Consider the following 49565-nt stretch of genomic DNA (forward strand, 5'->3'; position numbering starts at 1 on the left):
TTCGGCGCCGGCGGCGACCGTGACCGGGCCAAGCGGCCGATCATGGGCGAGATCGCCGGCCGTCTGGCCGACGTGGCCATCGTCACCGACGACAATCCGCGCTCGGAAGACCCGGCCGCCATCCGCCGCGCGGTCCGCGAGGGTTGCCCCGACGCGCTGGAGATCGGCGACCGCCGGGCGGCCATCCGCTATGCCATCGAACAGATGGGCGACGGAGATGTGGTGGTGATCGCCGGAAAAGGGCATGAGCAGGGACAGATCGTCGGCGGGGTCACCTGGCCCTTCGACGACGCCACCGAAGCCGCCCTTGCCCAGCTTGTCCATGCCTGAGACCACGCCCCTCTGGACCTCCGCCGAAATCGAGGCCGCCACCGGCGGACGCCTGTCCGGCGCGCCGTTCGAGGTCGCCGGCCTGACCTACAACAGTCGCGAGATCGTGCCCGGCGACCTGTTCCTGGCCCTGAAGGGGGCTCGGGACGGACATGACTTCGCCGCCGCCGCCTTCGCCGCCGGCGCGGCCGGGGCGATCACCGAACGCCCGGTCGAGGGCGGTCCCTCGGTCGTCGTCGTCGACACCCTGCGCGCCCTGGAGGATCTCGGCGTCGCCTCGCGCGAGCGCAGCCCCCATGTCCGTCGCGGCGCGGTGACCGGCTCGGTCGGCAAGACCAGCGTCACCCAGGCGATCAAGGCCGGGCTCGATCTGGCCGGACCGGCCCACGCCTCGATCAAGAGCTACAACAACCACATCGGCGTGCCGCTGACCCTGGCGCGGATGCCGCGCTCGACCGCCCGCGCGGTGTTCGAGATCGGCATGAACGCGCCGGGCGAGATCGCGCCGCTGTCGAAAATGGTCCGGCCGCACGCGGCCTGCGTCACCACCGTCGGGCCGGTCCATATCGAGGCCTTCGCCGAGGGCGAGGCGGGGGTGGCGGCCGAGAAGGCGTCCATCTTCGAGGGGCTGGCGCCCGATGGCGTGGCGGTGCTGAACGGCGACGTCGGCTTCTCGGCGGTGCTCGACGCCGCGGCTCGCAAGGCGGGGGCGCGGCGGGCCACCTTCGGCGTCGACGGCCGTCATGACGCCCGCCTGATCGATTTCGAGCCGGGACCCGACGGCGCCCGGGTCAAGGCCGAGCTCTTCGGTCGTCCGCTCGACTTCACCCTGCGCCAGTCCGGCTTCCACTGGGGCCTGAACAGCCTGTGCGTGCTGCTGATGCTCGACGCGCTGGAGGTGCCGCTGGAGACCAGCCTCGCCGCCCTCGCGGACTTCCAGCCGCTGGCGGGCCGGGGCCAGACCACCGTGGTCAAGGCGGCCGGCGGGGCCTTCACCCTGATCGACGAGAGCTACAACGCCAATCCGCTGTCGATGGCCGCCGGCTTCCGCAGCCTCGGGGCCAAGCCGGCGGCGCCGGGCGCGCGCCGCGTCGTGGTGCTGACCGACATGCTGGAGCTGGGCGACCAGTCCCGCGCCCTGCACGAGGGCCTCGCGGCGCCCATCGCCGCCGCCGGCCTCGACCTGGTCCACACCGCCGGGCCCGAGATGAAGCGGCTGCACGACGCCTTGCCGCCCGAACGGCGCGGCCTGTGGCGCGAAACCGCCGCCGATCTCGCCGCCGAGGCCGCGGCCCTTGTCGCGCCGGGGGATATCGTCATGGTCAAGGGATCGAACGGGTCGAAGGCGTCGCTGGTCGCCAGGGCCCTTGCTGCTCTGGGAGGGGCCGCCTGATGTTCTACCTGCTGTATCTCCACTACGCCGACATCGCGCAGGACTATCCGCTTCTCAACCTGGTCCAGTACCAGACGGTGCGGGTGGCGCTGGCCATGGCCACGGCCATGATCGTGGCGGTGGCCATGGGCAGCCGCTTCATCGCCTGGATCCGGGTCAAGCAGGGCAAGGGCCAGCCGATCCGGTCCGACGGCCCGGTCTCGCACCTCTCCAAGGTCGGCACCCCGACCATGGGGGGGCTGATGATCCTCGCCGGCATCGCCGTGGCCGTGCTGCTGTGGGGCGACCTGACCAATCCGTACATCTGGATCGTGTCGTTCGTGACCGCCGCCTTCGGGGTGCTGGGCTTCATCGACGACTACGCCAAGGTGACCAAACAGACCTCGGCCGGCCTGACCTCGAAACAGAAGCTGGTCGCCCAGGTCGTCGTCTCCCTGATCGCCGGGACGCTGACCGTGCTGTGGATGACGGCCTCGCCGACCACGCCGAACCTCGAGACCTCGATCGCCTTCCCCTTCTTCAAGGCGGTGCTGCTCAACGTCGGCTGGTTCTACGTCCTGTTCGCCGCCTTCACCCTGGTGGGCTTCTCGAACGCCGTGAACCTGACCGACGGGCTGGACGGCCTGGCCATCGTGCCGGTGATGATGGCGGCCGCGGCCTTCGGCATCATCAGCTATCTGGTCGGCAACTTCATCTTCTCGGACTACCTCGGCGTCCACCACGTGCCGGGCGCGGGCGAGCTGGCCATCTTCTGCGCCGCCATGATCGGCGGCGGCGTCGGCTTCCTCTGGTACAACGCCCCGCCGGCCAAGATCTTCATGGGCGACACCGGCTCGTTGGCCCTCGGCGGCGCGTTGGGCGCCATCGCCGTCGCCACCAAGCACGAGCTGGTGCTGGGCATCGTCGGCGGCCTGTTCGTGATCGAGGCGCTCAGCGTCATGATCCAGGTCGGCTACTTCAAGGCCACGAAGAAGCGCATCTTCCTGATGGCCCCGATCCACCATCATTTCGAGAAGATGGGCTGGCCGGAGTCGACCGTGGTGATCCGGTTCTGGATCGTCTCGGCCATGCTGGCCCTGGCCGGCCTCGCCACGCTGAAGCTCAGGTAGATGATCCCCGTCCCCGGCTTCGAAGGGCGGCGGATCGCGGTCTTCGGCCTCGGCAGGTCGGGACTGACGGCCGCGCGCGCCCTCAAGGCCGGCGGGGCCCTGCCGGTGCTGTGGGACGACAGCGTCTCCAGCCGCATGCAGGCCGAGGCGGAGGGCTTCGATGTCGAGGACCTGACCACGGCCGACTGGTCGGACTTCGCCGCGCTGGTGCTGTCGCCCGGCGCGCCCCTGACCCATCCGAAGCCGCACTGGACGGTGGACAAGGCGCGCGAGGCCGGGATCGAGATCATCGGCGACATCGAACTGTTCGCCCGGGCGATCGCCGCGCTGCCGGAGGGGGAACGCCCGAACGTGATCGCCGTCACCGGCACCAACGGCAAGTCCACCACCACCGCTCTGATCGGCTGGGTGCTCAAACAGGCCGGGATGACGGTGCATATCGGCGGCAACATTGGAATCGGCGTGCTGGCTCTGCCAGCGTCGGACGGGGTCTATGTGATTGAGGTGTCGAGCTATCAGCTGGACCTGACCAACACCTTCGCGCCCACCATCGCGGTCCTGACCAACATCAGCCCGGACCACCTGGACCGCCACGGCGGGATGGAGAGGTATGTCGCGGCCAAGGAGAAGATCTTCCGGTCACGCTCCACCCACAAGTACGTGGGAATCGATGATCCCGAGGGACGGGCGGTGCTGGAGCGGCTGCGGGCGTCGCGGCAGGCCGTCGATGAGGTGTCAGTAGCCGGACCGCTCGAAGGCGTCACGGGAATGTATCTTCACGAGGGCTGGCTGGCCTACAACATCCGCCGGACGAGGAACGCGCCGGTCGAACGCTGCAAGATCGTCGATCTGTCCAAGGCCCGTTCACTTCCCGGCCGCCACAACGCCCAGAACGCCGCCTTCGCCTACGCCGTCGCCCGTGCGCTCGGCATTCCGCACGACACCGCCGTCGAAGGCCTCCTCACTTTCCCCGGCCTCGCCCACCGCATGGAGCATGTCGCCACCCTCGGCCGGGTGCGCTTCATCAACGACTCCAAAGCCACGAACGCGGACGCCGCCCGGCAGGCGCTGTCGTCCTACGAGCGCAGCTTCTGGATCGCCGGGGGGCGGGCCAAGGCCGGCGGTGTCGACGATCTTGAGGACCTGTTCCCGCGCGTCGCCGAGGCCTTCCTGATCGGCGAGGCGGCCGGGCCGTTCGCGGCGCGGCTGGGCGACATCCCGCACCGCATCTGCGGCGACATGGCCACGGCCGTGAAGGCCGCCGCCGAGGCCGCCGCCGCCACCGGCCGCGACGAGGTCGTCCTGCTGTCGCCCGCCGCCGCCTCCTTCGACCAGTATCCCGACTTCGAGGCGCGGGGAGAGGCCTTCCGCGCCGCCGTCCTCGCCCTCGGCGCAGTTCCCGCGAGCGCGTCATGACCGAAGGCTACAGCCCCGCATTCTCCCGGAACGACCAGAGCCCCATCGCCAAATGGTTCTGGACGGTCGACCGCGGCCTGCTGGCGGCGGCGTTGACGCTGATGGGGCTGGGCGTGGCGCTGAGCTTCGCCTCGAGCCCGGCGGCCATCAACGCCGACCAGTCGATCACCGACCCCTTCCACTATTCCTGGCGCATGCTGGTCTGGGCTTCCATGGGCCTGGTGCTGATGCTGACCAGCTCCCTGCTGTCTCCGCGCGGCGTCCGTCGCATCGCCGTTCTGGCCCTGCTCGGGGCCATCCTGACCATGATGGCCCTGCCGTTCATCGGCGACGAGGTGAAGGGGGCGGCGCGCTGGATCAACCTCGGCCCATTCAGCCTGCAGCCGTCCGAATTCGCCAAGCCGGGCCTGATCGTCTTCGCCGCCTGGATGTTCGCCGAGGCCCAGAAGGGGGAAGGGGTGCCCGGCGTCAGCATCGCGTTCGGCTTCTGGGCCCTGACCGTGGGCCTGCTGCTTATCCAGCCCGACATTGGCCAGACGCTGCTGGTCACCACCACCTTCATGGCCGTCTTCTTCATGGCCGGGGTGCCGCTGAAATGGGTGGCGGTGCTCGCCGCGGCCGGCATGGCCGGGCTGGTGTCGCTGTATTTCGCCTTCGGCCACATGCGCGACCGCCTCAGCCGTTTCCTGTCGCCCGAGAACACCGACACCCACCAGATCGACCGCGCGTCCGAAGCCATCCGCGCCGGCGGCCTGGTCGGGCGCGGGGTCGGCGAGGGGGTGATGAAGAAGCACGTCCCCGACCTGCACACCGACTTCATCTATTCGGTCGGGGCCGAGGAGTTCGGCCTGATCCTGTCGCTGGCCATGATCGGCCTCTACGCCTTCATCGTCGTGCGCGGCATGAAGCGGGCCATGAAGCTGAACGACGCCTATGAGCAGACCGCCGCCGCCGGCCTGTTCATGCTGATCGGCCTGCAGGCCTGCATCAACATCGCGGTCAACCTCAACCTGATCCCGACCAAGGGCATGACCCTGCCGTTCATCAGCTACGGCGGCTCGTCGATGCTGGCCATGGGGCTGACCATGGGCCTGGCCCTCGCCCTGACCCGCCGTCGCCCCGGCGCCTACGAGCCGGGCGCCACCCTGCCGCAGCGGCGGCGGATACTGCCGTAAGGAGCGCCATGACCTCCAAAGTCTGCGTCGTCGCCGCCGGAGGCACCGGCGGGCACATGTTCCCCGCCGAGGCGCTGTCCCGCGAACTGGCGGCGCGGGGCTGGCGCATCGTTCTGGCTACCGACCACCGGGGCGAACAGTACGCCCACGCCTTCCCCGCCGAGGAGCGGATCGCCCTCGACGCCGCCACCGGGCGCGGGCCGATCGGGCTGGCCATGGCCGGCCTGACCATCGTGCGGGGCGTGGTTCAGGCCCGGGCGGCGTTGAAACGGTTCGACGCGGCGGTGGTGGTCGGTTTCGGCGGCTACCCGTCGGCGCCGGCCTTGCTGGCGGCGCTCAGCCAGCGCCGGCCCACCCTGCTGCACGAGCAGAACGCGGTGCTCGGCCGCACCAACCGCTGGCTGGCGCCCTACGTCGGCGCGGTCGCCTCGTCCTTCCCCAACCTGCAGAAGGTCCCCCAGGGGATGGGCGCGCGGGTGACGCTGATCGGCAATCCGGTGCGTCCGGACATCCGCGCCCTCTACGACCGCCCCTTCGCCGCCCCCGCGCCCGGCCAGCCGATCCGGGTGCTGGTCACCGGCGGCAGCCAGGGCGCCCGCATCCTCTCCGAGACCGCGCCCCGGGCGCTCGCGGCCCTGCCGGAGCCGATCCGGTCGCGGCTGAAGGTGCAGCAGCAGTCCCGCCCCGACTCCCTCGAGGCCGCCCGCCAGATCTATCTCGAGGCCGGCATCGACGCCGAGGTCGCCCCCTTCTTCCGCGACATGGCCGCCCGCCTGTCCGCAGCCCATCTGGTCATCGGCCGGGCGGGGGCCTCGACCTGTTCGGAACTGGCCGTGGCGGGCCTGCCGTCCGTGCTGATCCCGCTGAAGATCGCCATGGACGACCACCAGCGCTTCAACGCCGCCAGCCTCGCCGACTCCGGCGGGGCCGAGGTGATGTTGGAGGACGACGTCACGGTCGACCGTCTGACCGCCGCGCTCGAAGCCATCCTCGACGACCCCGGAAGGCTCGAGGCGATGAGCCGGGGCGCGCGTTCCACCGCCCTGCCGGACGCCACCCGTTCGCTGGCGGACATGGTCGAGGCGGCGGCGCGTCTCGCCTGATCGAACTAGCCGGCGCGGGCTGCGAACAGCAGATTGGCCGCTTCCCGCGCCGCCGCGGCGTTGGCCACCGGCGTTGTTCGCGCCCGTCCTGTCGCGCAGGCCGCCTCCAGGGTGATGACGGCCGGGGAGCCCGCGGCGGGCGCCGAACGTTCGGCCTGCCCCCCATCGGTCTTGATGTGCCTGTCGCCGGCATAGAGCGCGGTGCGAACCGTCCGCGAGGTGCGCGCGGCGCAGTCGATTTCCCACTCCAGCGCCAGCGTGTCGGCTCCGGCGGGTATGGCGTCCTTGAGGAACAGCCACGTCCAGACGCGCGTCAGAGCGCCGTCCTGCACGGGCGCCGTCATATAGCCCGCCGCGGCGGGTGCGGCGAACACCTGGCGCATCGGCCCGTCGAGCCCGGGGGTCGCGTCCTGGGCGGCGGCCGGTGTCGCGGCAAACAGGAAAGCGCCTGCAAATGCAATCTTAAGTGCTGTATTCATGGAACAATCCCCTCCAGATCCCCGCGCCGACTATCCTCCGAAAATGACGTTATGCAAACCTGCGGGGGCGATCCCACGCCCTCGTTCATCAACCACCGGCCGGGCGGAACCGGCTAGCCGTTGATCGCCAGCTGGGCGCGGCCGTGGGCGACCGCCTCCTCGAGCGTGGTGGCGTCGGTATCGTAGTCTTCAGGATTGCAGGCCGCGGCCATGATCTCGAAGGCGTCGCCGCCCGGCGCCGCTTCATAGGCGGGCGCATCGTCCACCATCGCAGGCCCTTCCCCGCCGCCTTCACGGACGGCCGCGAAGTCGAGCCGGTCAATCCTGCCTCCCGGGCTGCAATCGAAGCGCCACCACGACCAGCCGCCCCAATAGCCGGCCCCCGCCGCGCGAAAATCGGGCTCGACCACCTGGAACACGCGGATGCGCCCGCCCGACCCTTCCGGCGTCAGGCTGGTCAGGTCGGCGTACTGGGCGTAGCGGCCCGAGCCCAGGTAGACGAACCGGTGAGGCTCGGCGGGAGGCGACATCAGCAGGGCGAGCGCGGCGAGGATCATGCGTGATCGTAACCGGACGTTGACCGGGGCGCGACTAGGCTTCTCGTCATGACACGTTTCATGACGCTCGACTTCGCTGACGGAGACCGGCCCGCGCTTCTGGGGCGGGTCGCCGCCATGGCGCGCGGACCCTATGCCTATGTGGTCACGCCCAATGTCGATCACGTCATCAAGTTGATGGACGGCCGGGTCGAGGCCGATGTCTACCGCTCCGCCGATCTCAAGCTGTGCGACAGCCGCATCCTCGCCCACCTGGCCCGGCTTCGGGGCAAGGCGCTGGCGGTCTATCCGGGCTCCGACCTGACGGCCGACCTGCTGGCCTCGGATCACGACCTGACCATCGGCGTGTTCGGCCCCGACCGCGCCGCCTTCGACGACCTCGTGGCCCGCTATCCCCGCCGCCGCTTCACCCTCGTCGACGCGCCGATGCTGACGCCGGGGACTCCGGCCTGGATCGCCGCTGTCGACGAGGCCGCCCGCGCCGACTGGGACGTGTTGCTGGCCTGCGTCTCCTTCCCGAAGCAGGAGCGCTTCGCCCACGCCCTGCGCGCCGCCGGCCGCAAGACCGGGGTGACCCTGTGCGTCGGCGCCTCGGTCGACTTCCTGACCGGCCGCCAGCAGCGCGCCCCGCGCCTCTATCAGCAGCTGTCGCTGGAGTGGCTGCACCGCCTGATGAGCCAGCCGCGCCGCATGTTCCGCCGCTATGTCCTCGAGGGCCCGGCCATCTTCGGCCTGTTCCTCCGCCACGAGGTGCTGGGGCGGGGTTGAACGCGACCCCGGACCGTCTCAAGCTTGGCGGATGTCCGCCTTCACCCGTATCGACTTCCGCACCTCCGAAGCGCTGAGCGTGGACGACCCCGACGGGCGCCGGCCGCTCCTGCTCGCCGGCGAGGCCCTGCATCGCCAGCTGCGACCGTTGCTGGAGGCGGACTACCCCGCCCAGATCGAGCGGCTGATCCCCGACGGCGCGCGGCTGGCCCAGGTCGTGGACGACGGTCAGGTCCGCGCCATCGCCCTCTGGCGGGTGTTCGAGACCACCTACTGCGGCTGGCGTCTCGAGATCGAGGATCTGGTCTCGGACGAGGCGCACCGATCGAAGGGCTACGGCGCGGCCATGCTCCGCTGGCTCAACGATCAGGCCGTGGCGCTCGGCTGCCCCACCACGACCCTGATCTCCGGCACGCACCGCACCCGCGCCCACCGCTTCTATTTCCGCGAGGGGTACGCGATCACGGCCTTCCACTTCGTGCGGGAAACCGGCGTCGTCCAATCCTGACGGTCAGCTTTCGTGGGCTGGACAGCGGCCGCATATCGATGAAATCTGACCTCTGAACCGGAGGGGGATTCCGATGCTGCGCCTGTCTTCTACATCCGCCCTGTGCGCACTGGCGGTGATGGCTGCACCCGCGGCCGCCCAGGAACCGGACTGGAGCAGCGAACTGAACCGCACCTGGTGGAACGGCGTCACCAGCGCCGAGCTGCAGGAACTGACGGCTGAGGCCGGCGGTGTCTGGACCGACATCCCGGACACCGAACAGATCCGCGTCAGCCGCATCGACTGGCCCGACCTGCCCGGCGTCATGGTGCGCGAGGTCAGCTGTCCGGCGCCGGAGCGGCCGATGCCGGAACGGAATTGCGGCAGCATGCTGTTGTCGGTCCGTGTCGATCAACCCGCCGACATCGAGGCGTGGTGGCTCGACAACGACGGCTGGCTGGCGTTCGGCCGCGTCGACAGCACGCCGGCGCTGTACCGGCTGGAGCACAGCGCGCTTGGCACCACACGGGGCCATGTTCTGTCCACCCTGATGCTGTTCAGGGATCGGGCGGTGAAGGAGATCGACCGGATCGAGGCGTCCGGGTCGAGCGGCTGGTAGGGTCTACGCCGCCACGATTTCTTCCGCCTGGGTCAGGTCCACGCTGACCAGTTGGCTCACGCCCCGTTCAGGCATGGTGACGCCGTAGAGGCGGTCCATCCGGCTCATGGTCACCGGGTTGTGGGTGATGACGATGAAGCGCGTGTCGGTGCGCTTCCGCATCTCGTCCAGCATGCGGCAGAAGCGGTCGACGTTGGCGTCGTCCAGCGGCGCATCGACCTCGTCCAGCACGCAGACCGGCGCCGGATTGGCCAGAAACACCGCAAAGATCAGCGCCGCCGCCGTCAGCGCCTGCTCGCCGCCCGACATCAGGCTCATCACCGACAGCCGCTTGCCCGGCGGGCAGGCGTAGATCTCCAGCCCCGCCTCCAGCGGATCGTCGCTCTCGACCAGCTTCAGCTCGGCCTGGCCGCCGCCGAACAGGGCCTCGAACAAGGTCTTGAAGTTCTCGTTGATGATGTCGAACGCCGCCACCAGCCGTTCGCGGCCCTCCGCGTTCAACTCGTCGATGCCGTCGCGCAACTTGGCGATGGCGCTGGTCAGGTCCGAGCGCTCGACCTTCATGGTCTGCAGCCGGTCGCCGTACTCGCCCGCCTCGTCCTCGGCGCGCAGGTTGACCGGCCCCAGCCCCTCGCGCTCGCGCTCCAGCCCGTAGAGCAGGCTCTCGGCCCCCGCGGCGTCCGGCGGGCGGGCGATGGCGTCGTCGGTCAGCTTCTGGCCCAGCTCCTCGGGGGACATCTGCGCCGTCTCGCGGACGTTGGCCTCGGTCTCGGCCAGCTTCTCGGCGGCCGCCTCGGCCCGCGCCGCCAGCCCGGCCCGCGCCTCCCGCGCCGAGGAGGCCGCCGCCTCGGCCGCCCGCGCCGAGCGGTCCGCCTCGCCGGCCTGACCCTCCGCCAGCGCCAGCGCGTCCGCCGCCGCCTTGCGGCGGGTCTCGGCCGTGGTCAGGGCGTCGAGCAGCGACGAGCGCTGCGCCGCCAGCTGCACCGGGGCCTCCGCCGCCGCCTTCAGCCGGGCGGCTGTCTTCTCGGCATCCTTCTCCAGCGCGACGATGCGGGTCCTGGAGTCCCTGGCTCGCGCCGTCCAGCCGTCGCGTTCGCGGCTCAGCCCCTCGAGCCGCGACTGCCGCCCGGCCACCTCGCGCGCCTCGGCGTCGCGCTCGACCCGCGCCGTGGCCGCCGCACCGCGCGCCGCGTCCGCCGCCGTCCGCGCCGCCGTCAGTTCTGCCCGCAATCCGTCCAGCGTCTCCGACGGCGCTTCCACGCCCTGGGCCTCCGCCAGCGCCGTCTGCGCCGCCTCGACCTCGGTCTCCAGCCGCGCCAGAGTCTCGTCCAGCGCCTGCGCCCGGGCCTCCTTGCGCGCCTGTTCGCGGCCCAGCGCCTCGACGCGGTCGCGGGCGGCGGTCGCGGCCTTGTCCAGCGCGAACGGGGCGGCCCGGGCCGCCTTCACCGCCTCCTCGGCCTGGCGGAACGCCTCTGTCGTCGCCTTCAGCGCGCCCTGCGCCGCCTCCAGCGCCGGCTTGCCCTCGTCGATCTCGGCTTCAAGTTCCGACAGCCGGGTGCGCTGGGCCAGCCGCACCGCCGCCGGACGGGGGGCCTCGGCGCGCTGCACAAAGCCGTCCCAACGCCACAGGTCGCCCTCGCGGGTGACCAGCCGCGCGCCCACCGGCAGCGTTTTCGCCAGCCCCGCGATATCCTCGCGCGCCGCCACCCCGCACAGCGCCAGCCGCGCCCTCAGCTGGTCGGGCGCCGTCACATGGCCGGCCAGCGGCTCCACCCCCTTCGGCCACGACGGGGAGGGCGCCTCCGCCCCGGCCCAGTAGGCCGCCGCCCGGGCGTCCAGCGCCGCGTCCAGATCGTCGCCCAGCGCCGCCGCCAGCGCGGCCTCATAGCCCTTGTCGGCCTGCACCCGGTCCAGCGCCGGCGGGTGCTCCCGCTTGCCCTGCACCAGCAGCTGGGCGAGGCCCCGCGCCTCGGTCTGCAGCCGGCCTAGCCGGTCCTCGGCCGCCCGCGCCGCCTGCCGCGCCTCCTGTTCGCCCCGGGCCTTGTCGCCGCGGTCGGCTTCCGCCGCGTCGACCGCCAGGCGCACGGCGGCCAGTTCGGCCTGCGCCTGTTCCAGCGCCGCCCGGGCGGCCTCGATTTCCGGCGTCTCCAGCGGGCCCAGAGCCTCGCGTTCGGCCTTCGCGGAGGAGAGCTGGGCCTCGGCCCGCGCCACTCGCGCCTCGGCGTCGCGCTTGCGGGCGCTCTCGGCCGAGACCCGCGCCTCCACCGCCGCCACCGCTCCGGCCACCCGCTCGACCTCGGCGTCGGCCGCCTTGCGCGCGTCTTCCGCCGCGGCCAGCGCCGCCTCCAGTTCCGGCGCGCGCGCGGGCGCGGCCGCCATCTCGCCCTGCAAGGCCTCGAGCGCCGCGCCGAGCCGGGTCAGTTCGTCGCCGGCGTCCCCGGCCATGGCGGTCTCGCGCTCGATGTCGGCGGCGATGCGCGCGGCTTCGGCGGTCAACCGCTCGACCTCGGCCCGCGCCGCCTGCTCGGCCATGTCCAGCCGGTCGCGTTCCAGCGAGGCGCGGTGCAGCAGGGCGCCGGCGACCGCATCCTCCTCGCGAGCCGGCTTCAGCGCCTCCTGGGCGTTCAGCGAGGCCGTCTGGGCCCGACCCGAGGCGGTGGTGGCCTCCAGCACCGCGCGGTCGGCCTCGGCCAGCTCCTGCGCCGCGCCTTCCGCCGCAACCCGCGCATCATTCCAGCGCACGAACAGCAGCGCCGCCTGCAGGGCGCGGATCTCGGCCGAAATCTTCTTGTACTTCTCCGCCTGCCGCGCTTCGCGCTTCAGTCGGGTCAGGGTGGTCTCCAGTTCGCGGCCGATGTCGTCCAGCCGCTCCAGGTTGGCCTCGGCCGCCTTCAGCCGCAGTTCGGCCTCGTGCCGCCGGGTGTGCAGGCCGGCGACGCCGCCGGCCTCCTCGAGGATGCGGCGGCGGTTCTGCGGCTTGGCGGCGATCAGTTCGCTGATCTGCCCCTGGCGCACCAGCGCGGGGCTGTTGGCCCCCGTCGAGGCGTCGGCGAACAGCAGTTGCACGTCGCGGGCGCGCACCTCCTTGCCGTTGATCCGGTAGGTCGAGCCCTGGCCGCGGTCGATGCGGCGGGACACCTCCAGCACGGGACTGTCGGTGAACGGCTGCGGCGCCCGGCGCTGGGCGTTGTCGATGGTCAGCTGAACTTCGGCGTGGCTGCGCGGGGGGCGGTTGGCGGCGCCGGCGAAGATCACGTCGTCCATGCCCTGGCCGCGCATGGCCTTGGCCGAATTGGCCCCCATGACCCAGCGCAGGCTTTCCAGCACATTGGACTTGCCGCAGCCGTTGGGGCCGACCACGCCGGTCAGGCCCGGCTCGATATGCACCTCGGCGGGATCGACGAAGGACTTGAAACCGACGAGCCGGAGGCGCTGGAACTGCATTCGGCTAGCGGGTCACCGGCCGTCGAGCAGCGGCTGGATCAGGGGTTCGAACGCGGCCACGTCGCGCGCCGTCATCGTGTCCGGCACGGGCTCGCCGTTGATGAAGAAGCTGGGTGTGGTGTCGACGCCGTCCGCGAACGACTGGGCGGCGCGTTCATCCACCTCGGTGAACGAGGCCTCGTTCGAGAAGCAGGCGTTCATCTGCTCCCGCGTCAGCCCCCCGGCCTGACCGGCGGCGGACAGCCAGGTCATGACGGCTGGCCGCGGCGGCGATCCGGGCTGGGCGAACAGTTGTGCGTGGCCCCGATAGAGGGTGTCCAGGACGGCGTCGTACCGGTCCTCCGGCACGCAACGGGCCATCACGGCGCCGACGGTGGCGATCTCCTGCGGCGGCGTCGGCAGGTCGCGGTAGACGATCCGCACCTGCCCCGTATCGACGAACCGCGCCTTGAAGTCCGGGAAGTCCCGGGTGTGCCAGGCGGCGCAGTGGCTGCAGGTCGTCGACAGATAGACCGTCAGCGTCACCGGCGCGTCGGCCGAGCCCAGCGTCCGGTCGCCCGGACGCACCGGCTCGACCGTCTGGGCGAGCGCCAGCGTCGGCGCGGCGATCGCGATCAGCAGGGTCAGCAGGACTCGCGACAGCCGCGCCATGGGCCGGTCAGCTCTTGGCCAGTTCGGCGTCGATGGCCTTGGACAGGTCGTCCAGGCTGGTGCCCGACTGCGAACCGGGGGTGGTCACCTTGGTCCCGTTGACGAAGAAGGTGGGGGTGCCTTCGACGCCGGCGCCGAACGCCGCCTGGGCGCGTTCCTCGGCGGCCGCGAGCGCGGCCTCGTCGGTGATGCATTGCTGGATGCGCTCGTTGCTCAGGCCGGCGCCGTTGCCGACCCGGAACAGGGTGGCGCGGGGATCACCCCGCATCTGCTCCTGGCTGGCCAGTAGTTCGTGCACGACGTCGAAATATTTGTCCGATCCGGCGCAGCGGGCGATCAGGAAGCCGGCGACCGCGACCTCGGCGGGCGGCGTGGGGATTTCGCGGAACACGTAGCGCACCTTGTTGGTGTCGACGTAACGGGTCTTGAAGCCCTCCCAGTTCTCTTCCTGCCAGGCCGCGCAGACGTGGCAGGTGACCGAGGCGTATTCGACGACGGTGACCTTGGCTCCCTCCGGAGCGCCCAGGGCCATGTCGCCATCGGCGGCCGTTCCGGCTCCGCCGCTGTTGCAGCCGGCCAGCGCGACCATGGCGGTCAGGGCGGCGGCGGTCATCGCGGCGCGGCGGCTCATCGCGGCGTATCGGGTCGTGGCGCTCATGGCGTCGTCCTCACTGGCACGGGGATGGAGAGTTTCGCGCGATTCCCCCGGAAATGCGCGCACAGGGGTTTTCGAGAACAGAAGCGGCGAAGTTTTGTCAATCGCCCGCGCGGTCACGGCCCTTCTGCGGATCGCCCAGAACGGCGCGTCCCAGCCGCTCCAGCGGGCCCTTCAGCGGATCGGGAGCGTCAGCGACAGCGGCCTTCAGTTCGGCTTCCTGACGGGCGGGCAGCGGCCGGGCGGCTGTGCGCGGGCGAACCGGCGACGCCAGCCCGACCGGCGGCTTAACCGGTCCCTGGGCGATGCGCAGCTTCTCGACGCTTCCCGGGCCCAGGAACAGGTTGACCCGCTGCAGGATGTCCTCCGACTGGTGCTGCACCAGCAAGGCGGCCGGACCGGCCACCCGCAGCTCCAGCGTCCCGCCGGCGCCGCCGCGCCCCTTGCTCAGCTTCTGCGGCCGCGTCACCCGCGCCAGCCGCTCGCCGACGATCTCCGTCCAGCGCGGCTCAAGCGCCGAGGCGCCGCGGCCGAATTTCGCGTCCAGCTCCCTGATCAGCCCCTGCAGCGCCCGCCCGGCCTTCGGCGCCGGTCGCGGCGCGGGGCGCGTGCGCCGTCGCGACAGGATTTCGCGGACCTCGGCGTCTGTGGGCAGCGTGCGGGGCATTTCCGGTTTATAGCGCGGGGAATGCCCCCCGTCCCGGTTCAAGTCCCCGCACAGGTCGTCGACGAAGGCTCCGGCCGGAAGGCGGCCATCCGCGCAGCCCTGCTGGACTGGTACGATGTCCACCGGCGGACCCTCGCATGGCGTGCCGGGCCGGGCGACGGCCGCCCCGACCCCTACCGGGTCTGGCTGTCGGAGGTGATGCTGCAGCAGACCACCACGCCGCACGCCACACCCTATTTCCTGGCCTTCACCGCGCGCTGGCCGACGGTGTCGGACCTCGCGGCGGCCGGCGACGCCGAGGTCATGGCCGCCTGGGCCGGGCTCGGCTACTACGCCCGGGCCCGCAACCTGCTGGCCTGCGCCCGCGCGGTCGCAGGTCAGCACGGCGGCGTCTTCCCCGATACCGAAGCCGGCCTGCTGGCCCTGCCCGGCGTGGGCGCCTACACCGCCGCCGCCGTCGCCGCCATCGCCTTCGGCCGCCCGGCCAATGTGGTGGACGGCAATGTCGAGCGCGTCATGGCCCGCCTGTTCGCCGTCGAGACCCCGCTGCCGGGTGCGAAGCCGGAGCACAAGCGGCTGGCGGGGGCGCTGGTCGGGGAAGACCGGCCCGGCGATTGGGCCCAGGCCCTGATGGACCTCGGCGCCACTGTGTGCCGGCCGGGCCGGCCGCTCTGCGAGCGCTGTCCGCTGACGTCGTGGTGCGCCGGCTTCCAGTCAGGCCAGCCCGAACGCTTCCCGTTGAAAGCGAAGAAGGCCGAGCGCCCGCGCCGCCACGGCGTGGCCTGGGTCCTGCGGGACGCGGATGGCCATGTCGCCCTCGTCCAGCGGCCGGGGAAGGGTCTGCTCGGCGGCATGCTCGGCCTGCCGACGTCCGACTGGGCCGCCACGCCCGCCGAGGCCGCGCCTCCCGCGCCCGCGACCTGGCGCGACGCCGGCGCCGTGGAGCATGTCTTCACCCATTTCGCCCTGACGCTGGAGGTCAGGGCGGGAGAGGGCGTCGGTCCCTTTGTCTGGACGCCGGTGGAAGAGGCCCTGGCTTCACTGCCCACCGTCTTCCGCAAGGCGCTGGAGCGCGGCCTGACCTAGCCGATGGTGCGCACCGACACCGGCCCCTCACGCCGCTTCGGAATGGCGACCGTGTGGGTGCCCAATTGCTCGAAGGCGAGATCCACGAGCCCGTCGCCGACCTGCAGATTGGTGATGTGCAGCCGATCGATGCCCGAGGGCAGCAGCGGCTTTTCGACCTCCACCAGCCCTTCTATGGCGTCGATGCGGACGCCGAGGGCGGCTTGCAGCATCAGGAACACCGAGCCGGCCGCCCACGCCTGCGGCAGGCAGGCCACCGGATAGGCGATCGGCGGCTCGCCCGGAATACGCTCGAAGCCGCAGAACAGCTCGGGCAGACGCAGGTGGAAATGCGTCGCGGCCGAGAAGATTTCGCCCATCAGCAGGGCCACCGCTCGACGCTCGCCGTAGTGCGCCATGCCGGCCGCCGCCATGGCGGTGTCGTGCGGCCAGACCGAGCCGTTGTGATAGCTCATCGGATTGAACCGGGCCTGACCTGTCGCCAGTGTCCGCAGGCCCCAGCCCGAGCGGAACTCGGCTCCCAGCATCCGCTTGGTCACCAGCCGGGCCCGTTCGCGCGACGGCAGACCGGTGAACAGCAGGTGTCCCGCGTTCGACCCGATCGAACGGCACTGCTGGCCGTCTCCGTCCAGGGCGATGGCGTAGAACTGCTCGTCCTCCATCCAGAACCGCTCCTCGACCAGCGCCTGCACCGCGCCGGCGCGCCCGGCCCATTCGGCCTGGCGCTCGTCGCCGACGGTCCGGGCCATGTCGGCCATCGCCTGCCAGGCCGCATAGGCGTAACCCTGCACCTCCAGCAGCGCGATCGGCCCCTTCGGGAAGCGCCCGTCGCGGTGGAAGATCGAGTCCTCGGAATCCTTCCAGCCCTGGTTCGACAGCCCCGTTTCGGCCGCCCGCTGGTAGCTGATCAGCCCGTCGCCCTGGATGTCCCCGTGGTCGTGCATCCAGCCGACGGCGGCGATCAGGTTGGGCCACAGGGCGCGGATGGTCGCCACGTCGCCGGTGCGCTTCAGATAGGCCCCGGCCAGCGCCACGAACAGACAGGTGGTGTCGACGCCGCCGTAATAGAGGCCGAACGGCACCTCTCCCAGGGCGCTCATCTCGCCGCGCCGCGTCTCATGCATGATCTTGCCGGGCGCGGAATCCTGGAAGGCGGAGAAATCCGTCGCCTGCCGCATGGCGAGGTAGTTCAGCACCCCCTTGGCCAGGCTGGGGTCGATCCACAGCATCTGCCAGGCGGTGATGATCCCGTCGCGCCCGAACGGCGTCGAGAACCACGGCACCCCCGCATAGGGGTAGGGGCCGGTGGGCAGGTCGGTGGTCAGCAGGGCCACGTCGGCGCGGGACTGGTCCAGCCAGTCGTTGAAGCGCGGATTGCGCGGCCCCCGCACCGAGGCCCCGCGCCGGCGCCGCGTGCGCATGGCCACCCGCGCCTGCACGGCGTTGAGCCGGAACCGCGCCTCGTCTGGGGCCTCGCACGCGTCCAGCCCGCATTCGACATAGAGGTCCAGCCCACGCGCCTTGGGCAGGCTGAACATGAACTCGGCACGCGACGGGGTCAGCCGGGCCGGCGGTTCGGAGAAGGCCAGGCAACTGGTGCGCTCGACTCCGTCCACGCCCCGGTAGCGGAACGTCACCCGGCGGCCGTCCGCGATCGGCGCCTCCTGCGTTCCGCGCTTCGGCCGCGGCGAGCCGCGCACCTCGAAGATGTCGGAGAAGTCCGCCGCGAAGTCGAACGCCAGCGGCAGCAGCACGTCCTCGACGCCGTGGTTGAGCACCCGGATGCGCTCGAACATCCGCCGGTCGCGGACGAACCGCCGCCGCTCGATATGCAGAACCCCCGCCGGGGCCGAGCGGCCGCCCATCGGCGGCAGCGGCCGGTTGGTCGAATGGGCGGTGAAGAAGACGTTGTCCTGGCTGATGCCCGAGCTCAGCCGCGACGGCCGCGCCAGCCCCGCCGTCATCACGAAGCGCGACAGCAGCCGGGTGTCGCTGTCGAACAGGCCGTCGGCGCCGCCCTTCATGTCGCCCCAGATGTCGGCGACCAGAAAGGTGTCTGCGTCCTTCAGCGCCATCAGCTGTTCGAGACCGTCCGCGTCCTGCGATTCGGCGGCCGTGACCTGAACATTATAGGCGTCGTCCATGCGGAGAACCTCGAACCAGTGGTGAGCCTGCCGGGGCCGGACAAACGCGGCCCCCGCGATGACCGCATGGATACGCTAATGGACAAAACCGCCGGAGGTTCAGACCACGCGTCAGCCCAGGGTGGCGAAGCTACGGCCCTCGCGCGGCCGCAGCGGGGTGACCACGTCGGTCAGCGGCTCCTCCGCGAACGGGCGCCGGGCCAGCAGGTCGCCGTAGACGTCGAGATAGCCGCGGGCCATGGCCGTGGCCGAAAAGCGCAGGTCGAACCGCGCCCGGATCGCCTCGCGGTCCAGCAGGTGCGCCCGTCCGGCGGCGGCGATGGCCTGCTCGACCGTGTCGACCAGATAGCCCGTGGCGCCGTCCTCGACGATCTCCGGCACGGACCCGCAGCGGAACGCCACCACCGGGGTGCCGCAGGCCATGGCCTCGATCATCACCAGGCCGAACGGCTCGGGCCAGTCGATCGGGAACAGAAGGGCTTCGGCCCCGCCCAGGAAGGCCGATTTCTGATGGTCGCCGATCTCGCCGACGAACTCCACCAGCGGATTGTTCTCGACCATGGGCCGGATGACGGTCTCCCAATAGACCTTGTCCTGGGCGTCCACCTTGGCCGCTATCTTCAGCGGCTTGTTCAGCTTGGTCGCGACCTCGATGGCCCGGTCCGGCCGCTTCTCGGGCGAGATGCGGCCGAGGAAGGCCAGATAGCCGCGCGCCTCAGGAGAGAACCGGTACAGCTCGCCGGGCATGCCGTGGTGGACTGTCGCCTTCCAGTTGGCCAGCGGCAGCGGGCGTCGCTGGTCGTCGGAAATCGACACCAGCCCGAACTCGTTCCAGCGTTCGTAGACCGGAGCCAGGTCCTTGAGGTCCAGCCGGCCGTGCAGGGTGGTGACGGTCTTGTCCGCGTGGCGCGCGAAGAAGGGGAAGTGGACCATGTCGGTGTGGAAATGGATCACGTCGAACTCGTCGACGCGCTTCAGCACCTCCGACAAGGCGGTCATGTGCGCCGCCAGATCCGACTTCAGCGGGCTGGGGTCCAGCCGGATGGCCTGATCCCGCACCGGGACCAGCCGCGCCCGCGTTTCGGCGTCGGCGGCGGCGAACAGGGTCACGTCGTGGCCGAGGTCGACCAGGGCGTCGGTGAGGTGCGCCACCACGCGCTCGGTGCCGCCGTACAATTTGGGCGGAACGGCTTCATACAGGGGCGTGACCTGGGCGATCTTCATGGCGATGGGTTCCCGCGGCCGACGGGGAAGCGACCGCGAGTAATCAACCCTGCGCCGGGCGCGCGGTTCCGCCGACTAACGACGGTTTTCGCGTTATTTCTCTGTCAGTTACAGGGTTACGACAATCGGTCGCGGGTCACTGCATTCCGGCGCGGACCTCGGCCCGCAGCGTATCGATCGACCTAAGTCCTTGATCGGACTTGAAACGCCAGTAGGTCCAGCCGTTGCAGGCCGGCGCGTTCTCGAACAGGGCGCCCATTTTGTGGATCGACCCGCTCAGCGAGCCGGACACCAGGGACCCATCGGCCCGCACCCGCGCCTCGCGCTCGCCCTTGGGGCAATACAGCCGGTCGCCGGGTCGCAGCAGGCCGGCTTCGACCAGCGCCCCGAACGGCACCTTGGGCTCGGCTCGTTTGGAGCCCATGACCGCCAGGTCCTCGGGCGCCGCGGGGACCACCGCCTTGATCCGCTTCTCGGCCACCTTGGCGTAGCCCTCGTCGCGTTCGATGCCGATGAAATGGCGGCCCAGCCGCTTGGCGGCCGCGCCCGTCGTGCCGGTGCCGAAGAAGGGATCCAGCACGACGTCGCCGGGCCGGGTCGCCGCCAGCAGCACCCGGTGCAGCAGGGCCTCAGGCTTCTGGGTCGGATGGGCCTTCTTGCCGTCCGCGTCCTTGATCCGCTCCTCCCCGGTGCACAGGGCGAAGGTCCAGTCCGAGCGCATCTGGGTGTCTTCGTTGAAGGCCTTCAGCGCGTCGTAGTTGAAGGTGTAGCGCTTCTGCTCGCGGCTCCGCGCGGCCCAGATCAGCGTCTCGTGGGCGTTGGTGAACCGCGTGCCCTTGAAGTTCGGCATCGGGTTCGACTTGCGCCAGATGATGTCGTTCAGCACCCAGAAGCCGAGGTCCTGGATCGCCGAGCCCAGCCGGAAGACATTGTGATAGCTCCCGATTACCCAGATCGAGCCCTCCGGCTTCAGGACCCGGCGGCATTCCGTCAGCCAGGCGCGGGTGAAGGCGTCATAGGCCGCGAAGCTGTCGAACTTGTCCCAGTCGTCGTCGACCGCGTCGACCAGGCTGTTGTCGGGCCGCAGCAGGTCGCCGCCCAGCTGCAGGTTATAGGGCGGGTCGGCGAAGACCATGTCGACGGACGCGTCGGGCAGGCCCTTCAGCACCTCGATGCAGTCGCCCCTCAGAACGACGTCGGTCTTCAACCCGGACATATTACTCGATCCCGTACAGCTTGGAGATCAAGTGGTGAATCATCGCGGTTAAGAGGGGGTTAGCCCGCGCATCTTCACGGAACGATCAAGGGGCGGGAGGTGTTGGAAGCGAACGCCTCCCGAAAGTCGCCAATGGTCCTGTTTTCCCTTCTCCAGCGTCTTTTCGCCATCGCCTCGCTGGCCGTCTTCGCGATCGCCGTCTGGCTGCTGTGGAGCTGGTACGACGCCGATCATGTGGCCGAGACCCTCGGGCTGGCCGAGCCTCCGAACGCCCGCCTGTGGTGGGGCGCGGGGCTGATGGCCGTCAGTCTGCTCGGCCGGATTCCCGTCCTGATGCTGCTGGGGAGGGGAGAGGCCACGGCGCTCGCCCGCCGGGCCGAGGGTGTGGCGATACCCGGCGCCGACGGCGCCGTCCTGCATGTCGAGATGGAAGGCGCGAAAAAAGGGCCGATCCTGCTCTTCACCCACGGCTGGGGGCTCTCGGCCCGTATCTGGGCCGAGGCGCGGGCCGATCTGGGCGCCCGCTTCGGCCTGGTCTTCTGGGACCTTCCCGGCCTGGGCCGCTCCGGTCGGCCGACGGCCGGCTATTCGATCGAAGGCTTCGCCGAAGACCTGCACGCCGTGATCGACAGCCTGCCGGAGGACCGTCCCATCATCCTCGTCGGCCACAGCATCGGCGGCATGACGGTGCAGGCCTTCTGCGCACGCCATCCCGAATTGCTGAACCGCCGCGTGGCCGCCATCGTGCTGGAGAACACCACCCACACCAATCCGCTGGAGACGATGATCTTCTCGCGGGTGTTCAGGCCGCTGCAGTCGGTGGTCGAACTCGCCTGCAAGCTGGACATGGTTCTGTCGCCGGCGCTGTGGGCGCTGAACTGGCAGGCCTGGCTCAGCGGCTCGACCCATCTGGCGGCCCGACTCACCGCCTTCGGCGCCCGCCCGACGCGGGAGCAGCTGGATCGCACCGCTCGCCTGATCACCAAGAACTCGCCGGCCGTGCAGGCGCGCGGCGTCCTCGCCATGCTGCACTGGTCCGTGACCGACGAACTGCCGCGGATCGACGTCCCGGCCCTGGTCTTCGTCGGCGGCCGCGACCTGATCACCAGGGACCACGCCGGCGAGGCCATCGCCGCCGCCCTGCCGCAGGCCCGGCTGGTCCGGGTCGAGGCGGCCGGGCATATGGGCCCGGTGGAGAAGGCGGGCTTCTACAACGAGCAGATCGGCGACTTCGCCGAGTTCGTCGGCCTGCTGCGCAGCCGCGCTCCGGCTGTCTCCCGCCGCTCCTTCCTGTCTCCGGACGCCGACCTGGCCCCGCCCGGGCGGCCGGACGGCGACCCGGAAGATCGCGACGGGCCGATCCTCGGCATGCGGCCTTCCGCACGTCCGATCTGACCCCGACCCACCGGCGTGCTGACGACACCCGTACGGACAACGGATGCGGCCAACCCGTACCCTGCCATCCCGACACATCGGCGCCGTTTCCTGCCATCCCGCACCCCTTCACGGCTTCGTCGAACGGCCCGCGGAATAGATTGCGTCCGCTTCTGACGCAGGCGCGTGCTTGTATGGCGGAACAGAAGGGAGGGGCCGCCATCGCCGTCCCCGGAGCAGCATCCTCTCTCCCACGGAAGGAGGCGCCTCGGGTGCGGGAGTGTCGGGATGACAGGGTTTCGCGATTTTCGGGCGACAGGGCCTTTCGGCCCGCCCGGCCCGGAACCGTCACAGCCGCTCACGTTTTGTTACGCCCTCAGCCTCGCCTTGCCGCGTTCGGCGCGGTAAGCGGGGCCCTGCACCGCGAGGGATGCGAATCCTCCGCGTTCGACCAAGGCTCAGGGGCTTACGGATGACTCAGTGGGTGTACGGTTTCGGCGGCGGCTCCGCCGACGGCGACGCGTCGATGAAGAACCTGCTCGGCGGCAAGGGCGCGAACCTGGCCGAGATGTCGTCGCTGGGCCTGCCGGTGCCGCCGGGCTTCACCATCACCACCGAGGCCTGCGTCCACTACTATTCGAACGGCCAGAGCTATCCCGCCGACCTTGAGGCCCAGGTGGCCGCCGGCCTGAAGAAGGTCGAGACCGTGGTCGGCAAGACCTTCGGCGATCCGAAGAACCCGCTGCTGGTCTCGGTCCGTTCGGGAGCCCGCGCCTCCATGCCGGGGATGATGGATACGGTCCTCAATCTCGGCCTCAACGACGAGACCGTGGAGGGGCTGGCGGCCCTGTCCGGCGACCGCCGCTTCGCCCTCGACAGCTACCGGCGCTTCATCACCATGTACTCCAACGTCGTGCTGGGCCTCAGCCATGACGACTTCGAGGAGGTGCTGGACGACCATAAGGACCGCCTCGGCGTCACCATCGACACGGACCTGTCCGCCGCCGACTGGGAGAAGGTCGTCGCCGAATACAAGCAGGTCGTCGAGGACCGCCTCGGCCACGCCTTCCCGCAGGACCCCCACGACCAGTTGTGGGGCGCGGTTTCGGCCGTCTTCGCCAGCTGGATGAACGACCGGGCCAAATTCTATCGCCGCATGCACGACATCCCCGAGAGCTGGGGCACGGCGGTCAATGTCCAGTCGATGGTGTTCGGCAACATGGGCGACACCTCGGCCACCGGCGTCGCCTTCACCCGCAATCCGTCGACCGGCGAGTCGAAACTGTACGGCGAGTTCCTGATCAACGCCCAGGGCGAGGACGTCGTCGCCGGCATCCGTACGCCCCAGTCGCTGACCCGGGCGGGACGCGAGGAGATGGGCGAGACCGCGCCTTCGATGGAAGAGGCCATGCCGGAGGTGTTCGGCCAATTCGTTGAAGTCGTCGGGAAGCTTGAATCCCATTATCGCGACATGCAGGACATTGAATTCACGGTCGAGCAGGGTCGGCTGTGGATGCTGCAGACCCGCAACGGCAAGCGCACCGCCAAGGCCGCGTTGAAAGTGGCCGTCGATCTCGCCGCCGAGGGCGTGATCTCGCAGGAGGAGGCCATCGGCCGGGTCGAACCGGCGGCGCTGGACCAGCTGCTGCACCCGACCCTCGATCCGAAGGCCGAGCGCAAGGTCGTGGCCGCCGGCCTGCCGGCCTCGCCGGGCGCGGCCACCGGCAAGGTGGTGTTCGACGCCGACGAGGCCGAGCGGCTGTCCCAGCTCGGCGACGCGGTCATTCTGGTGCGCGAGGAAACCAGCCCCGAGGACATCCACGGCATGCACGCGGCGCGCGGCATCGTCACCGCCCGTGGCGGCATGACCAGCCACGCCGCGGTGGTCGCCCGCGGCATGGGCCGTCCCTGTGTATCCGGCGCCGGAGAGATCCGCATCGACGAGCGGGCCGGGACCTTCACCGCCCGGGGCCGCACCTTCAGCGCCGGCGAAATCATCACCATCGATGGTTCGAAGGGCGAAGTGCTGGACGGCGCCGTGGCCATGATCGAGCCCGAACTGACCGGCGACTTCCAGACGCTGATGGCCTGGGCCGACAAGGTCCGTCGGCTGAAGGTGCGCGCCAACGCCGAGACGCCGCTGGACGCCAGGACCGCGCGCGGCTTCGGGGCCGAGGGCATCGGCCTGTGCCGGACCGAGCACATGTTCTTCGACGACGCCCGCATCGCCGCGGTGCGCGAGATGATCCTCGCCGATGACGAGGCGGGCCGCCGCGCCGCCCTGGCCAAGATCGCGCCGTTCCAGAAGGCCGACTTCGTCGAGCTGTTCCAGATCATGGCCGGCTTGCCCGTCACCGTCCGCCTGCTTGACCCGCCGCTGCACGAGTTCATCCCGCACAGCGACGCCGAGATCGACGCCCTCGCCGCGACGCAGGGGCTGGACGCCGCCAAGCTGAAGCGCCGCGCCCGCGACCTGCACGAGACCAATCCGATGCTCGGCCACCGCGGCTGCCGCCTCGGCGTGGCCTATCCCGAAATCTACGAAATGCAGGTCCGCGCCATCCTCGAGGCGGCGCTGGAGGTGCAGGCGAAGTCCGGCGAGGCGCCGCTGCCGGAGATCATGCACCCGCTGGTCGCCCTCAGCCTGGAGATGAAATACCTGCGCGAACTGACCGACCGGGTCGCGCGCGAAGTCTTCGCCGCGTCCGGCCAGTCGATCGCCTATCTGGTCGGAACCATGATCGAACTGCCCCGCGCCGCCCTGCGCGCCGCCGACCTGGCCGAGCACGCCGAGTTCTTCTCCTTCGGCACCAACGACCTGACCCAGACCACCTTCGGCATCAGCCGCGACGACTCCGGCCGGTTCCTGCAGGCCTATATGGACAAGGGCATCTTCGAGACCGACCCGTTCGTCCGCCTCGACCGCGACGGCGTCGGCGACCTGATCCGCATCGCCGCCGAGCGCGGCGGGGCGGCGCGGCCGGACATCAAGATGGGCATCTGCGGCGAGCACGGCGGCGATCCCTCGTCGATCGCCTTCTGCGAGGAGGTCGGCCTGGCCTACGTCAGCTGCTCGCCCTACCGCGTGCCCATCGCCCGCCTCGCCGCCGCCCAGGCCGCCCTGCACGCCAGGGCCGGCACGGAACGTGAAAAGGACCGATAGAAACCGGAACGCCGATATAAGGTCACGAGAAGGTCACGATTGGCGTATCGGCGTCTGTGCCATACCGTGCACAGTTGGCTTCAAGTTGTTTCCGGCCTCTGGAACGCCTCGAACGTCCGCCCATTTGTCTCCCGCTGGATGGGGCTGGTCACCGTAGAAGTGGCCACATCTAGAGGATAGAAACAATGCGTAACGTTCTTCTCGCGACTGCTGCTCTTACTTTGATCGCCGCGCCGGCGATGGCTCAGGATCCCGTCTCCCCGGTGACCGGCTCGGTCGGCTACACCCACCTGGACGGCGACGACGGCAGCCTCGGCGCGGTCACCGGCCGCCTCGGCTACCGCTTCACCCCCTTTATCGGCATCGAGGGCGAGGCCTCGATGGGCGTCAAGGATGACGACGTCACCATCGCCGGCGTCGAGGGCTCGCTCGAGCATGAATACGACGCCGCCGCCTACGTGGTCGGCACCGTGCCCGTGAGCCCCAACGTCGAACTGTTCGGCCGCGTCGGCTACGGCACCACCTCGATCAAGGCCGATGTGGCCGGCGTCGAGACCAGCACCGACGGCGAGAGCATCAACTACGGCGCCGGGGCCAACTGGTTCTTCGACGGCCAGAACGGCGTCCGCGCCGACTGGACCCGCCGCGACTTCCGCGAAGACGACGGCGGCGAGCTCGACACCTACGGCGTCAGCTACGTGCGTCGCTTCTAGGCGCTCCAGACGCAACGAAGGCGCGCACCCCCGCGGGTGCGCGCCTTTTCGTCAGTCGGAAGGTGTCGTGGTTCAGGCCACGCCGGGCTGCAGCGCCCACCGCATCGAGCCCTCGCCGAAGGGCTTGAAGAACAGGTCGCGATACTTCTCGAACACCTCGACGATCCGGTTGGCGAGATCCTGCGCGACGGTCTCGCCGCGCTGTCGCTTCATCGCCGCGACGCACTGGACCACGTCCTTCTGGTGAGCGGATCCGCCCATCCGCTTGAGCACGGCGGCGATGTCCTGCGCCAGCGGATCGATCTGCGTTGCCCACGGATTGGTGTTCTGAGTCATTCGGGACACCCCCTTGTTCTCGACACAGACGAACCGGTCGCAAATACTGACGAGGGATGCAAGCGTGACCGCGAATTCGTGATCGAGGCGAATATGACGGAGCCGACCGCCCCGGTCCGCGTTCATGCGGGCATGACCCGGACCTGCCTCAGCCTGCTCGCAGTCCTCGCCGTCGCCGCCTGCGGTCCCGGCGAACCCAATCCGCCGACCGACCCGGCCGAACCGATCGACACGCCCGAGGCGGCCGCCCCGCCGCCGGCGGCGCCCCCGCCGGGAGCGGGCACGATCCTGCCCGGCACGGGTCCGCGCAGCTTCGTCGGCCGCTGGGCCGCCGACGTCGCCTGGTGTCCCAACACCACCGGCCCCCAACAGCCGATCGAGATCACCACCACGCGCTTCGAGGGTTACGAGAACAGCTGCGCCATCGGCGCGGTCGACCAGATCGTCAACGGCTACGAGGCCTTGTTGACCTGCACCGCCGAAGGGACGGTCTCCAACGAGCGGGTGCGGATGGCGGTCTCCGAGCAGACCATGCGGCTGACCTGGCTCAACCGCGACAACGCCGTTGTCACCCTGACCAAGTGCACGACGCTGGAAGATACGCCGGCCGCCGAGCCCTAGCCGTTGAAGAGGAAGTGCATCACGTCGCCGTCCTTGACGACATAGCCCTTGCCCTCGGCCCGCATCTTTCCGGCCTCCTTCGCGCCCTGCTCGCCCTTGAGCGCCACGAAGTCGGCGAAGGCGATGGTCTCGGCGCGGATGAAGCCCTTCTCGAAGTCGGTGTGGATCACGCCTGCGGCTTGCGGCGCGGTCGCTCCGATCGGAATGGTCCAGGCGCGCGCTTCCTTGGGCCCGACCGTGAAATAGGTCTGCAGACCCAGCAGGGCGTAGGCCTCGCGGATCAGCCGGTTCAGGCCCGGCTCCTCCAACCCCATGCTCTCCAGGAACTCGGCCTGCTCCTCTGAATCCAGCACCGCCAGTTCGGAATCGATCTTGGCCGAGATCACCACCGCCTTGGCGTTATCGGCGGCAGCGCGCTTCGCCACCAGGTCCGACAGGTCGTTGCCCTTGTCGGCCGAGGCCTCGTCGACGTTGGCGACGTAGAGGGCGGGCAGGGAGGTCAGCAGTTGCAGCATATGCCACGCCTTCTCGTCCTCCTTGTCGACCTGGACCACACGGGCGGGCTTGCCGGCGCGCAACGGCGTCAGGGCCATGTTGATGAGCCGCAGGGTCTGCTGGGCCTCCTTGTCGCCGCCCTTGGCCTTCTTCTCCACGTTGACGACCCGCTTCTCGAGACTTTCAAGGTCGGCCAACATCAGTTCGGTCTCGATGATCTCGAGGTCCGAGATCGGGTCGATGCGGTTTTCTACGTGGGTGATGTCGTCGTCGACGAAGCAGCGGGCGACGAAGGCGACGGCGTCGCAGTCGCGGATATTGGCCAGGAACTGGTTGCCCAGGCCCTCGCCCTTGGACGCGCCGCGCACCAGCCCGGCGATGTCGACGAAGGTGATGCGCGAAGGGATGATTTCCTTCGAGCCGGCGATGGCCGCCAACTGCTCCAGCCGCGGCTCGGGCACGGCCACGTCGCCCGTGTTCGGCTCGATGGTGCAGAAGGGATAGTTGGCCGCCTGGGCCGCCGCCGTCTTCGTGAGGGCGTTGAAGAGGGTGGACTTGCCGACGTTGGGCAGGCCGACGATCGCGACTTTCAGAGCCATGGGGGCTGGGTTTTCCTTGGTGAGCGCGAGCCTTTAACGGGTCGCGGCCGGTTTGTCAGGCTCGCGCCGTCAGTGCGATGCGTGGCCGGAGTCGGTGAGCGCAGGCTGGCCGACAGCCGCCGTGACCTCGACCGGCGGGGCCGAGGCGAAGGTGAGGGTCAGGGCGACGGTGTCGCCCGTCTTCAGGGGCTCGGCGACGGCCAGCAGCATGATGTGGTTGCCGCCCGGCTTCAGCTCGACCGCCTGGCCGGCGGGGAGGGGCAGGCCGTCCCTCAACTGGTGCATCATCATCATGTTGCTTTCCATCCGGCTCTCATGGACTTGGGCGCGGCCCGCGACGGGACTGGTCACGCTCATGAGCCGGTCGTCGGCGCCCGCGGTCAGGGTCAGATAGCAGCCGGTGGTCTGGCGGCCGGCCGGGGTCGGACGGCACAGGGCGCCCGAGACCTGAACCGCCTCGGCGGCTCCGGCCGCGGTCTTTTCCCCGGCGGTGCAGGCGGCCAGGCTGCCGGCGAAGGCGATCAGGACGACGGGGAACAGGGCGCGAGCCATCTGGAGAGCCTTCTATGGGGTTGCGGCGGTCTATCGCCCGCGGGGTGCAGGGACAAGACGGCGGTCTGTCGCGCTCAGCTTTCGCCGCGGGCGACTTGCCGGGGGCTGAATTTGGGCGCGGGGGCCAGGCGCATGACCTCCGCCTGGTAGCGGTCATCGTCGCCGGCCAGCGCGAAGGGCAGGGCGTCCGCGACGGCGGTCAGCATCGCTTCCAGCCACGGCTGATCGGCCTTGTGGAAGTCGCTGAGGACATAGCCGTGCACCAATTGGGGCTCCCCGGGATGGCCGACGCCCATGCGCGCGCGGCGGAAGTCGGGGCTCAACTGGCTGATCAGCGAGCGCACGCCGTTCTGGCCGGCCGCGCCGCCGCCCTTCTTCATGCGGAAACGACCGGGGGCGAGGTCGATCTCATCGTGGAAGACGATGACCTCCGACGGCTGGACCTTGTAGAAGCGCGCCGCCTCGGCCACAGCCCGGCCGCTCTCGTTCATATAGGTCTGCGGCTTCATCAGCAGGACGCGCTCGCGGCCTGAGGCGGTCTCGACCTCGCCCTCGCGGATTACCGACTGGAACTTGGCGCGCTCGGGACCGAACGACCAGCGCCGCGCGATCTCGTCCGCGGCCATGAAGCCGATGTTGTGGCGGTTGCCCTGGTATTTCGGTCCCGGATTGCCCAGGCCGGCGATGATGATCATGGCGGGTTCCGGAAAAGGAAACGGCCCCGTCCGTTTCCGGATGGGGCCGCTCCAGTAGCAGGTTGTCGCGAGAGGATCAGCCCTCGGCGGTGTCTTCCGTGGCTGCGGCCTCGTCGGTCGCGACCTGTTCGGTCGCTTCGACTTCCGCGGCTTCGGCGGCGACTTCGGCGTCATGCGCTTCGTCAGCGGCGGCCGAGATAGCGGCCGAGGAGGTCTTGATGGAGGCGATCACGAAGTCACGGTCGGTGATGGTCGGCTCGACGTCCTTCGTGCCCTTCAGGTCGGTCCAGCGGATGGTGTCGCCCAGCTTGTGGCCGGCCAGGTCGACGATCAGGTCTTCCGGGATGTGGTCGGCGCGGACCTTCACTTCGACCGAGTGACGCACGACTTCCAGCGAACCGCCCTGACGGAAGGCCTCGCACTGGTCCTGGTTGATGAAGTGGACCGGGATGTCGATCTTGATGGTCTGCTTCTCGTCGACGCGCATCAGGTCGAAGTGCAGCGGACGGTCCGACACCGGGTCGAACTGGACGTCACGGGCGATGACCGGCTGGGTCTCGTCGCCGTACTTCAGGGTCACCAGGTGACCCAGCAGCTTGCCGGTGTAGAGCGACTTGCGGAAGTCGCGCTCGTTCACCGAGATCGCCACCGGGGCCTTGTCGCCGCCGTACAGCACGCCCGGGACCATGCCCGCACGGCGCGCGGCGCGGGCGCCGCCGGTGCCGACGCCATCACGGACATCGACGTTCAGAATGATCTCGGCCATCTGGCTCGCCTCAACAAACAGAAACGCCGCGCTGACGTAATCGCCCGCGCGACGGGGTCCTCGAACCCTCGAATTCAAGAGGGCGGGCTATTACACGGAGACGCCGGGGGACGCAACCGTCTGGGCGCGGGATCGCGCCCCGCGGCTCAGCCTTCGCTGTTCAGGGACGTCGTCGCCGAGGTCGAGGCGGCCGCGGCGTCGGCCGCCACCGGGGTCTGGACGGCGACCGGCGCGGAGCCGGCGACTTCGGTCGGAGGCACGACGATGGGCGTGGGCCTGATGTTCTGCGCGGTGCAGGTCGCCAGGTCGCGGGCGATGTGGCGGCCGATGCAGAAGATGTCCTCATAGCTGGGACGCGAGGCGGCTAGGCACTGGAACAGCATCAGCTTGGACATATTGAAGCAGAACTCGCTGTTCTGCTCGACGGTCAGGGCCTCGGTGTTGGCCCGGGCGTCCTCGCCGCCTGCCCCGAGGGCGGCCAGCGCGGCCAGGGCCAGCGAGCGCACCACCGCCGGCGTATAGGGCGGGCCCGAGCTGGCCGGGGTGACGGCGAGCCCGGAGCCGCTGTTGGCGGCCGTGAACAGCCGCGCCGATTCCTCGGCCGACGGCAACATCTGGACGGCCGAAAGCGCCTTGGCGCCCTGCAGCCGGGTGTCGCGATCGGCGATGTGGACGGTGGCCCAGCGGCGACGCGGGTCGGAGCGCCCCTGGATGGTGTAGGCGTCCTCCTCCACGGCGTCGGCGATCACCAGCATGGTCGCCGAGTCGCGGCCGATGGCGTCGATGATCAGGCCCGCTGCGGCGTCGGCGCCCGGAAGGGTGGCGGCGTAGGCCGGGTCCGCGATGATGCGCGCGACCATCTCCTGACGGATGGTCGGATCGACGGCATAGGTCCGGACGCCTTGAACGAACTCCGGTGACTGCAGCGCCAGGATCGAACCGTAGGCGATCAGGCCGCGCGACAACTGGGCCGGCTCGTATGAGGCCCCCTTGCGGATGGCCGCCTGGATCGACTCTGCGGTCGGGAAGCCGGCCTCGATCGTGGCCGCCTCATGCATGAAGGCCACATAGATGGACGCGGCCTGGGCCACGCCCTCGTTCATGGTGACCGGGGGCGGCGGGGGAGGCGGCGCGGGCTCGGGCTCGGGTTCAGGCGTGGCGCAAGCCGCGAGAACCGCCATCGCGGCGATAGCGGCCAGCGACAGGCCGCGGCGAAAACGAGCCTCAAGCATACTAAAACCCCCACCTGAACGCGCGGCGCCATGGTCAACGCCGGAGAACCTCGAAGACCTTATAACGCGGCCAATTCGGTTCTCCGAGCGTTAATGCCAGCTTGGCTGGCGCCGGCGCCGACAGGGCGTCCTATTCCTCGGGCGGGCGCGCAGGCTGGGTATTCAGCCTCTCAGTCAACGACGGCTCCCGCGACGGCGGGGCGGCCGGGGGCGGAGTTGGCGTGATCGTGATCGGCGCGGGAGCGGCGGGGACGGGGACGGGCGTGATGATGATGGGCTCGGCCGCCGGAGCGACCGGCTCGACCGAAGTGACGTCCGACACGGTCACGATCGGCGCGGGCATGGCCGCGCCGCGGGAACAGGTGGCCAGGTCGCGCACGATATGGCGGCCGAGGCAGAACATGTCCTCGTAGTTGGGTCGCGAGGCCGCCAGGCACTGGAACAGATTGAGTTTCGACATGGTGAGGCAGCCGTGGCTGACCCGATCGAATTGCAGGGCGTCGGTGTTGGCGCGAGCGTTCTCGCCCGCATAGCCGAGCGCCGCGAGCGCCGCTAGCGCGAGGGCGTTCACCACCGAGGGGGGGTAGGGCGGCTTGCGCGGATCGCCGCTGACCGGCAGCGCGCCGCCGCCGCTGTGGGCCGCCGCGAACAGCCGCGAGGCTTCCTCGGCCGACGGCAGCATCATCTGGGCGGAGCGGGCCTTGGCGGCTTCGAGCCGGCCTTCGCGGTCCGTCACCTCGGCGACGCCCCAGAAGCGGCGGGGGTCGTAGCGGGCCTGGATGGCGTAGGCGTCGTTCTCGATCGAGTTGGCGGCCCGGCCCAACGCGTTGATGTCGGCGGCAAGCGTCGACATGACCAGGCCCGCCGCCGCCTCGGCGCCGGGCAGGGTCGAGGCGTAGCGTGGATCGGCGACGATGTCGGCGACGAGCTTCTCACGGGTGGCCGTGTCGTGGCCGAGGGACCGGACGCCGGAGACGAACTCGGGCGACTGCAGGGCCAGAATCGATGCGTAGGCCACCAGCCCACGTGAGATCTGGCCGGGGTCATAGGCCGAACCGCGGCGCAGCGCCGCCTGGATCTGCGCCGGATCGGTGAAACCGCCTTCGAGGGCGGCCATGTCGCGGCTGAAGGCCATGTAGACCGCCGCCGCCTGGGCGACGCTCTCATTGAGCCTGATCGGCGGCGGCGTGCGGGCGGCGATTTCGGCCGCCACGCGAGCCGCTTCGGCCTGCGCTTCAACCGCAGCGTTGTCGGAGGCGCAGCTGGCCAGCAGGGCTGCGGCTGCGAGGGCGATTACGGAAAGACCGCGGTGCGGACGCATCAGGACTCCTCGGATGACCGGCGTCCAGCAACGCCTAACCTGAGGGCGCAAATGGGGCGAGCGCTGATACGGTTCCGGAGTTTAGTCGAACAGCTTGGAAACGGATTCCTCGTTGGCGATGCGCCGGATGGCCTCTCCGATCAGCGGAGCGACGGAGACGCGGCGGATTTTCTTGCAGGTCAAAACTTCGTGCGGCGCCTCGATGGAGTCGGTGATGACCAGTTCCTTCAGCGGCCCGTCGGTCACGCGCTGCACGGCCGGGCCGGACAGGACGCCGTGGCTGATATAGGCCGAGACCTCGGTCGCCCCCTTCTCCATCAGGGCCTGGGCGGCGTTCACAAGGGTGCCACCGGAATCGACGATGTCATCGAACAGGATGCAGCGACGGCCTTCGACGTCGCCGATGATGTTCATGACCTCGCTCTCGCCCGCCTTGGGCCGGCGCTTGTCGACAATGGCCAGGTCGGCGTCCAGCCGCTTGGCCAGCGAGCGGGCCCGAACCACGCCGCCGACGTCGGGTGAGACGATCATCAGGTCGTCGCCGCGCGGGTAGTGCTCCTTGATGTCCTGCGCCAGCACCGGCGTGGCCACGAGATTGTCGGTCGGAATGTCGAAGAAGCCCTGGATCTGGCCGGCGTGCAGATCCATCGTCAGGACCCGGTCGGCTCCGGCGCGGGTGATCAGATTGGCCACCAGCTTGGCCGAGATCGGGGTGCGGCCGCCGGTCTTCCGATCCTGCCGGGCATAGCCGAAATAAGGCATCACCGCGGTGATCCGCTTCGCCGAGGCCCGCACCAGGGCGTCGGTGATGATCAGCAGCTCCATCAGGTTGTCGTTGGCCGGATAGCTGGTCGACTGGAGGATGAAGACGTCCTCGCCCCGAACGTTCTCCTCGATGACGGCGAAGACCTCGTTATCGGCGAATCGCTTCACGTCGGCCTTGGTCAGCGGCATGTCGAGGTGATGCGCGATCGCTTGTGAGAGCGTCCGGTTGGAGTTGCCAGAAAGCAGCTTCATGTCCGGTCATCCTTTCGCCGTCATCGCCCGGCTCACAATGCCGCCGTTGCGCTGGCGCGCTACATATCAGGGGACGGCCCAGCCACAAGGCGCGGCGAGTCTTTTAGGGCAACTTCTTCCCGCATTGGCGCGGGGTTGTCGGCTGGTGTAGAGATCGCGTCTCGTTTCCGGGGGCGCCGACGGGTCGATGCCCGCCGGCCCGTTATGTTGAGGTCGTCCTTGCCTGCTTCCAAGTTCCGCACCGGCCTGATCCTTTCGGCCGTGGCCGTGTCAGCCCTGACGATTTCGGCCTGCGCCGGCCGCGGCGACCGCCCGCGCCTCGCTTATGAGGAGCGCCCGGTGGAGGCGCTCTACAACACCGGCTACCAGCGCCTGGAAAGCCGGCGCTGGGGCGACGCGATCGACTATTTCCAGGAGGTCGAGCGCCAGCATCCGTATTCGGAATGGTCGCGCCGCGCGATCCTGATGCAGATCTACGCCCACTATCAGAGCAACGACTACGCCGAGGCCATCGCGGCGTCGGACCGGTTCATCCAGCTGTTCCCGGGCAATCCGAGCGCGCCCTACGCCTTCTACATGAAGGCCTTGGCCAACTTCGAGCAGATCACCGACGTGGGCCGCGACCAGGGCTACGCCCAGGCGGCCTTGGACGGCCTGAAGGACGTGCAGCGGCGCTATCCCGGCACGCCCTACGCTATCGACGCCACGGTCAAGATCGACATGGTCAACGACCAGTTGGCCGGCAAGGAAATGGCGATCGGCCGCTACTACCAGCGCGCCGGTCAGCCGCTGGCGGCGATCAACCGCTACAAGACCGTTATCGACAACGAATCCTACCAGCGCACCTCGCACGCCCCCGAGGCGCTGTACCGGCTGGTCGAGGTCAACCTGCAGCTCGGCCTGAAGGAAGAGGCGACGCGCAACGGCGCCGTTCTGGGTTTCAACTACCCGGGCAGCCCCTGGTACGCCGAGGCCTATGCCCTGCTGACCGAGGAAGGGCAACGCCCTGACGTCGCCCCCGAAGGCCAGCGCGAGAGCTGGCTGCGGCGCATCATCCCGGGCTGACGTCCGCTTCTGTCGCAAGGGGCGGTCATGAAGGACGATGACCGCTAGACTGACGGCGATGGCGAATCAAACCCGGACGACCGCGCCCCCATGCTGACCGCCCTCTCGATCCGCGACATCGTGCTGGTGGACGCGCTCGATCTCGAGGTCGAGGGCGGCCTGACCGTGCTGACCGGCGAGACCGGAGCGGGCAAGTCGATCATTCTCGACGCCCTCGGTCTGGCCCTCGGCGCGCGGGCGGACGCTGGTCTGGTGCGTTCCGGGGCGAAGCAGGCCACCGCCACAGCCGTGTTCACCGCGCCCGACGACCCGGCCCTGATGGAGATGATCGCCGCACGCGGCTTCGAGGTCGCCCCGGGCGAGGAGCTGATCCTGCGCCGGACGCTCACCGCCGACGGCCGCGGCCGCGCCTTTGTCAACGACCAGCCCGCCGGCGTCGCCGCCCTGCGCGAGATCGGCCAGGCGCTGGTCGAGGTGCACGGCCAGCATGAGACCGTCGGCCTGCTGGACTGGAAGACCCACCGGGCCCTGCTCGACAACTACGGCGGCCTCCAGCCGCAGCTGGCGGGCGTCGCCGCCGCCGCCGACCGGCTCAAGGCGGCCGAGCGGGCGGTGGCCGATCTGAAAGCCGCCGCCGCCGACGCCGCCGCCCACCGGGAGGAACTGGAACAGAACCTCGCCGATCTCGATGCGCTCGACCCGCGCGCCGACGAGGAAACCGAGCTGGCCGGCGAGCGAGCCCTGCTGGGCGCGGCGGAAAAGGCCATCGCCGACCTCGCCGACGCCCGGACCTCGCTGGGCGGGGACAAGCTGTCGCGCAACCTCGCCGCCGCCTTGAGGGCCGTCGAGCACGCGCGCCAGCGGGCGGGGCAGGCGGGTACGGATCCCGAGCATCCGCTGCTGCTGAAACTGTCGGCCGCCGCTGAGGCCATCGACCGCACACTGGTGGAGGCCGAGGAGGCCATCGCCTGCGTCGACGCCGCCGCCGACGCCTTCGACTTCGAGCCGGGCCGTCTCGACAAGGCCGAGGAGCGTCTGTTCGCCCTGCGCGCCGCCGCCCGCAAGCTGAATGCCTCGGTCGAACTGCTGCCGGCCCTGCGTGTGCGCTTCCGCGAGCAGCTCAGGCTGATCGAGGACGGCGCCGAGGCCATCACCGCCGCGGAGCGCGCCGCCTCGGCCGCCCGCGAGGCCTATGACGTGGCCGCCATGCTGCTGACCTCGGCGCGGGAGGCGGCGGCCGAGCGCCTGACTTTGGCGGTGATGGGCGAACTCGGGCCGCTGAAGCTGGACCGCGCCCGCTTCCGGGTCGCCTTCGAGCCCGTGGCGGATGGCCGACGCGGACCGTCGGGCGTCGAGACGGTGCGGTTTGAGATCGCCACCAACGCCGGCACCGCCTTCGGACCGCTGGACGCCATCGCCTCGGGGGGCGAACTGGCCCGTTTCGCCCTGGCCATGAAGGCGGCGCTCGCCGGGCGCGAGGACCAGCGCCAGCCTGTGATGATCTTCGACGAGGTCGACCAGGGCGTTGGCGGGGCGGTGGCCTCGGCCGTGGGCGCCCGGCTGCAGCGCCTCTCCCGGGGCGCTCAGGTCCTGGTGGTGACCCACAGCCCGCAGGTCGCGTCCCGCGCCGATACCCATTGGAAGGTCCGCAAGGCCGACCACGCCGGGTTGACCAGGACCACGGTCGACGCCCTCGACGACGGTGCGCGCCGCGAGGAGATCGCCCGTATGCTGTCGGGCGCCACGATTACCGACGAAGCCCGCGCCGCGGCCCGGGCCCTGATCGGCTAGACCCCGAGAATCCAGCCTTCTTCCCGCTCGACCCGGGCGATCAGCGCCTCGTCCGCGCCCTTGGGCGGGGCGAAGGCCTTCGACAGGTCGCCCGCCTCGTCCATCCTGGCCAAAGCCTCGGCGGTGGCGCAGACTTGGGCCTGGTCCTTGAACTCCCCCGGGTTGGGCTTGCCTTCGAACATGGACGGCCAGACCTCGACCACCAACGCCGACAGCGGCTCCACGTCGGCGGCGTCCAGGGCTCGCCAACCGGTTCCGAACGGCCACACGGCGCCCGAGGGACCGAGGTTCTCCAGCAGGCGGCGCACCGCCGGAATGCCGACCAGCGTCTGGCCGCCGACAGCCCCGGCCCCGTGCATCTGCCAGACGCTCTTGGGCTGGAGCTTGCCCTTGCGAACGGCCGTCTCGGTGGCCCGGAACTCGGGGATGTCCCCGCCGGCGCCGGCGGGGGGCTTGGTCGTGGTCAGCCAGCGCTGCGCCTGCTTGGCCGGCGCGCCCCACATCGGCCAGGCCTGGTCGGTCATCAGCCGGTTGATCTTGGCCGCCACCTGATAGCGGTTGTTGGTGTTGTCCGGCTTGTCGACGATGTTCGAGGCGATGAATTTCCACATCGCCTGCCACGGCGCGCCGCTCAGCTTGAGCCGTTCCGCCGTGCCGGCCGGATAGCCGAAGTTGAAGTCGAAGCCGACCAGAACCCGGTCGCCGCGCTTGCGATGCTCCGCCAGCAGCGAAGCGAGCAGCTTTTCGCCCTCGGCCCGCGTGGCGACGTTGTGCGTCTCGGTATACAGGCGGAACCGGACGTCCCGCTTGGCTACGCCGATCCACACCGACTGATCGCCCAGCTTCTTGCCCTCGGCGGCGGTCCAGTCGGCGATGATGTAGGCGTCGAACAGACGGGCCACGGCGGGCGCTCCGGGTTATTCGGTGACAAGGGATGGGGGCTTCTAGCGTTCCGGCGGCGGGGGAGGAAGGGCGAACGCTCAGCCCTTCAGCAGCGCCTCGAGGTGCGACAGCCAGCGGCGCCCCAGCCGCAGGGCCTCGGCCGGCGAACTCGTCTGTACGGGCAGGGTGGCGTCCCACAGGGCCAGTTCGAACTCGGGATGGCGGGCGTCTCCGAACATCAGCCGCAGCACCACCTGCTCGGCGTCGGGCGCCAGCACGTCCAGCGACTTGCGGGTCTCGCCGCGACGGACGCGGGCGACGACATGGCCATCGACGATGATCTCCCCGCCGTCGATCTCCTCAAAGGCGTAGACCAGCCCGGCGGCCCCCCGCTTCCACAGCACCGCCACCTGGGCCCCGTCGAAATCCAGACCGGCCGCGCGGCCTTCGGCGGGGGACAGGGCCTCGGCCTCGGGCGTCGCCCCCAGCGATTTGAGCAGGGCCCGGCGCATGCGGCGCACGGGCTCCATCCACCAGGCGAGAACCAGGGCTCCGGTGGTCAGGGCGGCCGCCGCCAGGGCCACCAGCAGTATGACCCGGAGCACCTCGGCCATGGTCAGTCTTCCAGGTCGATCACGACCGGCACGTGGTCGGAGGGCTTGTCCATGTCGCGGGCGTCGCGATGGGTCTCGATCGACTGGAAGCGGTCGGCCGCCTGCGGCGACAGCAGGTGGAAGTCGATGCGGATGCCGTGGTCGCGCTGCCAGGCGCCCGCCTGGTAGTCCCAGAAGGTGAAGGTTCCCGGCGGCTGTTTGCCCAGCTCGCCCGCGTCGGAAAGGCCCAGATGCTGCAGCGCCCGGAAGGCGGCCTGGCTCTGGGGCTGGAACAGGGCGTCGCCGATCCAGGCGGCCGGGTTCTTCGCATCCGCCGGCGTCGGAATGACGTTGTAGTCGCCGCACAGGCTGAACGGCTCCTCGAGCGCCAGAAGATCACGCGCATGGGCGTGCAGCCGTTCGTACCAAGCCAACTTGTACGCGAACTTGTCCGTGCCGACCGGATTGCCGTTGGGCAGGTAGATGCAGCCCACCCGCACCGGCCGCGGCGCTTCGACGACCGCCTCGATGTAGCGGGACTGTTCCGCGTCGGCCTCATAGCCGGATGCGTCCACCCCCGGCAGGCCGCGGCGGATGTCGGAGAGCGGGTATTTCGAGAGGAGGGCGACGCCGTTGTAGCTCTTCTGCCCGTGGGTCTCGACGTTGTAGCCAAGGCTCTCAAAGGCCTCGCGCGGGAATTTCTCGTCGACGCATTTGATTTCCTGCAGGCAGGCCACGTCCGGCAGGGCCGCTTCCAGCCAGGCCAGCACGGTCGGCAGGCGGGCGTTGACCGAGTTCACGTTCCAGGTGGCGATGCGCATAACCGATGATTACGGCGCGTCGGGTAGGTCTGTGAAGCGCTGATCGCCCAAACGAAACGCCCCGGAGCGGACCCCGGGGCGTTCCGATTGCATATGGAGACGGGATTCTACTGTTCGGCGGCGGCCTCGGGGGCGGCGATCCGGGTGAGGGTGCATCCGCTGCCGATGCGTTGGGCCCTGTCGCAGGGATAGATCTGGGTGACCGCGTTGTCCTTCACCTGGGCGACGTAGCCGTCGCCCGAGGCGCATTTGACCTCGATGAAACGGCCGGTGTCGTTCTGGGCCAGAAGCTGGATCCGTCGGGCGTCGCAATCGTCGATCGCCGTGCCGACGAGGAGCGGATGGAACCCGGCCACTTGTTCCTCCGGCGTGGTGAACTGACAGGTCAGGCTCATCCCAATGATCTGCAGGCAGTCGGTCTTGCTCCATCCCTGGGCCGTCTTCTCGATGTGATACCCGTCGGCGCCGGCGCATCCGACCTCATAGACGAGATTGCCCTCCGGGGTCGCGCCGAGCGCCTTGCCGGCGTCCACCTGGCACGGCACGCCGGCTTCGCGGGCGAAGCTGGCGACAACCACGGCGCCGTTCTGGTTGACCGGCAGGGCGCAGACGGAGTTGGCCGGCGCCTCGCTGCCCTGGGCCCGCATCTGTTCAGCCTGGGCGGCGAGCATCAGGCAGTCGAAGGTTTGCGGCGGCGTAGCGGTCGTCAGGATGTAGCCGGCGCCGTCCAAGCAGGCGACTTCATAGAGCTCATTGTTGTCGTTCGTCGTGCCAAGCAGGGCGGACTCGCCCACCTGGCAGGAGAGGCCGGCCGCCGTGGCGGCGGCCTGGGCCGATCGGGCGATCTGTTCGGGCGAAGGCTGACGACCGCGGCGGTCCGTGCGCCGGCGGTCGCCCTCGAGCGCGTCCATGGCCTGTTCCCGGTTGAGCACCGATTGCCGGTCCCTCGCCTGTTGCTGCGCGCCCGCCGTCCGCAGGTCCCCCATCTCTGTCCGCCCGCCCTGCGCTTGCGCGTGCGCCCGATCGACAGCCGGCATGGACGCGATGAGCGCCGCCGCCGTGACGGCGGCAAGTCTGAGAAGGGTCATTTGAGATCCTGGCTGCGGTTGCGACCGACTGATACGCGCAGCCGGCCTGAAGGCCAAATCGCCTGGCGCAAACGAAAACGCCCCGGAGCGAACTCCGGGGCGTCGTCGTCGGTCTCCGGGACCGTTCTAGTTTTCGGCGGGCGCGGTCGCCGGAGCGGCGGCCGTCAGAGTGCAGCCGCCGGCGATGGTCGCCGCCTCGGCGCAGGGATGGACCCGCTGCGCGGTGAAGGTGGTTCCGACGCGGGCGAAATAACCGTCACCGGCCCCGCACTTGACCTCATAGACCGTGAGACCTTGGGCGTCGCGGCCGACCCGGCGGGCCTGCTGAACGTCACAAGCCGCGGCGTCCGTTCCGGCCAGAACGGTGCTCCAGGCCCCCTTGGTCTCTGCCGCCGTGGAATAGCGGCAGGTCTCCTGCTGAATCGCCAGATCCCAGCACGGGGTCGGGGACCAGCCGTCGGCCGTTTGCTCAAGCCAATAGCCGTCGCTGTCCGCGCAGCCGATTTCGTAGATGATGTTTCCGGCGGTGCTCTTGCCGATCGCGGAGCCCCGGTCGACCGTGCAGGGGATGCCTGCGGCGCGGGCGTAGGTCGACAGGACCGGCACGGGGTCCAGGTTGATCGGCAGGGTGCACTGCTGGCCGACATCGGCGGCCGGATCGCGCAAGCGGCTGGTCTCGGCCTGACCGGCCAGTTCCAGACAGTTGAAGGTCTGCGGCGGCGTGGAGCCGACCGCCAGGAAGCCGGGCGCTCCGGCGCAGACGGCTTCATAGGTCGAATGCTGCTCGGCGGTGACGCCCAGAAGCGTCGCCTCGGTGACCTGGCAGCTGACGCCGGCGGCGCTCAGAAGCGCCTGGGCGGCGAGCTTGTTTTCTTCCGGCGTGGGCGCCGCAGGCGGCTTCTCCTCCTCCTGCCCGGGCCGACGGCGGAGGCGTTCCGCCCGGCGCTCCTCGGCTGTTCGCCGGTTCAGCCGTGAACCGCTGCTATTGTCGCGCGTGACGGTCGTAGGATTGGCATCGGTAAGAGATCCCGGAGGGCTGGCCGGAGCGCCCTCAAAGGGGGGTGCTGTCTGCGTCTGGGCCGCCGCGCCGGCTGCGGAAGCGAGGACGAGCGCACAGGCCCCGCCCAGCGCGACGAGCATCTGTCGTTTGAACACCGTGAGACTCCGGAAATAACTGACCTTCCGTCTCCCTTGGCGGTCCGGCGCCGGGTGGTCAAGCGTAACCACCCGGCGCCGGGAAGGTCCCCGGTGGACCGGGGCTCCTCGCAGGACCTGACGTCGCTCGCTATGCGCGACGCGCGGCGAAGAGACAGGATTCCCCCGCCAGGGCGATCGTTTCGCAGCTCTGCAGCCTCCAGCCGTCGCCCGCCTTCTCGAGCCAATAGCCGTCGGCGTCGGAGCAGCCGACCTCATAGATGAGATTGCCGTCCACGCTCCTGCCGATGGCCACCGCCTGGTCGATCTGGCAGATCACCCCGGATTGACGGGCCCACCCGCCGATCACGGCCAGACCGTTCTGGTTGGCGGGCAGTTCGCACTGGTGCCCGACGTTGGCGGCGGGATCCTCCATGCGCGCCACCGTGGCCGCGCCGGCCAGTTCAAAGCAGTTGAAAGACTGCGTCGGGGTCGAGGCGATCAGAAGGTAACCCGGCCCATCGGCGCAGGCGGTTTCATAGATCGGGGCTTCGTGGGGATCGACGCCGGGGTGCGAGGCTTCGGTCACGCGGCAGTCCAGCCCGGCCGATGTGGCGACGGCCTGGGCCGCGGCGAGAATCTGCGCCTGCGTCGCGACGCTCGGCGCCACCGCTTCCCCGCGTTCGGCCCGGCGACGTCGTTCCGCCTGGCGGCGTTCTTCGTTTCTCTGACGGTTCAGGCGCGAGCCGCTCATATTGTCGCGCGTGATGGCGATGCCATTGGGGGGATCCGTCACACTCCCGGGCGGAACGTTCGGAGCCCACTCGCCGGACCCCACGCCGTCTCCGGATGGCACTCCCTTCTGTGCGGACGCCGGCTCCACGGCGATGACAAGGCTGCAGGCGACGATCAGTAAAGCGAACATCTTTCCGTTGAGCATGAAACCACTCCGGGATGATTTTTCCGACCGCCACCCTTCGCCCTTGCCGCGACACGGTCAAGCCGGAACCCGCGGCAGGACTGGACGACGGCGGCGGGTTCAGCGTATCTACCGGTTGAGTTTCAATTGGAGACGGACTTGGCCGACGGCGTGGCTCCAGCGGAGAACGACGCACGCGCGCCTGGCGCGCGCGGCCTGACCTATCCGCATCCGGTCCCACCCGGTTTCGGCGAGGCGATAGAGGTTGCGCCCGGCGTGCTGTGGATGCGGCTGTCGATGCCCATCGCCCTGAACCACATCAACGTCTACGCGGTCGAGGACGGCGAGGGCTGGGCCCTGGTCGATACAGGCCTGAATATTCCGGATTCGCGCGAACGCTGGGACGCGCTGCTGGCCGGACCGCTGGCCGGCCGGCCGGTGACGCGGGTCATCTGCACGCATATGCACCCCGACCACATCGGCTTGGCCGGCTGGTTGTGCGAGCGGCTGACCGCGCCGCTGGTCATGACGCGGGTCGAGTATGTCACCGCCCGGATGCTTCTGGCCGATACGGGTCTGCCCGCCCCCGAGGGGGCCGCCGTATACTACCACGCCGCCGGATGGGACGAGGCGCAGATCGAGAGCTGGCGTCGCGACTACGGCCAGTTCGGCCGGGCGGTCTCGCCCATGCCGTCGGGCTATGTGCGGATGCGCGACGGCGACCGGCTATCGATCGGCGACCGGGATTGGCGCGTGGTGGTGGGCGAGGGGCACAGCCCCGAGCATGCCTGCCTGTGGCGCGAGGACGACGGTGTGGTGCTGGGCGGCGACCAGATACTGCCGAGAATCTCGTCCAACGTCTCCGTTTGGCCCACCGAGCCGGACGCCGATCCGCTCGGCGACTGGCTCGACTCGCTGGAGCGGATGAAGACGGTATTTCCGGACGAGGTTCTCGTGCTGCCGTCGCACGGCGAGCCGTTCCATGGCGTGCAGGCGCGGCTGGACGCCCTCATACGCGGGCATGAGGTGTCGCTGAGGCGGCTCGAGAAGGCGCTGCGGCAGCCAAGGCGCGCCGTGGACGTCTTCGGCGCCCTGTTCGCCCGGCCCGTCGGCGCCGGCGTCTACGGCATGGCGACGGGCGAGAGCCTGGCGCACCTGAACTATCTGCTGCATCGGGGGCGGGTCCGGCGCATCCGCGACGCGGACGGCGTGGACTGGTGGACGATGACCGAACGGGGAGAGACGGCGTGAGCGACCATATCAGGGCCGAACTGGCGGACGGCGTGCTGACCGTCACGCTGGCGCGGCCGGAGAAGAAGAACGCCATCACCCAGGCGATGTACGCGGCCCTGTCCGACGCGGCCGAGCGAGCGCGGACCGACGAGGCGGTGCGCGTGCTGCTGTTCCGCAGCGAGGGCGACAGCTTCTCGGCCGGCAACGATATCGCCGACTTCATCGCCCTCGGTTCGCAGGGTCAGCAGCCGCTGGATATGTCGGTGTTCCGCTTCCTCAAGGCGCTGGCCGATCTCGACAAGCCGGCGGTGGCGGCGGTGCGCGGTCGGGCCGTCGGTATCGGCCTCACCCTGTTGCTTCACTGCGACATGGTCGTGGTGGCCGAGGACGCCCTGCTGTCCGTGCCGTTCATCAATCTCGCCCTGGCCCCGGAGGCGGCGTCGTCGATGCTGTTGCCGGCCGTGCTGGGACACCAGCGCGCCTTCGAGATGTTCGCTCTCGGCGAACCGATCGACGGACGCACCGCGGTCGCCTGGGGGCTCGCCAACCGCGCGGTTCCCGCGGATCAGGTCGAGGGGGTGGCGGCCGGCCTGGCGACGAAGCTGGCGGCCCGCGCGCCCAACTCGATCCGCAAGACCAAGCGGCTGATGCGCGACGCCGAGACCCTGTGGGCGCTGATGCAGCGCGAGGGCGAGGCCTTCGGCAGCCAGATGTCGAGCCCCGAGGCGATGGAGGCCTTCATGGCCTTCAGCCAGAAGCGGGCGCCCGATTTCTCGAAATCCGGTTGATTCGCCGGCGTGCGGCCCTTAGCTGCGCGCGCCATGCTCCACGCCCCCACAACACCCGCCCTGCGCATCGACGCGGAGACTCCCGCCGACGTTGCCGCCGTCGAGGCTCTGGTGCTGGCCGCCTTCGGTCCGGGCCGGTTCGCCAAGACCGCCGAACGCCTGCGTGAGCGCGCCGTCGTCGTAGCCGGCTTCGTGGCGCGTGACGGCGAGCGGCTGCTCGGGTCCGTGCGGCTGTGGTCGATCGCCATCGACGGCAGGCCCGCCCTGTTCCTCGGTCCCATCGCCGTGGCCGCCGACAACCGCAAGGCGGGACTGGGCGCCGAACTGGTGCAGGCCTGCCTGGGCCACGCCGCCGAGGCGGGTCTGGGCGTGCTGCTGGTCGGCGACGCCCCCTATTTCGGCCGCTTCGGCTTCACGGCCGCGCCTGAGGTCCGCCTGCCGGGGCCGGTCGATCCGCGCCGGCTTCTGTGGCGGGGCGACGGACAGCCGGTCGGGGCGGTGACGGCCCGGTCCTGACGGTTCCCGGACGCCGCCGGTACGGAAAGCATTGCCAGAGTCGTCCCAACCCCTAAGTCTGGGTCATGGCTCAATCCACGGACAGCAAGACCGGACTGGCCGCCCTCGCGGAGGCCGCGACCCAGGCGCCCGGCCGCGGCCTGCCGCCGGTCCACCTGTGGAATCCGCCACACTGCGGCGACATCGATATCGTCATCCGCCGGGACGGGACCTGGCTGCACGAGAACTCGCCCATCGGCCGGCCTGAACTGGTGCGGCTGTTCTCGACCGTGCTGCGCAAGGATCCCGACGGCTACCGCCTGGTCACCCCGGTCGAAAAGCTGGCGATCCGGGTCGAGGACCTGCCGTTCCGCGCCGTCGCGGTGACCGAAGCCGATGGAATACTGCGCTTCACTACCGATGTCGGCGACGTCGTCGAGGCCGGGCCGGAGCATCCGATTCAGGTCGAGACCGACCCGACCACCGGCGAACCGTCGCCCGCCCTGCACGTCCGCGCCGACCTGTGGGCCCGCATCGCCCGGCCCGTCTTCTACGAACTGGTCGAGCGGGCCACGGTCGAGGCCGGCCGGCTGACGGTCCGCTCTGGCGGGTTCGCCTTCCCGCTCGGCCCGGTCGGCGCGGGGGTCGCATGAGCCTGATCTCGCTGCGCGAACGGCTGATGGAACGGCTGGCTCCTGCGGCCGCGTGGACGCCGGGCGGGCCGCCGGAGCAGTCCGACTACGACCTTAATCCCGGCGCCGCGCGCCCGGGCCGCACCTTGCGCCCGGCCGCGGTGCTGGTGCCCGTCATCGCCCGGCCCGAGGGCGCGACCGTGCTGCTGACCCGCCGTTCCGACAACCTCGCCAGCCACACCGGACAGATCGCCTTCCCGGGCGGTCGTCTCGACCCCGGCGAGACCGCCGAGCGCGCCGCCCTGCGCGAGGCGTGGGAGGAGGTGGGTCTGGAGCCCGAGGGGGTCGAGGTGCTGGGCCTCGGCGACGCCTATGAGACGGTGACCGGCTTCGTGGTCACGCCGGTGGTCGGCTGGCTGGCCGAGCCGCCGGTGGTGGTCCCGTCGCCCGACGAGGTCGCCGAGGTGTTCGAGGCGCCGTGGGACTTCCTGATGGACCCGGCCAACCACCGCCGCGACTTCTACGATCCGGAGAGCGGGCCGCGCCGCTGGTTCTGGGCCATGCCATGGCAGGAGCGCTACATCTGGGGCGCCACGGCCTCCATCGTCCGCGCCCTGCGGACCCGGCTGTACGGCGACGAGGCCGAACCCGCCGCGGCGGTGGACGAGGACGCCGCATGACCACCCGCCTGACCGATCAGCCCTGGCTGACCGCGTCCTCGACCCGCGCCGTCATGGCCGCGCTCGAGGCCGTCGGCGGTCCCGGCTGCGCCCGCTTCGTCGGCGGTTGCGTGCGCAACGCCCTCATCGGCGAGCCGGTCGCCGACATCGACATCGCCACCACCCTGCGCCCCGACGAAACCGCGCGGGCCATCCGGGCGGCCGGATTGAAGGCCGTGCCCACCGGCATGGCGCACGGCACCGTCACCGGGGTGGCCGAGCGCCGCCCCTTCGAGATCACCACCCTGCGCCGCGACGTCTCCACCGACGGGCGAAGGGCCACCGTGGCCTTCACCGACGACTGGGCCGAGGACGCCGCCCGGCGCGACTTCCGCCTCAACGCCCTCTACGCCGACCCTGAGGGGCAGGTGTTCGACCCCACCGGCGAAGGGGTAGGCGACGCGCGGGCCGGGCGGATCATCTTCGTCGGCGATCCGGAAACCCGCATCCGCGAGGACTTCCTGCGCATCCTGCGCTTCTTCCGCTTCCACGCCTGGTACGGGCAGGGCGAGCCGGATGCGGCCGCGCTCGCTGCCTGCCGCGCCTTGGCCACAGGCATGACCCGCCTGTCGGCCGAGCGGGTCTCCGGCGAGCTGATGAAGCTGCTGTCCGCCCCGGATCCCCGGGCCGCCATGGCCGCCATGGCCGAGGCCGGCGTTCTGGCGCAGATTCTTCCAGAAGGGCGTCTGACGCCCCTGTTCGACGCCGCGGTCGGGCAGGGGGCCGATCCCGTGGTCCGGCTGATGACGCTGCTCCCGCCCGATGAAGCGGTGGTGGCGGGAGCCGCCACCCGGCTGCGTTTCCCCAACACCACGCGCGACCGGTTGGCCTTCGCGGCCTCGGCGACGCCGGCCGTCAGCCTGTCGATGAGCGATCGCGAGGCCCGCGCGGTGCTGTACCGCCACGGCGGGCAAGCCGTTTCCGACGCGGTCCGTCGGCGCTGGGCCGAGACGCCGGAACGGTCCGGCGACGCCCGCCGTCTGCTGGCCCTGGCCGAGGCGTGGACGCCGCCCCGCTTGCCGGTCGGCGGCCGTGACCTGGCTCGCCTCGGTGTCGAGCCCGGCCCCGAGACTGGCCGGTTGCTCAAGGCTTTCGAGGAGGGCTGGGTCGCCGACGACTTCCCCACCCACGGCCACGCCAAGAGGCTGACCGCCCTGGTCAGTCCGCCGCGCGGGTGATTTCAGTCACCACCGGGCGATGGTCGGACCCGTTCGGGCGGCCGAGCTTGCGGCTGATCACGGCGAGGTCCGGCGAGCGGTAGACCTGGTCGATGGTTACGGCAGCCGCCGAAGGCAGGGCGCTGGGCCAGGTGCCGGGGAAGCCGGGAGCCGGTATCAGCCCGGTGTCGCGCTGCACCTGACGTCCGATCCGAGCGCTGGAGACGCTGTTGAAATCGCCGACGACGAGCACCGGGCCGGTCAGGTCTTCGCGGATTGCGGCCAGAGCCGTGGCCTGTTCGATCTGGCCCCACTGCTCCTGGAACGGCCATGGCCGGGTCAGGTGAACGCCCATGACGTTCAGCGGACCGAGCGGCGAGCGCACCGTCGCACCGACGACGTGCAGGCCGTCGGGGCGGTCACGGATGGCGACGAGGGGATAACGCGATGCGATCACGGAGCGGACCGGTCCGGTCGGGCGGTCCATACGCCCTGTAGCGACCCAGTGGGGATAGGTCGCCAGCAGCTCATCCAGTTTGTTCGCCACGCCGCCCAGTTCGATCAGCACCACGATGTCCGGGTCCGCGGCCCGGATGGAGGCGGTGATGGCGTCCACGTCGGTGTTCCGCGCCCACAGGTTGGCGGAATACAGGCGCACGGGCGGCGCCCCGGCCTCGGCGGTTCCCCGGGGGGGGAACCATTGCGGCCAGACGGCCACCAGCAGCAGGGCCAGCACGACGCTGGCCGCCAGCGCCCAGCGCCGCCGCCTGAGGATCAGGAAGCCGCTCGCCAACAGGGCCGTGGCGACCAGGGCGGGCGCGGTGAACTGGGCCAGAATATCGATCCAGCGGCGCCCGACGCCGCTCAGGCCCGCCAGCGCCACCGCCAGCGGCGCACCAACAAGGCTGAGGGGGATGACCGCGAACACCCACCGCCGCGCGCGCGCGCGCCAGCCTTGCGTTTCCGGTTGAACGGGGGTCGTCATGGCGCGTTACGGTCTCGCTTTTTGGGAGGGGTGGCATGGCCAGACGGACCATCGGCGATATCGAGAAAATCTGGACCAATGTCGAGGGTGTGAAGAAGCTCTCTGACCGGACCGTGGGCATCGGCCCCTTCGGTATCGGCCTGGATGGCCTGCTGACCTGGGTTCCGGTGGTGGGCACGGTCTACAGCGTGGGGGCGGCGGGCTGGCTGCTGATGCAGGCGGTGCGGGTGAAGGCCTCTCCCGCCACGATCGCGCGGATGGTTGGATACCTGGGTCTCGACAGCGCCACCACCGCGGTCGGGGAGGTCGTTCCCCTGGTCCCCGACGTGGTCGACTTCTTCTTTCCCGGCCATCTGATGGCGGCCAAGGCCCTGCAGAAGGACATCGAGACCACCCACTGGGTAGAGGCCAGCGAACGCGAGGCCCGCGCCTCGGGCGAGCACGAGCGGCATGTCGACGAGATGCGACGCAAGCCCGGCCTCAAGCGCATCGTCTATCTGCACGACTGAACGCGGTTATCGACTGCTACGTTTTCGACTCCAGCCATCCTAATTTTTTGAGACAAGCCCTTGATCCGACGCGACTAGACTCCTCGGTCAGCGTCCTGAACCCGCCACAGGAGCGCGCGGCCGCAGACTGATCTCCGACATAGTTTCGGAGACTTTCTGATGAGTGACGACCAGACCGCCCGCCTCGGCCTTCCCTATCTGGCGGCGGGCCAGATGCAAAAACATGTGACGCTGAACGAGGCCCTGACCCGGCTGGACGCGCTGGTGCAGACCGCGGTCGTCAGCCGGACCCTTGCGAGCCAGCCCGCCGGACCGCCCGAGGGAGCCTTGTACATCCTGCCTCCGGGCGCGACCGGCGCCGTCTGGGCGGGAACGCCGGAAGGCTCGCTGATTCGCGCCGAGGCGGGCGGCTGGAGCCTCGTCGAGGCCCCCGATGGACTGGTCGTCCTGGTCGCCGACGCCGGCGAAGTCATCGTGCGCGACGGCGGGGCCTGGGTCTCGCTCGGCGCGCGTCTGGACGGGCTCCAGAACCTGACCCGGCTGGGTTTCGGAACGACGGCGGACGCGGGCAATCCGTTCGCGGCCCGGCTCAACAAGGCGCTGTGGACCGCGCTCGAGGCGGGCGCGGGCGGCGACGGCGACCTGCGCCTGACCCTCAACAAGGAAGGCCCCTCCGACGTCCTGTCCCTGCTGTTCCAGAGCGGCTGGGGCGGCCGGGCCGAGCTCGGCCTGGTCGGCGATGACGATCTGAGATTGAAGGTCAGCGCCGACGGCTCGGTCTGGCGCGACGCCTGGTCGGTCGATCGCGCCTCAGGCCAGGTCAGCTTCGACCTCGGCGCGACCCGCCGGACGGTGACCGTGCTGGAGGCGGACGCGGACTATGCGGTTCCGGCGTGGGCCCGGACCATGGAGGTCGTGGCGATCGGCGGCGGCGGCGGGGGCGGCGCAGGGGCGTTCGGCCCCGCCGGATCCCGCTTCGGCGGCGGCGGCGGCGGCGCGGGCGGCGTCAGCCGCGCGATCTGGCCGGCGCAGCTGCTGGCGGCCGGCCTCACAGTCGTGGTCGGATCCGGCGGCGCGGGCGGAGCGGCCGGCGCTGGAGACGATGGGGCCGGATCGACGGTCCAGCTCGGCCCGATCGAGCTTCTGGCCGCGACGGGCGGAGCCGGCGGCGGTCTTGGCGGAGCCCTCGACGGCGCAGCCGGAGCGGCAGGCGCGGGCCTGCCGAATTCCAACGCAGGCGGCGCCTCCAGCGTCACGACGGCCGGCGGCGCGGGCGAGAGCTTCGATCGGCCGGACGCCTCCGGCGGCGGCGGGGCCGGCGGCGGCCTCGACGGCTCCGGGACGGCC

48 protein-coding genes (1 of these 48 running past the window's edge) are annotated in these 49565 nt (G+C 70.3%); 24 read left to right on the forward strand and 24 right to left on the reverse strand.

Annotated elements, in window-relative coordinates; genetic code table 11:
• The 6 genes in view from ACSQ1L_RS11740 to murG are tightly spaced (at most 8 nt apart) and all read left to right on the forward strand, a layout consistent with a single transcriptional unit that may run on beyond the window.
• Window positions 1–330 carry the 3' portion of a UDP-N-acetylmuramoyl-L-alanyl-D-glutamate--2,6-diaminopimelate ligase gene (locus ACSQ1L_RS11740; RefSeq protein ID WP_435994927.1) on the forward strand. 1140 nt of this gene lie to the left of the window's left edge, so 330 of the gene's 1470 nt are visible here — the last part of the coding sequence; its start codon lies beyond the left edge, outside the window; its stop codon occupies window positions 328–330.
• Window positions 323–1723: a UDP-N-acetylmuramoyl-tripeptide--D-alanyl-D-alanine ligase gene (locus ACSQ1L_RS11745; protein ID WP_435994978.1), complete on the forward strand. Its 1401-nt coding sequence runs from the start codon at window positions 323–325 to the stop codon at window positions 1721–1723. Before ACSQ1L_RS11740 ends, ACSQ1L_RS11745 begins: the two co-directional genes overlap by 8 nt.
• On the forward strand, window positions 1723–2832 hold the full coding sequence (mraY, locus tag ACSQ1L_RS11750; RefSeq protein WP_435994928.1) for a phospho-N-acetylmuramoyl-pentapeptide-transferase: 1110 nt from the start codon (window positions 1723–1725) through the stop codon (window positions 2830–2832). Before ACSQ1L_RS11745 ends, mraY begins: the two co-directional genes overlap by 1 nt.
• Complete coding sequence (gene murD / locus ACSQ1L_RS11755; RefSeq protein ID WP_435994929.1) at window positions 2833–4248, forward strand: UDP-N-acetylmuramoyl-L-alanine--D-glutamate ligase; 1416 nt, start codon at window positions 2833–2835, stop codon at window positions 4246–4248.
• Window positions 4245–5423: a putative lipid II flippase FtsW gene (ftsW, locus tag ACSQ1L_RS11760; protein WP_435994930.1), complete on the forward strand. Its 1179-nt coding sequence runs from the start codon at window positions 4245–4247 to the stop codon at window positions 5421–5423. Before murD ends, ftsW begins: the two co-directional genes overlap by 4 nt.
• Window positions 5424–5431: 8 nt before the next feature.
• Window positions 5432–6526, forward strand: coding sequence for an undecaprenyldiphospho-muramoylpentapeptide beta-N-acetylglucosaminyltransferase (gene murG, locus ACSQ1L_RS11765; protein ID WP_435994931.1), 1095 nt, complete (start codon window positions 5432–5434; stop codon window positions 6524–6526).
• A 5-nt stretch (window positions 6527–6531) separates the two neighbouring features.
• Here murG and ACSQ1L_RS11770 read toward each other — a convergent pair whose 3' ends face one another.
• Both ACSQ1L_RS11770 and ACSQ1L_RS11775 read right to left on the reverse strand, forming a co-directional pair.
• The gene (locus ACSQ1L_RS11770; protein WP_435994932.1) at window positions 6532–7005 is read right to left on the reverse strand and encodes a hypothetical protein; all 474 of its coding nucleotides are present in this window, start codon (window positions 7003–7005) and stop codon (window positions 6532–6534) included.
• A gap of 113 nt (window positions 7006–7118) precedes the next feature.
• On the reverse strand, window positions 7119–7562 hold the full coding sequence (locus tag ACSQ1L_RS11775) for a hypothetical protein (RefSeq protein ID WP_435994933.1): 444 nt from the start codon (window positions 7560–7562) through the stop codon (window positions 7119–7121).
• Between the two features lie 48 nt (window positions 7563–7610).
• On the opposite strand from ACSQ1L_RS11775, the gene ACSQ1L_RS11780 reads away from it, so the two are divergent.
• The 3 genes from ACSQ1L_RS11780 (at window position 7611) to ACSQ1L_RS11790 (ending at window position 9436) form a co-directional block, all read left to right on the forward strand.
• Window positions 7611–8330 (forward strand): WecB/TagA/CpsF family glycosyltransferase, encoded by a 720-nt coding sequence (locus ACSQ1L_RS11780; RefSeq protein ID WP_435994934.1) that lies wholly within the window; start codon window positions 7611–7613, stop codon window positions 8328–8330.
• Between the two features lie 31 nt (window positions 8331–8361).
• The gene (locus tag ACSQ1L_RS11785; RefSeq protein WP_435994935.1) at window positions 8362–8838 is read left to right on the forward strand and encodes a GNAT family N-acetyltransferase; all 477 of its coding nucleotides are present in this window, start codon (window positions 8362–8364) and stop codon (window positions 8836–8838) included.
• Between the two features lie 73 nt (window positions 8839–8911).
• On the forward strand, window positions 8912–9436 hold the full coding sequence (locus ACSQ1L_RS11790; RefSeq protein ID WP_435994936.1) for a hypothetical protein: 525 nt from the start codon (window positions 8912–8914) through the stop codon (window positions 9434–9436).
• Window positions 9437–9439: 3 nt separating this feature from the next.
• On the opposite strand, the gene smc is transcribed toward ACSQ1L_RS11790, so the two are convergent.
• The 4 genes from smc to ACSQ1L_RS11810 form a co-directional block, all read right to left on the reverse strand.
• Window positions 9440–12880 (reverse strand): chromosome segregation protein SMC, encoded by a 3441-nt coding sequence (gene smc, locus ACSQ1L_RS11795; protein ID WP_435994937.1) that lies wholly within the window; start codon window positions 12878–12880, stop codon window positions 9440–9442.
• Window positions 12881–12892: 12 nt separating this feature from the next.
• Entirely contained in the window at window positions 12893–13531 is a 639-nt protein-coding gene (locus ACSQ1L_RS11800) for a thioredoxin domain-containing protein (RefSeq protein ID WP_435994938.1), read from the reverse strand.
• Window positions 13532–13538: 7 nt separating this feature from the next.
• Complete coding sequence (locus ACSQ1L_RS11805) at window positions 13539–14189, reverse strand: thioredoxin domain-containing protein (protein ID WP_435994939.1); 651 nt, start codon at window positions 14187–14189, stop codon at window positions 13539–13541.
• Between the two features lie 97 nt (window positions 14190–14286).
• Window positions 14287–14853 (reverse strand): DUF721 domain-containing protein, encoded by a 567-nt coding sequence (locus ACSQ1L_RS11810; protein WP_435994940.1) that lies wholly within the window; start codon window positions 14851–14853, stop codon window positions 14287–14289.
• A gap of 21 nt (window positions 14854–14874) precedes the next feature.
• On the opposite strand from ACSQ1L_RS11810, the gene mutY reads away from it, so the two are divergent.
• Window positions 14875–15939 carry an A/G-specific adenine glycosylase gene (mutY, locus tag ACSQ1L_RS11815; RefSeq protein WP_435994941.1) on the forward strand — a complete coding sequence of 355 codons (1065 nt, stop codon included), beginning with the start codon at window positions 14875–14877 and terminating at the stop codon, window positions 15937–15939.
• Here the strand turns inward: mutY and ACSQ1L_RS11820 are convergent.
• The 3 genes from ACSQ1L_RS11820 to ACSQ1L_RS11830 all read right to left on the reverse strand — a co-directional run bounded on the left by ACSQ1L_RS11820 (window position 15936) and on the right by ACSQ1L_RS11830 (window position 20523).
• The gene (locus ACSQ1L_RS11820) at window positions 15936–18083 is read right to left on the reverse strand and encodes an amylo-alpha-1,6-glucosidase (protein WP_435994942.1); all 2148 of its coding nucleotides are present in this window, start codon (window positions 18081–18083) and stop codon (window positions 15936–15938) included. The genes mutY and ACSQ1L_RS11820 overlap by 4 nt on opposite strands.
• A gap of 111 nt (window positions 18084–18194) precedes the next feature.
• Entirely contained in the window at window positions 18195–19307 is a 1113-nt protein-coding gene (locus tag ACSQ1L_RS11825) for a glycosyltransferase family 4 protein (RefSeq protein ID WP_435994943.1), read from the reverse strand.
• A 136-nt stretch (window positions 19308–19443) separates the two neighbouring features.
• On the reverse strand, window positions 19444–20523 hold the full coding sequence (locus tag ACSQ1L_RS11830; RefSeq protein WP_435994944.1) for a site-specific DNA-methyltransferase: 1080 nt from the start codon (window positions 20521–20523) through the stop codon (window positions 19444–19446).
• A 132-nt stretch (window positions 20524–20655) separates the two neighbouring features.
• Here ACSQ1L_RS11830 and ACSQ1L_RS11835 point away from each other — a divergent pair, with 132 nt between their 5' ends.
• From ACSQ1L_RS11835 to ACSQ1L_RS11845, 3 genes are all read left to right on the forward strand, one after another.
• A complete protein-coding gene (locus tag ACSQ1L_RS11835) occupies window positions 20656–21918 on the forward strand; it encodes an alpha/beta fold hydrolase (protein WP_435994945.1) in 1263 nt (420 codons plus the stop codon).
• A 409-nt stretch (window positions 21919–22327) separates the two neighbouring features.
• Window positions 22328–25060 (forward strand): pyruvate, phosphate dikinase, encoded by a 2733-nt coding sequence (gene ppdK, locus ACSQ1L_RS11840; protein ID WP_435994946.1) that lies wholly within the window; start codon window positions 22328–22330, stop codon window positions 25058–25060.
• A 185-nt stretch (window positions 25061–25245) separates the two neighbouring features.
• A complete protein-coding gene (locus tag ACSQ1L_RS11845) occupies window positions 25246–25773 on the forward strand; it encodes a porin family protein (RefSeq protein WP_435994947.1) in 528 nt (175 codons plus the stop codon).
• 72 nt (window positions 25774–25845) lie between these two features.
• Here the strand turns inward: ACSQ1L_RS11845 and ACSQ1L_RS11850 are convergent, their stop codons facing one another.
• A complete protein-coding gene (locus ACSQ1L_RS11850) occupies window positions 25846–26109 on the reverse strand; it encodes a hypothetical protein (RefSeq protein ID WP_435994948.1) in 264 nt (87 codons plus the stop codon).
• 93 nt (window positions 26110–26202) lie between these two features.
• Between ACSQ1L_RS11850 and ACSQ1L_RS11855 the strand changes: the two genes are divergently transcribed.
• Entirely contained in the window at window positions 26203–26730 is a 528-nt protein-coding gene (locus tag ACSQ1L_RS11855) for a hypothetical protein (protein WP_435994949.1), read from the forward strand.
• Here the strand turns inward: ACSQ1L_RS11855 and ychF are convergent.
• The 7 genes from ychF to ACSQ1L_RS11890 all read right to left on the reverse strand — a co-directional run bounded on the left by ychF (window position 26727) and on the right by ACSQ1L_RS11890 (window position 33407).
• Entirely contained in the window at window positions 26727–27824 is a 1098-nt protein-coding gene (ychF, locus tag ACSQ1L_RS11860) for a redox-regulated ATPase YchF (RefSeq protein ID WP_435994950.1), read from the reverse strand. The genes ACSQ1L_RS11855 and ychF overlap by 4 nt on opposite strands.
• A 69-nt stretch (window positions 27825–27893) precedes the next feature.
• Complete coding sequence (locus tag ACSQ1L_RS11865) at window positions 27894–28376, reverse strand: copper chaperone PCu(A)C (protein ID WP_435994951.1); 483 nt, start codon at window positions 28374–28376, stop codon at window positions 27894–27896.
• A gap of 74 nt (window positions 28377–28450) precedes the next feature.
• Entirely contained in the window at window positions 28451–29071 is a 621-nt protein-coding gene (pth, locus tag ACSQ1L_RS11870) for an aminoacyl-tRNA hydrolase (RefSeq protein WP_435994952.1), read from the reverse strand.
• A gap of 76 nt (window positions 29072–29147) precedes the next feature.
• A complete protein-coding gene (locus ACSQ1L_RS11875; protein ID WP_435994953.1) occupies window positions 29148–29837 on the reverse strand; it encodes a 50S ribosomal protein L25/general stress protein Ctc in 690 nt (229 codons plus the stop codon).
• 146 nt (window positions 29838–29983) lie between these two features.
• A complete protein-coding gene (locus ACSQ1L_RS11880; RefSeq protein WP_435994954.1) occupies window positions 29984–31069 on the reverse strand; it encodes a hypothetical protein in 1086 nt (361 codons plus the stop codon).
• A 130-nt stretch (window positions 31070–31199) separates the two neighbouring features.
• Window positions 31200–32390, reverse strand: a complete 1191-nt coding sequence (locus tag ACSQ1L_RS11885) for a hypothetical protein (protein WP_435994955.1) — start codon at window positions 32388–32390, stop codon at window positions 31200–31202.
• Between the two features lie 81 nt (window positions 32391–32471).
• On the reverse strand, window positions 32472–33407 hold the full coding sequence (locus ACSQ1L_RS11890; RefSeq protein WP_435994956.1) for a ribose-phosphate pyrophosphokinase: 936 nt from the start codon (window positions 33405–33407) through the stop codon (window positions 32472–32474).
• Window positions 33408–33614: 207 nt separating this feature from the next.
• Here ACSQ1L_RS11890 and ACSQ1L_RS11895 point away from each other — a divergent pair, with 207 nt between their 5' ends.
• Together ACSQ1L_RS11895 and recN are read left to right on the forward strand one after the other, a co-directional pair.
• Complete coding sequence (locus tag ACSQ1L_RS11895) at window positions 33615–34472, forward strand: outer membrane protein assembly factor BamD (protein ID WP_435994957.1); 858 nt, start codon at window positions 33615–33617, stop codon at window positions 34470–34472.
• Between the two features lie 90 nt (window positions 34473–34562).
• Window positions 34563–36263 (forward strand): DNA repair protein RecN, encoded by a 1701-nt coding sequence (gene recN / locus ACSQ1L_RS11900; RefSeq protein ID WP_435994958.1) that lies wholly within the window; start codon window positions 34563–34565, stop codon window positions 36261–36263.
• Here the strand turns inward: recN and ACSQ1L_RS11905 are convergent.
• The 6 genes from ACSQ1L_RS11905 to ACSQ1L_RS11930 all read right to left on the reverse strand — a co-directional run bounded on the left by ACSQ1L_RS11905 (window position 36260) and on the right by ACSQ1L_RS11930 (window position 41721).
• Complete coding sequence (locus ACSQ1L_RS11905) at window positions 36260–37165, reverse strand: cobalamin biosynthesis protein CbiG (protein ID WP_435994959.1); 906 nt, start codon at window positions 37163–37165, stop codon at window positions 36260–36262. The genes recN and ACSQ1L_RS11905 overlap by 4 nt on opposite strands.
• 78 nt (window positions 37166–37243) lie before the next feature.
• Window positions 37244–37759: a hypothetical protein gene (locus ACSQ1L_RS11910; protein ID WP_435994960.1), complete on the reverse strand. Its 516-nt coding sequence runs from the start codon at window positions 37757–37759 to the stop codon at window positions 37244–37246.
• 2 nt (window positions 37760–37761) lie between these two features.
• Complete coding sequence (locus ACSQ1L_RS11915) at window positions 37762–38559, reverse strand: exodeoxyribonuclease III (protein WP_435994961.1); 798 nt, start codon at window positions 38557–38559, stop codon at window positions 37762–37764.
• A 107-nt stretch (window positions 38560–38666) separates the two neighbouring features.
• Complete coding sequence (locus tag ACSQ1L_RS11920; RefSeq protein WP_435994962.1) at window positions 38667–39647, reverse strand: hypothetical protein; 981 nt, start codon at window positions 39645–39647, stop codon at window positions 38667–38669.
• 126 nt (window positions 39648–39773) lie between these two features.
• A complete protein-coding gene (locus ACSQ1L_RS11925; RefSeq protein WP_435994963.1) occupies window positions 39774–40787 on the reverse strand; it encodes a hypothetical protein in 1014 nt (337 codons plus the stop codon).
• A gap of 145 nt (window positions 40788–40932) precedes the next feature.
• The gene (locus ACSQ1L_RS11930) at window positions 40933–41721 is read right to left on the reverse strand and encodes a hypothetical protein (protein WP_435994964.1); all 789 of its coding nucleotides are present in this window, start codon (window positions 41719–41721) and stop codon (window positions 40933–40935) included.
• Between the two features lie 138 nt (window positions 41722–41859).
• On the opposite strand from ACSQ1L_RS11930, the gene ACSQ1L_RS11935 reads away from it, so the two are divergent.
• From ACSQ1L_RS11935 to ACSQ1L_RS11960, 6 genes are all read left to right on the forward strand, one after another.
• Window positions 41860–42951 (forward strand): MBL fold metallo-hydrolase, encoded by a 1092-nt coding sequence (locus ACSQ1L_RS11935; RefSeq protein WP_435994965.1) that lies wholly within the window; start codon window positions 41860–41862, stop codon window positions 42949–42951.
• Window positions 42948–43721 (forward strand): enoyl-CoA hydratase, encoded by a 774-nt coding sequence (locus ACSQ1L_RS11940; protein ID WP_435994966.1) that lies wholly within the window; start codon window positions 42948–42950, stop codon window positions 43719–43721. Before ACSQ1L_RS11935 ends, ACSQ1L_RS11940 begins: the two co-directional genes overlap by 4 nt.
• A gap of 33 nt (window positions 43722–43754) precedes the next feature.
• Window positions 43755–44237 (forward strand): GNAT family N-acetyltransferase, encoded by a 483-nt coding sequence (locus ACSQ1L_RS11945; protein WP_435994967.1) that lies wholly within the window; start codon window positions 43755–43757, stop codon window positions 44235–44237.
• 65 nt (window positions 44238–44302) lie between these two features.
• Entirely contained in the window at window positions 44303–44869 is a 567-nt protein-coding gene (locus ACSQ1L_RS11950; protein ID WP_435994968.1) for a DUF1285 domain-containing protein, read from the forward strand.
• Window positions 44866–45528, forward strand: coding sequence for a CoA pyrophosphatase (locus ACSQ1L_RS11955; RefSeq protein WP_435994969.1), 663 nt, complete (start codon window positions 44866–44868; stop codon window positions 45526–45528). Before ACSQ1L_RS11950 ends, ACSQ1L_RS11955 begins: the two co-directional genes overlap by 4 nt.
• A complete protein-coding gene (locus ACSQ1L_RS11960; protein ID WP_435994970.1) occupies window positions 45525–46745 on the forward strand; it encodes a CCA tRNA nucleotidyltransferase in 1221 nt (406 codons plus the stop codon). Before ACSQ1L_RS11955 ends, ACSQ1L_RS11960 begins: the two co-directional genes overlap by 4 nt.
• On the opposite strand, the gene ACSQ1L_RS11965 is transcribed toward ACSQ1L_RS11960, so the two are convergent.
• The gene (locus ACSQ1L_RS11965) at window positions 46726–47709 is read right to left on the reverse strand and encodes an endonuclease/exonuclease/phosphatase family protein (RefSeq protein ID WP_435994971.1); all 984 of its coding nucleotides are present in this window, start codon (window positions 47707–47709) and stop codon (window positions 46726–46728) included. The two genes, ACSQ1L_RS11960 and ACSQ1L_RS11965, sit on opposite strands and share 20 nt — an antisense overlap.
• Window positions 47710–47744: 35 nt before the next feature.
• Here ACSQ1L_RS11965 and ACSQ1L_RS11970 point away from each other — a divergent pair, with 35 nt between their 5' ends.
• Window positions 47745–48218 (forward strand): DUF4112 domain-containing protein, encoded by a 474-nt coding sequence (locus ACSQ1L_RS11970; protein ID WP_435994972.1) that lies wholly within the window; start codon window positions 47745–47747, stop codon window positions 48216–48218.
• 159 nt (window positions 48219–48377) lie between these two features.
• The coding region (locus tag ACSQ1L_RS11975; RefSeq protein WP_435994973.1) for a DUF2793 domain-containing protein at window positions 48378–49565 on the forward strand (1188 nt) is incomplete at its 3' end.

Origin of the sequence: Brevundimonas sp. LjRoot202 (assembly GCF_964253355.1) — a bacterium.
GTDB lineage: Bacteria > Pseudomonadota > Alphaproteobacteria > Caulobacterales > Caulobacteraceae > Brevundimonas.

What these genes read in the sequence shown, in the direction of transcription:
- ACSQ1L_RS11745 (WP_435994978.1), top strand. Translation starts at nt 323, where the DNA reads ATGCCTGAGACCACGCCCCTCTGGACCTCCGCCGAAATCGAGGCCGCC.
- mraY (WP_435994928.1), top strand. Translation starts at nt 1,723, where the DNA reads ATGTTCTACCTGCTGTATCTCCACTACGCCGACATCGCGCAGGACTAT.
- murD (WP_435994929.1), top strand. Translation starts at nt 2,833, where the DNA reads ATGATCCCCGTCCCCGGCTTCGAAGGGCGGCGGATCGCGGTCTTCGGC.
- ftsW (WP_435994930.1), top strand. Translation starts at nt 4,245, where the DNA reads ATGACCGAAGGCTACAGCCCCGCATTCTCCCGGAACGACCAGAGCCCC.
- murG (WP_435994931.1), top strand. Translation starts at nt 5,432, where the DNA reads ATGACCTCCAAAGTCTGCGTCGTCGCCGCCGGAGGCACCGGCGGGCAC.
- ACSQ1L_RS11770 (WP_435994932.1), bottom strand. Translation starts at nt 7,005, where the DNA reads ATGAATACAGCACTTAAGATTGCATTTGCAGGCGCTTTCCTGTTTGCC.
- ACSQ1L_RS11775 (WP_435994933.1), bottom strand. Translation starts at nt 7,562, where the DNA reads ATGATCCTCGCCGCGCTCGCCCTGCTGATGTCGCCTCCCGCCGAGCCT.
- ACSQ1L_RS11780 (WP_435994934.1), top strand. Translation starts at nt 7,611, where the DNA reads ATGACACGTTTCATGACGCTCGACTTCGCTGACGGAGACCGGCCCGCG.
- ACSQ1L_RS11785 (WP_435994935.1), top strand. Translation starts at nt 8,362, where the DNA reads ATGTCCGCCTTCACCCGTATCGACTTCCGCACCTCCGAAGCGCTGAGC.
- ACSQ1L_RS11790 (WP_435994936.1), top strand. Translation starts at nt 8,912, where the DNA reads ATGCTGCGCCTGTCTTCTACATCCGCCCTGTGCGCACTGGCGGTGATG.
- smc (WP_435994937.1), bottom strand. Translation starts at nt 12,880, where the DNA reads ATGCAGTTCCAGCGCCTCCGGCTCGTCGGTTTCAAGTCCTTCGTCGAT.
- ACSQ1L_RS11800 (WP_435994938.1), bottom strand. Translation starts at nt 13,531, where the DNA reads ATGGCGCGGCTGTCGCGAGTCCTGCTGACCCTGCTGATCGCGATCGCC.
- ACSQ1L_RS11805 (WP_435994939.1), bottom strand. Translation starts at nt 14,189, where the DNA reads ATGAGCGCCACGACCCGATACGCCGCGATGAGCCGCCGCGCCGCGATG.
- ACSQ1L_RS11810 (WP_435994940.1), bottom strand. Translation starts at nt 14,853, where the DNA reads ATGCCCCGCACGCTGCCCACAGACGCCGAGGTCCGCGAAATCCTGTCG.
- mutY (WP_435994941.1), top strand. Translation starts at nt 14,875, where the DNA reads ATGCCCCCCGTCCCGGTTCAAGTCCCCGCACAGGTCGTCGACGAAGGC.
- ACSQ1L_RS11820 (WP_435994942.1), bottom strand. Translation starts at nt 18,083, where the DNA reads ATGGACGACGCCTATAATGTTCAGGTCACGGCCGCCGAATCGCAGGAC.
- ACSQ1L_RS11825 (WP_435994943.1), bottom strand. Translation starts at nt 19,307, where the DNA reads ATGAAGATCGCCCAGGTCACGCCCCTGTATGAAGCCGTTCCGCCCAAA.
- ACSQ1L_RS11830 (WP_435994944.1), bottom strand. Translation starts at nt 20,523, where the DNA reads ATGTCCGGGTTGAAGACCGACGTCGTTCTGAGGGGCGACTGCATCGAG.
- ACSQ1L_RS11835 (WP_435994945.1), top strand. Translation starts at nt 20,656, where the DNA reads ATGGTCCTGTTTTCCCTTCTCCAGCGTCTTTTCGCCATCGCCTCGCTG.
- ppdK (WP_435994946.1), top strand. Translation starts at nt 22,328, where the DNA reads ATGCGAATCCTCCGCGTTCGACCAAGGCTCAGGGGCTTACGGATGACT.
- ACSQ1L_RS11845 (WP_435994947.1), top strand. Translation starts at nt 25,246, where the DNA reads ATGCGTAACGTTCTTCTCGCGACTGCTGCTCTTACTTTGATCGCCGCG.
- ACSQ1L_RS11850 (WP_435994948.1), bottom strand. Translation starts at nt 26,109, where the DNA reads ATGACTCAGAACACCAATCCGTGGGCAACGCAGATCGATCCGCTGGCG.
- ACSQ1L_RS11855 (WP_435994949.1), top strand. Translation starts at nt 26,203, where the DNA reads ATGACGGAGCCGACCGCCCCGGTCCGCGTTCATGCGGGCATGACCCGG.
- ychF (WP_435994950.1), bottom strand. Translation starts at nt 27,824, where the DNA reads ATGGCTCTGAAAGTCGCGATCGTCGGCCTGCCCAACGTCGGCAAGTCC.
- ACSQ1L_RS11865 (WP_435994951.1), bottom strand. Translation starts at nt 28,376, where the DNA reads ATGGCTCGCGCCCTGTTCCCCGTCGTCCTGATCGCCTTCGCCGGCAGC.
- pth (WP_435994952.1), bottom strand. Translation starts at nt 29,071, where the DNA reads ATGATCATCATCGCCGGCCTGGGCAATCCGGGACCGAAATACCAGGGC.
- ACSQ1L_RS11875 (WP_435994953.1), bottom strand. Translation starts at nt 29,837, where the DNA reads ATGGCCGAGATCATTCTGAACGTCGATGTCCGTGATGGCGTCGGCACC.
- ACSQ1L_RS11880 (WP_435994954.1), bottom strand. Translation starts at nt 31,069, where the DNA reads ATGCTTGAGGCTCGTTTTCGCCGCGGCCTGTCGCTGGCCGCTATCGCC.
- ACSQ1L_RS11885 (WP_435994955.1), bottom strand. Translation starts at nt 32,390, where the DNA reads ATGCGTCCGCACCGCGGTCTTTCCGTAATCGCCCTCGCAGCCGCAGCC.
- ACSQ1L_RS11890 (WP_435994956.1), bottom strand. Translation starts at nt 33,407, where the DNA reads ATGAAGCTGCTTTCTGGCAACTCCAACCGGACGCTCTCACAAGCGATC.
- recN (WP_435994958.1), top strand. Translation starts at nt 34,563, where the DNA reads ATGCTGACCGCCCTCTCGATCCGCGACATCGTGCTGGTGGACGCGCTC.
- ACSQ1L_RS11910 (WP_435994960.1), bottom strand. Translation starts at nt 37,759, where the DNA reads ATGGCCGAGGTGCTCCGGGTCATACTGCTGGTGGCCCTGGCGGCGGCC.
- ACSQ1L_RS11915 (WP_435994961.1), bottom strand. Translation starts at nt 38,559, where the DNA reads ATGCGCATCGCCACCTGGAACGTGAACTCGGTCAACGCCCGCCTGCCG.
- ACSQ1L_RS11920 (WP_435994962.1), bottom strand. Translation starts at nt 39,647, where the DNA reads ATGACCCTTCTCAGACTTGCCGCCGTCACGGCGGCGGCGCTCATCGCG.
- ACSQ1L_RS11925 (WP_435994963.1), bottom strand. Translation starts at nt 40,787, where the DNA reads ATGCTCGTCGCGCTGGGCGGGGCCTGTGCGCTCGTCCTCGCTTCCGCA.
- ACSQ1L_RS11930 (WP_435994964.1), bottom strand. Translation starts at nt 41,721, where the DNA reads ATGCTCAACGGAAAGATGTTCGCTTTACTGATCGTCGCCTGCAGCCTT.
- ACSQ1L_RS11945 (WP_435994967.1), top strand. Translation starts at nt 43,755, where the DNA reads ATGCTCCACGCCCCCACAACACCCGCCCTGCGCATCGACGCGGAGACT.
- ACSQ1L_RS11950 (WP_435994968.1), top strand. Translation starts at nt 44,303, where the DNA reads ATGGCTCAATCCACGGACAGCAAGACCGGACTGGCCGCCCTCGCGGAG.
- ACSQ1L_RS11955 (WP_435994969.1), top strand. Translation starts at nt 44,866, where the DNA reads ATGAGCCTGATCTCGCTGCGCGAACGGCTGATGGAACGGCTGGCTCCT.
- ACSQ1L_RS11960 (WP_435994970.1), top strand. Translation starts at nt 45,525, where the DNA reads ATGACCACCCGCCTGACCGATCAGCCCTGGCTGACCGCGTCCTCGACC.
- ACSQ1L_RS11965 (WP_435994971.1), bottom strand. Translation starts at nt 47,709, where the DNA reads ATGACGACCCCCGTTCAACCGGAAACGCAAGGCTGGCGCGCGCGCGCG.
- ACSQ1L_RS11970 (WP_435994972.1), top strand. Translation starts at nt 47,745, where the DNA reads ATGGCCAGACGGACCATCGGCGATATCGAGAAAATCTGGACCAATGTC.